Origin of the sequence: Brevibacillus halotolerans, from assembly GCF_026891775.1 — a bacterium.
GTDB classification, from domain to species: Bacteria; Bacillota; Bacilli; order Brevibacillales; family Brevibacillaceae; genus Brevibacillus_B; species Brevibacillus_B halotolerans.
In genome coordinates, this window is sequence record NZ_JAPTNK010000003.1 from 402208 (window position 1) to 445240 (window position 43033).

The 43033-nt window shown below is 37.7% G+C and carries 40 protein-coding genes and 5 pseudogenes; 14 read left to right on the top strand and 31 right to left on the bottom strand.

Annotated features, from left to right (window positions below):
• Positions 1–197: 197 nt before the first annotated feature.
• On the bottom strand, positions 198–2660 hold the full coding sequence (locus O0550_RS06905) for a binary toxin-like calcium binding domain-containing protein (RefSeq protein ID WP_258425905.1): 2463 nt from the start codon (positions 2658–2660) through the stop codon (positions 198–200).
• 229 nt (positions 2661–2889) lie between these two features.
• Between O0550_RS06905 and O0550_RS06910 the strand changes: the two genes are divergently transcribed.
• Together O0550_RS06910 and O0550_RS06915 are read left to right on the top strand one after the other, a co-directional pair.
• Positions 2890–3138: a hypothetical protein gene (locus O0550_RS06910; RefSeq protein ID WP_258425906.1), complete on the top strand. Its 249-nt coding sequence runs from the start codon at positions 2890–2892 to the stop codon at positions 3136–3138.
• Between the two features lie 233 nt (positions 3139–3371).
• Positions 3372–3935 (top strand): annotated as a pseudogene (locus O0550_RS06915) (response regulator); the annotation flags it as partial.
• Between the two features lie 161 nt (positions 3936–4096).
• Here the strand turns inward: O0550_RS06915 and O0550_RS06920 are convergent.
• From O0550_RS06920 to O0550_RS06935, 4 genes are all read right to left on the bottom strand, one after another.
• A complete protein-coding gene (locus O0550_RS06920) occupies positions 4097–4429 on the bottom strand; it encodes a hypothetical protein (protein ID WP_003344372.1) in 333 nt (110 codons plus the stop codon).
• A 312-nt stretch (positions 4430–4741) separates the two neighbouring features.
• Positions 4742–5569 (bottom strand): ABC transporter ATP-binding protein, encoded by an 828-nt coding sequence (locus O0550_RS06925; RefSeq protein ID WP_258425907.1) that lies wholly within the window; start codon positions 5567–5569, stop codon positions 4742–4744.
• Positions 5566–6570, bottom strand: coding sequence for a FecCD family ABC transporter permease (locus tag O0550_RS06930; protein ID WP_022586706.1), 1005 nt, complete (start codon positions 6568–6570; stop codon positions 5566–5568). The genes O0550_RS06925 and O0550_RS06930 overlap by 4 nt, the downstream gene beginning before the upstream one ends.
• 18 nt (positions 6571–6588) lie before the next feature.
• Positions 6589–7701, bottom strand: coding sequence for an ABC transporter substrate-binding protein (locus tag O0550_RS06935; RefSeq protein ID WP_258425908.1), 1113 nt, complete (start codon positions 7699–7701; stop codon positions 6589–6591).
• Between the two features lie 209 nt (positions 7702–7910).
• Between O0550_RS06935 and O0550_RS06940 the strand changes: the two genes are divergently transcribed.
• From O0550_RS06940 to O0550_RS06975, 7 genes are all read left to right on the top strand, one after another.
• Entirely contained in the window at positions 7911–8549 is a 639-nt protein-coding gene (locus O0550_RS06940) for a hypothetical protein (RefSeq protein WP_003344364.1), read from the top strand.
• Positions 8549–9154, top strand: coding sequence for a hypothetical protein (locus O0550_RS06945; protein WP_035318947.1), 606 nt, complete (start codon positions 8549–8551; stop codon positions 9152–9154). The genes O0550_RS06940 and O0550_RS06945 overlap by 1 nt, the downstream gene beginning before the upstream one ends.
• A gap of 619 nt (positions 9155–9773) precedes the next feature.
• Positions 9774–11138, top strand: coding sequence for an erythromycin esterase family protein (locus O0550_RS06950; RefSeq protein ID WP_258425909.1), 1365 nt, complete (start codon positions 9774–9776; stop codon positions 11136–11138).
• A 1794-nt stretch (positions 11139–12932) separates the two neighbouring features.
• Entirely contained in the window at positions 12933–13814 is an 882-nt protein-coding gene (locus O0550_RS24500; RefSeq protein ID WP_428994073.1) for a CgeB family protein, read from the top strand.
• Between the two features lie 390 nt (positions 13815–14204).
• Positions 14205–15296, top strand: coding sequence for a COG1470 family protein (locus tag O0550_RS06960; RefSeq protein WP_258425911.1), 1092 nt, complete (start codon positions 14205–14207; stop codon positions 15294–15296).
• A 685-nt stretch (positions 15297–15981) separates the two neighbouring features.
• Positions 15982–16608, top strand: a complete 627-nt coding sequence (locus O0550_RS06970) for a PepSY domain-containing protein (RefSeq protein ID WP_258425912.1) — start codon at positions 15982–15984, stop codon at positions 16606–16608.
• Positions 16609–17125: 517 nt separating this feature from the next.
• Positions 17126–17410, top strand: a complete 285-nt coding sequence (locus O0550_RS06975; RefSeq protein ID WP_003335801.1) for a hypothetical protein — start codon at positions 17126–17128, stop codon at positions 17408–17410.
• Positions 17411–17623: 213 nt separating this feature from the next.
• Here the strand turns inward: O0550_RS06975 and O0550_RS06980 are convergent, their stop codons facing one another.
• The 5 genes from O0550_RS06980 to O0550_RS07000 form a co-directional block, all read right to left on the bottom strand.
• Positions 17624–18832 (bottom strand): MFS transporter, encoded by a 1209-nt coding sequence (locus O0550_RS06980; protein WP_258425913.1) that lies wholly within the window; start codon positions 18830–18832, stop codon positions 17624–17626.
• A 241-nt stretch (positions 18833–19073) separates the two neighbouring features.
• A complete protein-coding gene (locus tag O0550_RS06985) occupies positions 19074–19268 on the bottom strand; it encodes a hypothetical protein (protein ID WP_258425938.1) in 195 nt (64 codons plus the stop codon).
• Positions 19269–19403: 135 nt separating this feature from the next.
• Entirely contained in the window at positions 19404–20021 is a 618-nt protein-coding gene (locus tag O0550_RS06990) for a sugar O-acetyltransferase (protein ID WP_003335797.1), read from the bottom strand.
• Between the two features lie 337 nt (positions 20022–20358).
• The gene (locus tag O0550_RS06995; protein ID WP_174250663.1) at positions 20359–20508 is read right to left on the bottom strand and encodes a hypothetical protein; all 150 of its coding nucleotides are present in this window, start codon (positions 20506–20508) and stop codon (positions 20359–20361) included.
• A 1-nt stretch (position 20509) separates the two neighbouring features.
• Positions 20510–21499, bottom strand: coding sequence for an ROK family protein (locus O0550_RS07000; RefSeq protein ID WP_258425914.1), 990 nt, complete (start codon positions 21497–21499; stop codon positions 20510–20512).
• Between the two features lie 459 nt (positions 21500–21958).
• On the opposite strand from O0550_RS07000, the gene O0550_RS07005 reads away from it, so the two are divergent.
• On the top strand, positions 21959–22405 hold the full coding sequence (locus O0550_RS07005) for a GNAT family N-acetyltransferase (protein WP_258425915.1): 447 nt from the start codon (positions 21959–21961) through the stop codon (positions 22403–22405).
• Positions 22406–22613: 208 nt separating this feature from the next.
• On the opposite strand, the gene O0550_RS07010 is transcribed toward O0550_RS07005, so the two are convergent.
• From O0550_RS07010 to O0550_RS07095, 18 genes and pseudogenes are all read right to left on the bottom strand, one after another.
• On the bottom strand, positions 22614–23270 hold the full coding sequence (locus O0550_RS07010) for an ABC transporter ATP-binding protein (protein ID WP_258425916.1): 657 nt from the start codon (positions 23268–23270) through the stop codon (positions 22614–22616).
• Positions 23254–23970, bottom strand: a complete 717-nt coding sequence (locus O0550_RS07015; RefSeq protein ID WP_003344337.1) for an ATP-binding cassette domain-containing protein — start codon at positions 23968–23970, stop codon at positions 23254–23256. The genes O0550_RS07010 and O0550_RS07015 overlap by 17 nt, the downstream gene beginning before the upstream one ends.
• 7 nt (positions 23971–23977) lie before the next feature.
• Positions 23978–24748, bottom strand: coding sequence for an ABC transporter permease (locus O0550_RS07020; protein WP_258425917.1), 771 nt, complete (start codon positions 24746–24748; stop codon positions 23978–23980).
• Positions 24748–25683, bottom strand: a complete 936-nt coding sequence (locus tag O0550_RS07025) for an ABC transporter permease (RefSeq protein ID WP_022586687.1) — start codon at positions 25681–25683, stop codon at positions 24748–24750. The genes O0550_RS07020 and O0550_RS07025 overlap by 1 nt, the downstream gene beginning before the upstream one ends.
• Before the next feature lies 1 nt (position 25684).
• Positions 25685–27250 (bottom strand): ABC transporter substrate-binding protein, encoded by a 1566-nt coding sequence (locus O0550_RS07030; RefSeq protein WP_258425918.1) that lies wholly within the window; start codon positions 27248–27250, stop codon positions 25685–25687.
• Between the two features lie 283 nt (positions 27251–27533).
• The gene (locus tag O0550_RS07035; protein ID WP_022586685.1) at positions 27534–28220 is read right to left on the bottom strand and encodes a class I SAM-dependent methyltransferase; all 687 of its coding nucleotides are present in this window, start codon (positions 28218–28220) and stop codon (positions 27534–27536) included.
• Between the two features lie 438 nt (positions 28221–28658).
• A pseudogene (locus tag O0550_RS07040) lies at positions 28659–28853 on the bottom strand (IS3-like element ISBce13 family transposase); the annotation flags it as partial.
• Between the two features lie 237 nt (positions 28854–29090).
• The gene (locus tag O0550_RS07045) at positions 29091–30569 is read right to left on the bottom strand and encodes an Lsa family ABC-F type ribosomal protection protein (protein WP_258425919.1); all 1479 of its coding nucleotides are present in this window, start codon (positions 30567–30569) and stop codon (positions 29091–29093) included.
• A 491-nt stretch (positions 30570–31060) separates the two neighbouring features.
• A complete protein-coding gene (locus O0550_RS07050; RefSeq protein ID WP_258425920.1) occupies positions 31061–32116 on the bottom strand; it encodes a Cfr family 23S rRNA (adenine(2503)-C(8))-methyltransferase in 1056 nt (351 codons plus the stop codon).
• Between the two features lie 155 nt (positions 32117–32271).
• Entirely contained in the window at positions 32272–32433 is a 162-nt protein-coding gene (locus O0550_RS07055; protein ID WP_258425921.1) for a hypothetical protein, read from the bottom strand.
• A gap of 226 nt (positions 32434–32659) precedes the next feature.
• Positions 32660–32875, bottom strand: coding sequence for a hypothetical protein (locus O0550_RS07060; RefSeq protein WP_258425922.1), 216 nt, complete (start codon positions 32873–32875; stop codon positions 32660–32662).
• Between the two features lie 650 nt (positions 32876–33525).
• The gene (locus tag O0550_RS07065) at positions 33526–33717 is read right to left on the bottom strand and encodes a DNA methyltransferase (protein WP_346659908.1); all 192 of its coding nucleotides are present in this window, start codon (positions 33715–33717) and stop codon (positions 33526–33528) included.
• A 295-nt stretch (positions 33718–34012) separates the two neighbouring features.
• On the bottom strand, positions 34013–34675 hold the full coding sequence (locus O0550_RS07070; RefSeq protein ID WP_003344322.1) for a hypothetical protein: 663 nt from the start codon (positions 34673–34675) through the stop codon (positions 34013–34015).
• 27 nt (positions 34676–34702) lie between these two features.
• Positions 34703–34870, bottom strand: a complete 168-nt coding sequence (locus tag O0550_RS07075) for a site-specific DNA-methyltransferase (protein WP_258425923.1) — start codon at positions 34868–34870, stop codon at positions 34703–34705.
• A 1016-nt stretch (positions 34871–35886) separates the two neighbouring features.
• A complete protein-coding gene (locus O0550_RS07080; protein WP_258425924.1) occupies positions 35887–36276 on the bottom strand; it encodes a hypothetical protein in 390 nt (129 codons plus the stop codon).
• Between the two features lie 642 nt (positions 36277–36918).
• Positions 36919–37275: a hypothetical protein gene (locus tag O0550_RS07085; protein ID WP_258425925.1), complete on the bottom strand. Its 357-nt coding sequence runs from the start codon at positions 37273–37275 to the stop codon at positions 36919–36921.
• 219 nt (positions 37276–37494) lie between these two features.
• Positions 37495–37860 carry a hypothetical protein gene (locus O0550_RS07090; RefSeq protein ID WP_258425926.1) on the bottom strand — a complete coding sequence of 122 codons (366 nt, stop codon included), beginning with the start codon at positions 37858–37860 and terminating at the stop codon, positions 37495–37497.
• 268 nt (positions 37861–38128) lie between these two features.
• Positions 38129–38263: a hypothetical protein gene (locus tag O0550_RS07095; protein ID WP_258425927.1), complete on the bottom strand. Its 135-nt coding sequence runs from the start codon at positions 38261–38263 to the stop codon at positions 38129–38131.
• A 252-nt stretch (positions 38264–38515) separates the two neighbouring features.
• On the opposite strand from O0550_RS07095, the gene O0550_RS07100 reads away from it, so the two are divergent.
• From O0550_RS07100 to O0550_RS07110, 3 genes and pseudogenes are all read left to right on the top strand, one after another.
• The gene (locus O0550_RS07100; protein ID WP_258425928.1) at positions 38516–39019 is read left to right on the top strand and encodes a DinB family protein; all 504 of its coding nucleotides are present in this window, start codon (positions 38516–38518) and stop codon (positions 39017–39019) included.
• A gap of 627 nt (positions 39020–39646) precedes the next feature.
• Positions 39647–39835, top strand: a pseudogene (locus tag O0550_RS07105) (zinc ribbon domain-containing protein); the annotation flags it as partial.
• Between the two features lie 121 nt (positions 39836–39956).
• Positions 39957–40586 (top strand): DUF3885 domain-containing protein, encoded by a 630-nt coding sequence (locus tag O0550_RS07110; protein WP_003344302.1) that lies wholly within the window; start codon positions 39957–39959, stop codon positions 40584–40586.
• 264 nt (positions 40587–40850) lie between these two features.
• On the opposite strand, the pseudogene O0550_RS24640 reads toward O0550_RS07110, so the two are convergent.
• Positions 40851–41041 (bottom strand): annotated as a pseudogene (locus tag O0550_RS24640) (hypothetical protein).
• A 174-nt stretch (positions 41042–41215) separates the two neighbouring features.
• Complete coding sequence (locus O0550_RS07115) at positions 41216–42004, bottom strand: PhzF family phenazine biosynthesis protein (protein ID WP_258425929.1); 789 nt, start codon at positions 42002–42004, stop codon at positions 41216–41218.
• A 109-nt stretch (positions 42005–42113) separates the two neighbouring features.
• Here O0550_RS07115 and O0550_RS07120 point away from each other — a divergent pair.
• Positions 42114–42314: pseudogene (locus O0550_RS07120) on the top strand (GntR family transcriptional regulator); the annotation flags it as partial.
• A 150-nt stretch (positions 42315–42464) separates the two neighbouring features.
• Here the strand turns inward: O0550_RS07120 and O0550_RS07125 are convergent.
• Positions 42465–42527, bottom strand: coding sequence for a hypothetical protein (locus O0550_RS07125; protein WP_396125743.1), 63 nt, complete (start codon positions 42525–42527; stop codon positions 42465–42467).
• Between the last annotated feature and the right edge of the window lie 506 nt (positions 42528–43033).

Sequence of the window (43033 nt, forward strand, 5' to 3'; positions counted from 1 at the left end):
TAGAGTCTTTTGTAAATCCATCGAAGAATAGAACGCTCGTTTCTCAGATTCATCGACAAAGAAAGAAAACAGACCTCTTTTTTAGTTAATCTAATATGTGATTACTATGTAAAAGAGGGCTATTTTTGACATCTATGGGATAGCGGGAGATTCAGACACTACCTTCATGTTTATTTTATTGTACGTAGATTGACAACCTAATTTGCTTCCAATTGTTCTAATTTCCACTTTTGATTATCAGTACCTTTATAATCACTTACCTGAATGTTGGACCCGTTCGAAGTGCCTGAACCATCTACATCCAACACTTTTGTCGGATCTTTCTTGTTTTTTAAGATATAGAAATCATTACCTAGCAATTCAGGAATCCAAAAATGTTCGGGTTTACCTTCAAACGCTGTAGCAAATACATTAGTAGAATCCTGATAAGCATTCCAAGCCATAATTTTATCGTTATTTTCTACGCTTCGAATCACATAAGCTTGTTGAGAGTCATCATACTTCAATTTCCATTTTTGATTACTTCCATCGTTCGTTTCCCACACTGTGATATTATTATCGCTTCTATTCCAATCAACTAGACTTGTATTTTTTAATGCTGTATTGATTTGATAGGTTCCATCCTCAATTACTTTGTTGGGTACTAAAGTGCCATTTTCATTAAAATAATACTTTTTCCCATTTATCGTTTGCCAGCCAGTTTGCAGCACATCATATTTATAGTAATTGTCTTCCCCATCTATTTCCCAGCTAGATAACCCTTCATGAACACCAGGTTCATCCTTCTTCGGTGAAATTAATATATTCATTCGAGCATGTAGTTGGACGTTATAGATATTTTTTGTTTCCATATCTTCTAATTGTTTTTCTATATTTTCAGCAGTTTCTTCATCAAACACCAATCTAAAATCATCTATACTCGTATTGTTGTAAGATAATTTTCCTTGCTTGTCCTCAAAACCAAAAGCCAATTGGAGCGCTTCTCCTAATGTAACATCTGGCTTCGTTTGTTCAGTGTAGTCATCGGGATCAACAGCAGCTACTCGTCTTTCCAACTCTGAATTGTCTGGTGTTTTTAAGATTAGTCGAGCAGTAGTTTCCTCAATTTGAGGGATAATATGACTCCACTGTTTATCTTTATCTACCACAATTAATTTTGTTTTAGGATCAATTACTCCTACATAACCGGAAACCTGATCTGTTTCCAAACGCATTTGCTGTGTCTGCTCCAGAATAGTAAGCTGATCCTTATTGATTGTGATCGGGCTAGAACCGAAATCGTCTTTGGTTTGTAGAGAAATAGCTGCTTGATCTTTATCTGGATAAAAACGGTCTGGTAACACTACGTTTGCTAGGTGATTCTCTTTTGCTTTTATCGTTGCAATGGTATCGTTTTTCCCTAGTACTAGTGAAGTAGTAGGTGCTGCTTCATAAATAGGTGCCGTACCATTATTCACATAGCGAATGTTTGCATTAAAATAGGCAGCCTCTCCTGCATTTAAACCTAAGGATTTGGACCAGTTTCTTCCCAAACTCTCAGAGCTTGAACGATCAATGGTTACGGTCTGTGAATTACTATCGCTAAAATTAGTGGATACACTTCCGCCAAAGTTAAATAAGGAAGCATGAACTTCCGCCCCAACAGAAGCTTCTGTTGAATGAGTATTGCTTGTGGAAGTACTTCCACTGATCGAACTACTTGTATTCCCGCCATTTTCTAGCGTTTCATTTCTATTTTTTGAAATAATAAATTTGTCCATATGAACCTGTAAATTAGGATACGCCGCGATCAACGGATGTTTCACTTTTACCTTTTTATCAATCATTCCTGATACTTTGGCGAAATCGCTATATGGATCAGATGCGGTGCTCCATTTCATAGGTGAAGATGTATATTTTGTTAACGGTGCTCCAGATTTCGTGCGTTTTTTTCCATGAACTTTTTCAATCCAAGGCATCAGGATAAGTTTTTTATTCTTGACATCCAAGGTGTATCCTTCGATTTCGAGGGAATCAGGGATGCCGTCACCATCACTATCTTCAACTCCGTCGTCAGAAGTTGAAATACTTCTTTTTTTTCTGCTAGATTCATTCTCTGGTTGATTTTTTATGTCAGGAAGCAGTAGATTTCCTTCTGGAATGATTTCTTCCGTTCCTTGTGGAGTAATCCAGTTAAGCTGTAAGCCAAATTCGTTAGCAGAGGAGGATTCTGGCTGATAAGTGATTTTTATTTTATAAAGCTTCCCTTTTTTTAATTCAATTTTTTGCGTAGCTGAGGAGTGATCGATAACTTGGTGATCATCTATCCATAGCATGGTGTGGTCATTATCAGACGTGGAGAACGTATATTCACCTGATTTTTCTACCTTAATAAATCCTCTCCACATGGCAGATTGAAATTGTTTTAATTCATCAGGTAACATATCATCGATTTGATCGTTATCAACGAATAGATCTCCAGACTCAGAATTAGAAATCAGTGCGGTTTCTTTTAACTCTTTATCATTGAAGTAGTAGCCCAATAGGCCTTTAAAATTCGCTTCTTGGTCGTTTATTATTTCTTTCTCGCTTGAAGCCGCATGTGATAGCTCTGGATAGGAGGTGAATGAACCGAGGAGTGCAGTAGCTAATAAACACTTATACATTTTAGGTAATTTCATCGTATCAACTCTTTTCTAGGTGTAATGTGTAGAAGTAATGAAATCTTACCAATTTTATACTTGGAATAAATTCCATTATTTTTTACAACATTACTTTATCATTCGTTTTTTTGTTCATTAAATAGCAGAAAGTTCCTTAATCAAAGCAACTTTCTGCTATTTACAAACCATTTATCATTGTGATTGTGACACAAATATTGGTATTTTATGCTATAAGTAGCTTTTTTTCGTGTCTGCGCTGCGTTTTTTCAGCGGTTGCATCATCGGAACTGGATTCGGAGCTTCACCCGCGTTGCTTGAGATGATTCCTCTTCCAGTCTTTTTATCTTTTTCGAAAGTGACGGTTGTTTTTGTTACCGTTACGTCTTTGATCGGTGTTCATTCGATCGTGCCTGTCACCATTCTTCCAACCAGCGCAGAACCAGCGGCGGTTCACATACGTTCGATTTCTTTCGCTGTTCTGTTGCTTGGAAGCTAGGGGTTGTCTAACCCTATTTCACCGGTTGCCGCGATAAACAATCTGTTAGTGGGAATGGTAAAGAAGTCGGTGGTAGAGTTCGCCCGTCCGGGTTAAAAATACGCTGTCGTTATGGCGCTCGTGCTTCTTATCTATTTAGATGTCGTTTTATTCTGAATGCAGGAGCACGTGTGCGCCTCTTACATGAAGAGACGACAATCGCAGCAAGAAGACCGACATCCATCCTCGAATAAAAGGCGGATGTCGGCCGCGAAGCCTTAGATCATTGTGAGCGATCCCAATCAGATATCGTGCTAATGGATATTCGTATGCAGGGAATGGGCAAGCTTGAAGCTTTACTTCAGATGAAACAACGATGGCCTGATATGAAGGTTGTGCTCATGACAACGTTTGAGGATTCATTTTAAGTAGCAACTGCATTGGAGTGCGGGGCGGAAGGCTACATGCTGAAGTCAATTCATCCGAGGGAGATGAAGGAAGCCTTGAAACTTATTTATAATGGAGGAATCTGGATCGATCAATCGGTCACTACGCGAGTTTTCGAAGAGATGAAGCGTCAACGTGAACAGTTGAAGAAGGATCGGCTCAAATCAGAAAAACGATCCGTACGGGCTTACGAAACGAGAGATGGAGATTCTGGAGCATCTGTCAAGCGGACTGCGCTACAAATCGATCGCCGCCAAGCTACTTTTATCGGAGGGAACGATCCGCAATTACTGCTCGATTCTCTACTCGAAGCTTGGCGTCAAAAATCGTGAGAAAGCAATAAAAATGGCGGAACGGAGAATATCGTGTAGGCGCAGGAGCCAACCAGTTGTGAACTCTTCCTGCACAGCCTGATCTAAACGGTGCCGACGAAGAGAACGGCTTGTTGGCCTCTCTTACGTGGCACTCGCTGAGCGATAGTGTTTTTTGGCTATTTTTTGGGGTCACCCGTCGAATTTTCGATCACCTGAAATCACTGAATAACGAGAGTATTGCCTAATCTTGTGAACTGTTTACCAATAAGAGAAGCAAATTGGGATGAAGCAGAGCTAACACTTCCAATTTGCCTGCCAGAGCTGAAGTCATGACTTCCTTGGAGAGTGATATTCTCGAGACCATTAAAGAAAAGAGTCAATGTCAGCATTGCCGTATTCTGCGCTGTAGTTCCCTGATTTACGGTACGCTTCGTACTCGCGTAATTGGCTATATAGTTATTTCCCTCAAACACTCTACCGCCTTCATATTGCCACACACCAGCAGGGTCATCGACATTTGTCAGACTGTGTCGATCTAATGTCAGGTTCATGTTTGTTACCTCCCGTATTAGTCTTGTGTCTTGTGTCTCGTTTCTACTGGTCATCGTATGCCCCGGCCGCCCCAAGTTGTCGGCATAACACGCCTATTTACACGTGTTTCCTAGAGCAGAGCAATTTCCACACGTTCACGCGGTCTGGGTATTATACGGATCCGTATAATACCCCTTTCAAGTCTCAGCATCGGGCTCCGTACCTTTTCCGAAATGTCGGTGGTACCCTATTGTAAAGGAACTTTTCATTCTTACTAATAAAAATGCAGATGTACTGAATTAATTCTCAGAACATCTGCTTTACCACTATCATCAATTATTATCGTAATCTACACCGAAATATTTTGGTATTATGGTTTCGTATACATGTCCATCAACCTTATGAAGTAACTTAGTTACTTCGATTTGGAAGTAATGTAATAGGTTTTCTTCTGTCATCAATTCAGATACTGGACCTGTAATAATGGGTTGGTCTTTAGCAACCATGAGCACCTTATCTCCAAAATAAAAGGCATGATTTGCGTAATGTGTATTGATAACACATGCTAGCCCACGTTCTTTCACAAGCTTTTTAATCGTTTGTAATATAATTTTCTGCTTATGAATATCGAGATGCGATTCTGGCTCATCCAATACTAAAATGTTGGGTTCTGATACCAATGTACGAGCAATCAATGCAAGTTGTAGTTCCCCACCACTTACAGCTGTGCATGGCTGTTCTGCTAGGTGTTGAATACCTACCATATCGAGTGCATCTAGTGCAGCTTTTCTATCGACTTCAGATGGTTGGGCGTAAGTATGCAGTAACAATGCACGCCCCATGATTACTAAATCTAAAATAGAATAGCCAAATGTCATTTTAGATGCTTGCGGTACATAACCAATCGTTTTCCATACTTCCTTTTGACTATAGCTAGAAAGAGGTTTCCCACCTAATAAAGTTTCTCCCTTTTTCCATCTCAACAACCCCATAATACACTTGAGCATTGTCGTTTTTCCCGCACCGTTTGGGCCGAGAATGGACATAATTTCCCCAGGCTGTAGTTCAAAGTTGATATCGTTATGGTATAAATATTTTTGTTCATTGCCATGATTTGATTTTTTATAAAAATAGTTGCCATCTTTTATTTGTAAAATCAACTCCAGCCACCTCCTGTTTTTCGTAATAAATACGCAAAAAAAGGTGCCCCGACAATTGCTGTTAAGATCGATAATGGTATTTCTGCTGCGGTTAAACTTCTCGCTAAATTATCAATCATTAACAAATACATCGCACCAATTGAGATGGATGCAGGCAATACATACTGATTATTACTACCAACAAGCATTCGGGCAATATGTGGGATAATTAAACCAACCCAGCCTATGATTCCTGCTATTGCAACTGCAGAAGATGTAATTAACGTTGCCCCTAAAATTACGAGCCATTTCATCTTCGCTACCGATATCCCAAGCGATTTTGCTTCATCTTCAGAAAGCGATAAAATATTTAAACGCCAACGCAAGATATATAAAATGATGATTCCTATTAATATAAGTGGACCACCAATAAATAAATCTGAATAGCTTGCTGTTCCGAGGCTGCCCATCAGCCAATAAGTAATGGAGGGCAGCTTTTCTTCTGGATCAGCTAGAAACTTCACTAGTGAAATAAGAGCTTGAAATAAGGCGCTTGTTACAACCCCTGCTAACACTAGCATAAAAATAGGCATATCTCGTTTGGAACCACCGATAAGAAATGCAAATCCAATGGCTAACATTCCCATCAGTAGTGAGAAAATTTGCATTGTAAAACCATTACCAAAGAGTAATATGCCAATAGACGCACCGAATCCAGCACCGGCAGAAACACCTAAAATGTCAGGACTGACTAAAGGATTCGCAAACATTCCTTGAAATGCAGCACCGGCGATGGATAGACCGCCACCGATGAGCATTGCAAGTAAAATACGGGGAAGACGGATATTCATTACAACCGTTTCATCCATATTTGTCCACGTCTTTTCTATAGGAACGATTTGTGAAAGCAATATTTTAGTTTGTACAATAAAATCTACGTGATAACGTCCAATTCCAATTGATATAAGTCCAAATATCAGCGGTAGCGTCCAAAGTAATGATTTTATGAATCTAGATTTCATTTGAAAGCCACCTTTACATTAATATTTTGCTGCCTCAGATGGGGGATTTAAGATTTCTTGTACTTGCTTATCTGTTAATTCATAATCATAGAAACGCTTATAGTAATCCTTAATTTCTTTATTCATGTCGTATGTGAAACGTTCTGGATAGTTTTTCTGTGCCATCCATTTCAGCATGAGAGGAGCATCTCCACTTGGTGGATACCAACGATATATTCCAAGAGGCATTTTATAAACTTTCTTATTTTTCACTGCCTTTACTTGGCTCCAGTCTTGTCCATCAAATACGTTATTATATAAGTCTTCTGGTTGTGTTTCCGTGAAATTTGTAATGTAAATAATGTCCGGATTCCATTCATAAACTTGCTCCATATTAATTGCTTTAATACCTTTTATTTTTTCAGCAGCAACATCAATACCTCCCGTTGCGTTTAACCAACGATTTCCATGCATACCAACACCGGCTGTCGAAATTTCCCCATTACTGTGATATTGAAGGATCATTACACGAGGTTTATCTTCTTTCACTCCTGAAAGTACTTCACTAATCATTTTCTGATTTGCTTCGCCCTCTTTAATAATTTCTTTTTGTCGATTTATCGTACCTGTAATTTCCCCTGTTAAAGACAACCAACGATTTAATGTATCAAGTGGGTTTAAAGAAGTTGTTTTTGTATCTAAAGCAACTGTTGTAATACCTGCTTCTTCAAGCTTTTTTACAGTCTTTTGTTGGTTAGCAATTTCAAAATACACTTGAGGATTTAACGCTAATAATTCTTCGATGTTTACTTCACCATTTTTAATAAAATTTGTTTTCGTTTTTAGAATAGATGGAGAAATATCTTTTAAAATCGAATGCGCTGCTGCATTATATGAATTCGGATGAATCCCTACAATTTCATCCGTTGAATTGGTTGCAATATACCATGTCGAGAAGTATGGAAGAATACTTCCCATTACTACACGATCAATTTTTGTTGGAATTTCCACCTTTCGATTTAATTCGTCAACAATTAGTTTTGTTTCTTGAGTTGGCATAAGTTCTTTACTTGTAGAAATCTCTTCTGTGTTACCACATCCAGCAAGAAACAATAGTAGAGTAGTAGCCGATAAAACAAATTTACACTTCATTCTTTTACCTCATTCTGATATTATTTTTATTGATAACGATTTTCATTATCAATTTACAGCAATACTATTCTTTGGTCAATCATAATATCAAAATTTTAATATTAAGATAATAATATATTTTAATTTTTGAATATGGCGACGGTGTTCACCGTTACATTGATATATGTTAACAAGACCTATTTAAATCCAATTCGAATGGAGGATTTTTTTTGGCTCAGTTTAAAGAATTTTTATGGTTAGATCCAGGTCATGCATTTGGTCTAGAGAATCGTACAAGTCCATTTATCGTAGAAAATTTTACACAAATTGATCAGTATGACTTTGCTGAGATAAATGTAAGACCATTCAAATGTATTGTCATCCATGATTTTATTGATCAGGAATATATGTTTAAACATAAGGAGAAAATTTCTTCATTTTTAGAAGAAGGTAAAATTGTTATTTTTTCTGGGCACTTATGTAAAGAATGGTTACCTGGTTGTCCAATATTTACGCCTAAAAAGATAAATACTTACAAAGATTATGAGATTTCTATCGCAACATCAAATCCAATCTTTGAGGGTGTTACACCAAACGATATGACTTATAACAAAGGAGTGGCTGGTTTTTTCGCTCGGGGCTCACATTCACCTGTTCCAGCCAAAGCTGAAGTATTGCTTACACTTTCTGGTGATTTGCCGGTAACATATATTGATCGGCATACAACAAAAGGGACAATTTTAGCCCACGCGGGACGAGACATTTTTGCTCATCGGATGCAAAATAAATCAACAGATCGTATTAGTGCGCAGTTACTTCAATGGATTCACGATGAATACGAAACAATACAAAATTCAGGAGGGAAATAATGAGAAAAATCGCAGTAATTTATAGTGGAAACGCTCCGCATCATCGCACATTTAATGAACCTAAATACCGACAATATATCAAAGAACTCATATACTTTCCCGAATTTTTAGATACCCCTCTAGAAAGTTTTGATGTATTAATCGTTCCGTCTCAATTGAACCAAAAATTACTTCTAGAATCTAAAGAGAAAATTCACGCTTTTGCACAACGAGGAGGAATTGTGGTTTCATTTGGCCCACAACCATGGGAGTGGCTACCAAACCAAAAATGGGAGGACCGAGAAACGAATTTTTGGTGGTGGATAGAAAAAGGAGCCCAAAGTGGTCTAGTATTGTCTGCACCTGAATACGACCTTTTTAATTACATTACTTTAGATGATGCAACTTGGCATCAGCATGGCGTGTTTTGGCCCATAGAAGGTACGAAAAAACTAATCACAACAGAAGATGGAGGTGCAGTAATGTATGTAGATAAGATAAGCACTAATGGAACTTGGATTATTACAACACTTGATCCTGACTATCACTTTGGCTCATATTTTATGCCAGCCACTGAACGTTTCTTCGATGGCTTTTTTCCTTGGTTAGCAGATGGGGAAATATAGCATTCTCTAAGATAAATTTATTTCTTCTAAGGTAATACATTTGTATGGGTAAGCGACTTATAGATTTTTTCGGAACAAAATTAACCCTATAACAACTACTATCATGCTTCTACTTTGCACCCTCCAAAAGAGGAAGGAGATAATCTCCCAGTTTCTAAAATAAATTTTTATTGAAAGGCTTATTTGTGATATCTAGCAAATAAGTCTTTCTCCTGTTGTAGGGAACGCTTCAAGGACAAGGTTCTTAAACAGTCCATTCACTCCTTTCAATCCGTGCTCCTACATAAAAGGAGCGATACTTTCATCAATTGCTTTCTTGAATTTCAGTAGGACGTTTCCATCCAATCTCCTATGTAAAGAGCGATGACTCGATTTAGGAAAAATCACCACCCCACCAACCATGTTTCTATCCGTACTCTGGATGTAAAGGCCCGAACTGAGTATCAAGCAATTTCATGTAGTTAACAATATCAGAAAGGATTATAATAGTGTAAATAGTAAGAAAAACCACAACATAATTTTGTACATTTTTAACAATTCCAGTGGGAAGATGACATAGGCGATTGTCATCTTGCATCTAATTGAAAACGAATGCTCAACTCAAGAAAGAGAGAACGCTATGAAAAAAAATCTCCTGATTGTAATAAGCTTGTTCATCATGATGTGTGTTTTCACGGGTTTCTATTCTAAATCAGCCAACACGTTGCAACAGTCATTGAAATCTACCCTTGTTCCTGTTTCAGAAATAGAGCTTCCTTCGAAAAACACTATCTCTGAATCACCCAATACGCTAGAACAGTCATTGAAATCTACTCTTGTTCCTGTTTCGCAAATGGAACTTCCTTCGAAAACCATCGTCGGGTTTGGAGAAGCTACGCATGGTAACAAGCAATTTACTACGCTAAAATCAGATATTTTTAAGCATCTGGTGGAAAAACAAGGATATCGCGTATTTGCCATAGAAGGCGATTTCGGCGGAGGACAAAAAGTCAATGAATACATTTTAGGAGGCAACGGAACTGCGCAAGATGCTGCAAAGGCAATCGGATTTACGATTTACAATACACAAGAAATGGCAGCCCTTCTATCCTGGATGCGCTCCTATAATGAGCATCGGGAGGCAAAAGATAAGATTCATTTTTATGGTTTTGATATGCAGCGCTATGACCATAACAAAAACGGGCTATTCTCCTATTTAAAAAAAGTTGATCCGACACTTGCCTCCAAGTATGAGCTTGCACTTACGAATCTAAATGATAAAACGGTGTATGATCAAAAGCAGGACAATGTTAAAGAGGGGCTTGCCCATAGTAAAGGCTTGATGGAGCGGATGAAAGAAAACAAATCCGTTTATATCGCAAAAAGCTCTGAGAAAGAATATGAGTTGGCTCTGGCCTTTGCCGAGGCTATCAAGCAAAACGCTACACTGCACGGAACAAATGTGAACTATAACAATACCCGTGATCAATATATGGCGGAAAAAGTGATGTGGATTTTATCATTTGAAAAGAAATATTACGGTCGTGAAAACATATTCATAACAGGACATAATGGACACATCGAAAAAACCTCCACATCCTTGGGAATGACAACCTGCATGGGAGAGTATCTCGCAAAAACCTTAGGTGATCAATATTACGCAATAGGAAGTGAAATCTACGAAAGCTCCTTCATTGCTACTGACGCTTCTACCAATGAACGAAAAGAGTTTTATGTCAAAAATAATGGGAACGATCGGCTAGCTGTTCTGTTTGCACATACAAACATGAAGGATGGATTCCTTGACTTTGCAAGGGTAAGACATGATAAAAATTTCATTGAATATCTGAATAAAGCTCAGTCCATCAGTGCAATAGGTGCAGTCTTTAGTGGATTGTATGGAAAAATTGAAAAGATGTATACTTTAAAGATGATTCCAGCGAAAGCTTTTGATGCTATTATTTTCGTGCGCACAGCTACTCCTTCGGTCATGATAACAGATTAACGAACTTAGTCTAGAACAATATGTTCACAGTCTAACACTTTATTTCGAGTCTAAAAGATTCTTTTCAATGAACCATATTACCTTCAAACCATTAATGGCTTCGACCCTTGTAAGAAAGAGCGAAGCCATTAATGTTAAACAACTCCGGCATGGAAGTATCCCTTTCCAATTACTTCATTTCATAGGTTTACTCAAGCATTCAATACACCACGAGCCAAACAAATAAGCCTTCCTTGTAGCAAGCTAACTGATTGCTTGGTTTAACCATCCCCTCCCCCCTCTCCTTTCTGAAAATCCATGTAAGGAATCTTTTGCTGAAGACTTCCACATGTTCTAGCGTTGACACTGTGCAAATTTTTGATATCCCCTAATCTTCATTACTTTTAAAAACTGATCTTACCCACTATCTGTGGTTCTGCCAATATCTGTTCTTTGCTCTCGCTATGTATGGTAGGTACTCACCCAATTCTGCATGGATAATCACCCACAAGGTATACAGTTAAATATAATATCTAAAACATGAGTTTACCATTAAGGAGTGATTGTATTGGTTTGTTATAATGTTCCTTATACCTATGGGCAATGTATGCAGGAGTGCACATCTGGAGATAATCCAGGTTTTAATTATGAATGCGAGCCTATATGCAGACAGTATAAAACAAGACCTTGGTATACAAGATGTACAGAATCTATGCCATCTATGCCTTCAACACCTTACGGCATGAGTCAACCAGCACCTTACAGTCCACAACCATATCCCTATGCTCTTAACCCTCAACCTCTTCCACCGCTCTCTTATCACGATTATTCTTTTCTTCCTGACGATGAATGTGTTAGGGAATGCAGAAGACTCGGAATACCTTCTGTAAACTGCTGCTATAGATGCGGATATTGCTAACAGACATGCTTAGCATTAACGTGATGGCTACGGATTCCGCCTCAAAAGTTGCAAAAATAATGAGTTATCCCGTAAATCTTGTACAAATACTGTTCTAATAACGGAAATCTATCGTGTAAGAAAAAGTGGTAGTCCGGGACATATTTCTTTCTGACTACTACTTTTTCTTTACTAGAAACCTTCTGCCACATGTATCATGCCTCAGATAAATAGATTATGTCCAAACGCCGCTACCCTCTTTAGTAGTCTTCTTGGTTATGACACGTCTCACATAATGGTCGCCAGTTGTTCCGAGCCTAAAATAACGTCTTATCTCCCTTGTGTAAAACGTTTGGTCTACTACTGTATCCCTCGTTAGAAATTCTTTAGCATAACAATGTTTGCAGCATTGATGCTTTCTTTCAAATCGACAAAGTTATGGCAACATGATGTAACCAATCTGTACATAAGAAAAAGCACCACATTGGGTACGCCATGTAATGCTTTCTCTTAGAATTATAATCACTGGTATTTTTGATACTAAACAGTATTTTTACCACGTTAGATTGCTAAAATGGATCTTTTACGTAACCATCATAAAATCATTCTTTTCAAAAAGGCCTAACTATTATCAAGGGTTAAAACTCCCCTTTATTTTTAATCCGTTCTCAACTTTGTTAAAAAAACATACCCTGTATTAATGGGCTCTTATGAAAATTGGCTTTATCCTCTATATCTATGGACTTTCATACGAAAGATTTCTCGACACCCTTGGCTTTTTTATTTTATGAGAGGAAATTTAATAAATGAAAATTTTAGCCTTACTTTCTTGTGAAATTTTTCGTTTTTCCATTGGAAAATCTCTTGAGAAGCTAGGTCATGAAGTCATTTATTGAGATAACTTCGATGAACATCTTTTGGAACTAACAATCAATACATATAAACCAGAGATCGCATTTAGTATGGGGTGGGAAGTGTGGCATGTATCTTTCTTTAAAACAGGAAAATTCCCGTTAATTAAGGAGCTTCTAAAAAAATACAATATCTTTCATATATATTTTGCTGAAGAAGATTGGCTACATCATGACAGATGGTCCAAGTCATATGTTGAAGCAATTCAACCTAATTATGTATTAACAAGAAGTACAATCTGTGTAGAAAAATATCAAAATCTGGGGATACCTTCTATGTTCTTTGATGTAGGTTGCAATCCCGATATTCACAGACCCGTACCAATTGATCCAAAATATCAATGTGATGTTGGTGTAGTTGCTAATGGGCACTTTGGTTTTGGGGAAATCCGTCACAAAAGTATTTGCGACCTTGTCTTTTCTCTAGTTAATCAACCATTCAAAACTAAAATTTTCGGGAAAGGCTGGGAAAATGTACAACATCACTTTAGTGATATAAATCTCCCATCTGAAATGCTGCATGGATCTATCGCTTATACCGAAACACCAAAAATATATAATTCAGCAAAAATATCCATTAGTTTACAAACCTGTAACGATCAATTAAGCAATCGCACTTTTGATATCATGTCTTCAGGGGGATTCTTACTTACTTCTGATACACCAGCAGTCCGTATTAAGCTTATTCCTGGCGTTAATTGTGTAATCTCTAATTCCGCTAAAGAAACAGTTGAAAAAATTACGTACTATTTAATCCATGAAGAGCAACGGATTCAAATAGCAAAAGCTGGACGAGATTACGCTATTAGACACTTCGACTATAAAAACACCTTACATGACGTTTGGCCAAACATTTTAGCCGAATATATGAACACTTTATTTCTCTAGAGAAGTTTTCAGCACACGCTGATCATTTTTAATATGGTGATGAATCATTCGAACCTATGCTACAAAGATATCCCTATAAAAAGTACCGCCTCTACAGAAAGGCGGTTTTACTATGTTTAAGTTCGTTTTTACCTTTTTCCCAACCTCATTAAATTGAATATCTCCTCTGGTAATTTTTTATTCATCTTTTTGTGTGAAGGTTGAGTACCTCTAACCCTGAAAACAGCATCCACTTCTTCTACAGATATCCACTAAAAAAACGAAATCGAAATCACAGGTCTAAAGAACGTTTAACGAAACTCCGATATTAGGTAATAAGTAACAGACGACATACGACGTTGGTAAACAGAGCAGTGATCAATGGACCGTAACGATGTAGGAGGACTCATCTTGGCAAAAAATAATGAAACAAAAAGCGAGCTTGGTAAAATCATCGTAGTGTTCGGAACTGTTCTAGGAATAGGTGTAGGCTCTATCTATTGTTTGTATCATTTTGTATTTGACTCCAAAAATGCTACCGCTGTAATAACAACGGCTCATCCAGAAACAGCGAAGAATGCGGGTTCAGAAGGAGTATCTACGCTTAATGAAGCTGAAAGTAGTGAATCTCAAACCTCACTTCCTGTTGATAAGGTAAACACTCCTTCTGAAGCAGGCTTTGAGCCCTTCTATACTTCTCTTCAGATGGATGAATATGTAGCTGTTTACAATCAGAATGGTACGGAAAAGGTACTTTCTTTGGATTTAACAAAAGAAGAAGTGAAAACATTGCTGGGGAACCCTAAGTCTGAGTCCTACATGGATAATGGGACTAGAAGCTTATGTTACAGATATGGTTCTTTATCAATTTTCTTCGATGATGAGGACCAATCCATTAGTTACATGACATACGAGGGAACGAAGGAACTATTGAATAAACAATGGTTGTCTAGTCTTACGAAAACATTAGATTCAGGCGACGTGAATTTCTATGAGTCTCCTACCCGTAATACAATGGTAAAAGTGGACCATTATCCTGAAACCGATAAGGTTGTAGTTTACTTGTCAAAACAATACCCACAGGATCAGAGTCTTACTGCACCATCGACCGAACAATCTCACGTTGTCCAAACACCAGCACCAACGCCACAAAATGCCAACACTTCTACGGAAGAACAGATGAACACCAATGATGGATACTTGTTGTCCCCGGGTGAGGAAATTGTAATTGAAAATATTCAGGTGACCAATGACAGCAGAGTCCATACCGCTAAATACAATATTTATGTCAACTATCACTTTGCCTTCAACAGTCCCAATATGGTAAAGGTTATTACCGACCCTGAAAAAAACTTGGAACTCATGCCCGGAGAAACGGCCACAGTCCAAATCAAAGTCAAAGCCAGCAAAAGTGCTCCCAAAGCAAGATACAGATTTATCGTTTCATTGACACAAGGTTGGTCAATGCAGCCGCTGAAGGATTTTACTGTAGAAGTGAAATAGAGGGTTATCTGGTTCTATAACGAAATAAGTTCAAATGATAAAGCGGCTACAAATTCGTTTTATGGTACGCCATTAATGGGCTTTTTAAAGGACAACGCGATCGAACATCTTGTTATCATGGGATGTATCAGCTTACTCACTTATTTAATGGCTCGATCAATCCAAAACGGGCTAGAATTAAAATTAAATAAACTGCTCCCTTCAACCCTTTTCTGTATGATAGGATTAAAAAAGGCACCTTAGTGGGTGCTTTTCCTTGTGGCACTTTTAATTTGTTTCTTTACTATCCTTATATGTAAAATTGAGACTTGATCTGCTTAAACGTATGCTTATAACAAGCCGTATAACAGAACTACATTTAATGTAAATAAGTTGATTAAAAAGTTGTTTACATAAAGTTAACCCTCTAGGGCTTTCTAGAGGGTTTTATGCTTATTAATAATTAAATGCCCCGTCTCATCGAAAAAGTAACCTAGCTTGCAACCATAACTGAACGATTTCTGCCGAAAGTAGTTCATTACGAACAATATTTAAAGTAAGATTACCAGCGGGCAATGGTGCTGAACTGAATTTAATAAAAATTTTAAATTTACCCTACTTTTTATTTAAATAGTCTTCACTATCCTATACCTAAGAAAGGGGGAACTGGAAATCCCAAATTACATGAACGAAAAGGAGAATTAGTATGAAAAACAACCTTAAAAAATCGTCTGTTCGTTTGGCATCTTTAGGATTGGTCACTGCAATCGCGCTATCTGGTGGTTTACAAGTACGTGCAAATGAAAATCCAGCTCAAAATACTGTAGCTCAAGACCAAGATTCTGCGGGTTTGTATGCAGGAGGGTACAAAAAAATCACAGCTTCCGAGGCTCTTGCGGACAAGGATGTGAAGACAGCAATCGATCGAGTCTATGCTCAGTTTCCAGAAACAAAATCCTATGAGATTAATGCCTATGAAGATGTGGTATCAAAAGGCGAGTATGATAAGTATGTTATTAGACTGGAAAAAGATTCAGAGAACTTTTTTCACTTTGCTGTAGATGCGAAAACGGGGAAAGTCAGCTATACCATACAATCATTGACGGCTGCTGAAGTGCTTTCATACGCCAAGTCCGGGATAGATAAAATCTACACCTTGTATCCAGAAACAAAGTCCTATGAGATTACAAGTGCGAATGTTATCGACAACTATGTAAGCAATTTTAGCAGATATAACATTACGTTTAGTGAAAAAGATTCCAAACGCTCGATCACTTTTGGAATAAATGCGAAAACAGGAGAGATTATTACTCCCAAGAAAAAAGAAGTATAACCTGTAAAAAACTCTCCACTTAAAAGAAGTGCACCCCTTATAGTAGATAGGAACAACTCCTTGAAAATCAGATTCAAGGGGTGCATTTGTATTTAACAGCAACAAGCGCTCAGATCAGGAAACCGGACGTTTGTCTACATAGTGCTTATTATCGGAACCCAATTCTAACGTAATTAGTTCATGGACTTAAAACACTAAACTATACAGTTTTTTAAGGAATGTTGCTCAACTAAACGTCTCATTTTCTCTATGCATTTCCACTCATCTACTACATCTATATTCATTTTAAGCTCAGACCGTTTGAACTGTTCGCTTGCTCCGCTGTCAGTTGACATCCCCATTTAATATGTAACGAATTTCCTCCAATATTCGGTTCTGAAGTCCGTCACGCTGCAGTAGTTTCACCTAAGCAAAAGCACATGAGTGATCTTTTTTATTAAACGAATGGACAATCAGCCGTTACCAAATACTCTTTCAACAATATTATAGAATATTACGAAAAGGGAGGTGATGAAACATGTCATGTTCATCTAGAATTAAAGCCTCTCGATATTGTCCGCGACGCCGAATAAATGTAGATATTGTCACATTGATATTCAACAATATAGATGGAGACATTATCGACTTCAAAATCGAAGGAAGTGCCGATCCGTGCGTAGCATTAATTGCTGTAGGACTAAGGGTTAGTAACGCCAGACATTGTCTGCTGTCAAATCGTTTTAAGATAACGAAGAGAACGCCGAACCTATTGGTGTTTGAACGTATCAATTTAAAAAAGCGTAAGAAGAAAACTAAAAAATAACCCGATCACTCTCTTTAGCCTTTCTGTCTGTAACGGCAGAAGCTTTTTTTATATTTGCCAATTCATAAATTAAGTTATCTATACGAAATACTACTTTTATCTGTTATATAGTACGACATTATAAAACTCTTGTATACCTGGCTTGCCAGTTCTAATTATAATAACAGTCCTGGAATATCGATGAATTTGAAGCTATTACGGTGTTCTGTTTCTTTAACTCTTTGTAATATTTTGATTTTGCAGCGGTCTGGCAGCTTTCGAAAGTGAACCCGCAATGATAATACCAATAAATACGGCAATCAGTGCACGCAATAACCCAAAATGCTCTCCTAGGAAGCCCAGAGCAGGCGGACCTACCAAAAATGCGATATATCCTGTAGTGGCTACGGCTCCGACTCTTGCAGCAGCACCTTGAGGTTCATCTCCTGCCGCCGACAGGCCCACTGGAAAACCAAGTGAAGCTCCCAGCCCCCATAAGACGACGCCTACCGAAGCGACTAGATAATGCTGTCCCCAGATCACAAGCAGTAATCCTATAGTGGCTACAATGGAACAGCCCAATAAGACCCGCTCTCGTCCAAAACGATCCAGAAATTTTCCTCCAGTTAAACGTCCCATGGTCATCGCGGCTACGAACAAGCCATAGACAAATGAACCTGTTAGCGCGTTAACCCCATAACCGTCCACCATAACCAGCGGCAGCCAATCATTAGCTGAACCCTCGGCAAATGCCATACCCAAAACAATAATCCCAATTAGCAACGTCCGCTTCTCGTTCCATACCTTTAACTGCTGTTTAACAGCCGAATGCTTTGGAGTTCCTACCTTCACTTGTTCCTTTCCCGTATTTTCCGGCAGGTAACGATAGCAGTAATATACTGCTGCAGCCATTAATAGAGCGAGGATCAAGAAATGAACCAAGATCGGGAGGTGAATGGCCAAAGCCCCGGCACTGATAGCCGCTCCCACGAGTGTTCCAACACTAAAAAAGCCATGAAAGGCAGGTAAAAGCGTTCGATTAAGTACCTTCTCTACAGCCGATCCTTCGACATTCAGTGCCACTTCCGCCGAGCCGTAACCGCAGCCAAAAATGAGCAATCCTCCCATTACGACGGGCACCGATGTCAGGGCCGTACCGACCCCAATAGCCGCAAATCCAATCACAATCAGCATAGAACTGACCATAATGACAAGACGGGCACCCTTTCGTGCGATAACCGAACCGGTCGTGAGCAGGCCCAACAAAGATCCAGCAGCAAGCGCGAATATAATGATTCCCATCTCGGCGGTCGAGAGCTGAAGTAAGTCTCGAACAGCAGGTGTGCGGGAAACCCATGAAGCAAAGGAAATTCCGGGCAAAGCAAACAGTAAAAACAAGATATTTCGTACAATTCTAGGATTTTGGTTGTAAGTTGATGTCATATGCTTCGATTCATCTCCGTTTCTCCACTAGCTGCAACGAATAGACAAGGCTCCCCACTGTCACTGTCATTGTAATTAATCCGTACAAATAGTCTCATCTGGGTACTCCAACAACCATGAACGGCTTATGAACCCCGGAATATACTTCAGACACTCCTAACGAATTACCAGTGTGGGTATTTCCATTCTCACGGTGGCTTCTGAATAAGAATCAGCGAGCCAGTAAAGACCTTAAGTTAATTCACTCTTGTCCATTTTTAGAATCATTCCATAATTCGTTCCAGCTATCTAGCTCAGCAATCTCACGGATCATTCTTGAGGGCACTCCGGCAGCAAGGCCCCTCGGCGGGAGATCTTTAGTGACGACATTCCCGGCCCCAATTACTGAATCATGATGCATTTCTGGCGAATATCCCGCTGCCTGATCAATTCTCATCCGATATTTTTAGAGCTTCCCGGACAACACTTTCCCCTTTTCAGCCAACATATCCACATTCTCCATATATAGTGACCTCCAACCGGGAGTACCGGTTGAAAGTAAAATTGCCTCCGCATATCTTCCGTCCATGCATCAATTTGGCAAATAGTCCTCCACATCAAACTCCCTGTCTTTGAAATAATATTTCCGGTCATCTTCCGTAATTTCGCGGATCACCCTGCAAGGATTTCCTACAGCAATCACATTATCTGGAATATCTTTAGTCACCACACTGCCCGCTCCGATCACAACATTGTTTCCAATCGTAACACCGGGGTTGATAACGACATTGCCACCGATCCATACATTGTCCCCGATGGTGATGGGAATCCCATATTCATAACCTGAATTTCTAGAATCTGGATGAACCGGATGACCAGCCGTATAAATGGATACATTGGGAGCAAACATAACGTTCTCGCCGATGACGACCTTGCCCACATCCAGAATGGTACAGTTGAAATTAGCATAAAAATTGTTGCCTACCTCAATATTTTTCCCATAGTCACAATGGAAAGGCGGTTCAATATATACAATTGGACCTGTTTTTCCTAAAATACGCCGGATCAAATCATTCCGTTTGGCTTCTTCGTTCGGGTTTGACAAATTGTACTCTTGAATTTTCAGCCTGTTCTCTGTTCTTTCTTCACTTAATCCGTCTAACCAGGCTTTGTAAGGCAGACCAGCAAGCATTCTTTCCTTTTGATTCATTATCTACTTCATCCCTTCACGCTGTTCTATGTTAAATAGTATCTATTTTACAGATTCTTTATAGTGAATCATCTGGATTTCACAACAAGAGAACACCATAAATAAAATTAGTCGCCTTTGAAAAAAGGTCATGCCTTTTCCGATGGCAAGAGAAAATACGACGCTCCAATATCGACGCAATCACTTGTGCAAAACCGGCAAAAGCGATCCTTTAGCAGTCAAACGCTCTCCCATGTGGGGCTTGGACAGAGAGTACTGAAAAAATACATAAACAGACACCGATAATAGCTTTAGAGAAATCCCAGAAATAAACAGGGCAACACTCTTCGTGAGGGGTTCAATCACAAACATGAGGCTCAAACAAGTCAATTCTTCCATCCTCACGAAAAGCCTTCGCCGCGTACAGCATGAGTCCAAAGAACATAAATCCGTCAGAGCTTTCATATTTTTGTTTTTGATTATCCACTAGCTCTTCTTTTTGCCGCATCTTATTTGGTATCAATCATGCTTAATGCGCTCTGTTTGATTCCGGCTTCAAAATCGGTATTTAAATCCGCTGACGTAATAATTTCGGGAAGCATCATCTTCTCTAACGGCAACAGACATCTTTCATGAATGATCTCAGTGATACGGTGCCTGATGTTTGCCCCATAAAGAACTATCCGATCCGGGTTGTACATACAAAGAAATGCCTGAATGGTTTTGAACATCACATCTTCCATTTCTTCAGAGTTGTAATTAAATGATTCCCAATGAACACCGAAAGGAAAATATTTGATCTCTCCGGCCAAACCATTTCGTCCTTTATAAACTTTCCCATTCAAGTAAATTCCAGCTCCCGGGGGGTATTTATCGGGAAAGTAGAGTCCGATCACACACTCATCGCTACGAATTTGATTCAGATGACAATAACCCATGACTGCCGCATTGATATCATTTTCGATAAGAACAGGCAAATGGAATTTTGCGCTAACATGACCAGAAAGGGATTGTTCCCTCATTTCTTCGTAATCGCTTATGACGATCTTTTGATTCACTTCTGCCCCCGGAATCCCAAAACAGATAGCTTTGATTGCCGGAAATTGAGTAAGCAAATTTTCAATATGGTTATCAAAGCTGTCCACATTAACGTTGGAAATAGCATGCTGGGTCCTTTGAATGACCTCTCCCCTCAGATTGACAACGCCATAAAATACGGTGTCCTGTCCGTAGTATTCGTGCATATAGATCATCAAAGCCAGGCGGAATGTACTGTTATAGCGAAATGATGCCGCAGGACGTCCGCTAGCAGAATGCAATACCAAATCCGGAAGAACCTCTCCGGTATCCATAAGTGTATTGATCAAGGAATTGACGGTAACCACACTAAGACCTGTGAATTCGGCCAACTGAGATTTCGTTGCCGTTTCAACATCTAATAGGGCAGAACGGACTTTATTTAAATTAATCTCTTTTATAAGATTAACTTTTTTGCTCATCTGTTAGCTTGCCTCCTAAAAATAAAGGGTATTTATAAATATAGTTTATAAATACCCTTTATAAATATTCTTTACTTTAATCCTTATCAGAAATGTTGTCAATAAAAAGTTACCGTTGTTTTTAAGACAATCCTGTCTATAACCGTTGTTGGAACGTCTTAGGAAATGCCAGCATTATCGGGGATTATTTCCAAGCGGCGGGGATATGACGTTAGGGGCTGTAAGTGCCCCCCGCTTGGTAAATTAAAATATCAATAAACAAGGAGATTTATAATAAAAATTGGGGGATATATTTATAATCTGCCCATCCATACGCGATCGGAATAATAACCAACTACCACAGCAAGGCTGCATTTGCTCGTTGTAACCTACTCTCCCTTCACACTGTGTTAAATATCCAATTCTAGTAGTTAATTGTGTGGTATAATTTCCCTAAATAAAATGAAAGGAGATATCATTGTGGAACTTATTCTAAAGGAAGTAACTTCTGAAAACTGGGAAGAATGTATTGAGTTACAGCCCCATGAAGATCAAAAACACTTTATCGCCTCAAATCTATATTCCTTAGCACAGTCAAAATTTTTACCGAATTTTGAAACCCTTGCCGTGTACAAAGATCAAATAATGGTTGGATTTGTGATGTTTGGGATAGATCCAGACGATTCGCAATACTGGATTTATAGACTTATGATCGCTTCTGGTCATCAAGGAAAAGGGTACGGAATTGAAACCATGAAACAGGTTATTGACAAAATAAAAGCAAAACCAGATACAACAGATATTATGGTAGCCTATCACCCTGACAACCAAGCCGCTGCCTCGCTCTATGAAAAACTAGGCTTTCAAGTTCTTGGTAAAGCTCCATGGGGTGAAATTATGGCACGTCTTTCTCGAAAGCTAACTTAACAAAATGAGTATTGTGTACCCTCCAGCTAAACCGTCAGCGCTATCTGGGGTAAATTTTTGAGCGTGGCTTAGAGTTTAAGAAGTTCTTCTATTTACATTCGCTATTGCTGTATTTTAGTGAAAGTGCAAATCATTGAAATAAGTTATCTTAGTTACTCACTATGAGAAGCGGTTTGAAAAACACAGGATTAGTTAATTTCTCCCTAATTTATTTATAGTCTTCTAGCTGAATAGAACGATCACAAACTTCTTTTAAAAGCTTCTTATTATGTGATATAAAGAGAACTGCCATATTTTCCTGTTCTTTTAATAATTTAATGATCCACAATTCATTGATCTTGTCTAAACTAGACGTTGCTTCATCACAAATCAAGAGCTTAGGCTGTACGAGCAAAGCTAAAGCGATACAGATTCTTTGGTATTGGCCTCCGCTTATTTCCAACGATCTCTTAGCAAGTATATCAACGGACAAGTTGCAACGAGAAAGCACCGATTCGACTTTTGGCAGATATTCCTCTTTGCGGGCAAGCTGGAACTGCTTTAACGGTTCAAATAATAGTTGTTTTATTGTTTTTGTCGGATCCAAAGCTCTCCGTGTATATTGGGTCACTAACTGAATCTGCTGGACCCACTCCTTCTTAGAAAAAGTTGCCATAGTGCGTCCGTCTAAATAAATTTGTCCATGGGAATATTTCTCGAATCCCGTTATAATCCTAACGAAAGTAGATTTCCCAGCACCATTTTCACCCACTATTCCTACCCACTCGCCAGTGTCAACGAGAAGATCCAAATTTTTGAAAATCAATTGGTTTCCATATGTTTTGGTCAGTTGAGAGATTTTTAATAAACTAGTATTTTCCTTCAAAGATCTCGATTAACTCCTTTGTATACTTTTCTTTCGGCTTACTGAGGACTTGATTTGTTGGTCCAGCTTCGATCAATCGTCCATCTTTAATGATACCCACGTGCGTACTATATTTCTTCACGATCGTTAAGTCGTGGGTAATAAAAAAGATGGTCATTTGCTTTTTCTCGTAAATTCTCCGCAGAAGATTTAGAATCGTTTCCTGACTTTGTTCATCCAAAGCACTGGTGGCTTCATCAGCAATGATGATCTCCGGATCAGAAACGAGAGCCATTGCCAGTGCCACTTTCTGGCACATTCCTCCGCTCAACTGAAAAGGACGTTTGGCAAGCAAACTAGAACGATCGGAAAAACCTACCCAGCTTAGAACTTGAAGCATTTCCTTTTCACGCTCTTCTCTATTTTTCATACCTCTGGATTTTAAGAGATGATGAAATTGAGTTTCCACGGGAACATTGCTTTGCATGCTCCCAATTGGATTCTGTAGGATTATCTCCATCTTTTCCCGATCACTTTGAATGGAGCCGCTGACACGAAATTCTTTCGGCAAAAAGCCCAATATCATTTTGCCCAGTAAAGTTTTCCCACCCCCGCTTTCACCGATCAGGCAAAAGAAATCGCCTTTAGAAACCGACAGTGAGATCGATTTTAGCAGTGCTTGTCCTTTGAAATAGACAGAACAATTGGACAGATCAATCATAGGCTATTCACCACCGTTTCCTGATTTTGCTGCTGATGAATTGAGTTATGAGCACGATCGCACTCAAAATGATTCCCGGAAAAATAAATATCCATGGCGCTACGAAGAAGTAGGCTTTTCCATCAAAAAGGATCGTTCCTAGTTCTGGTGTTGGCGGTTGTACACCTATACCTAAGAAAGATAGTCCGGAGATACTCAAAATGATTTTGCCGATGTCGGTTAGAAATAAGGAAAGTAATTCTGCAAAAATATTAGGAATGATATGGTAAAACAATGTATGCTTTCCATACGATCCCCTCAAAGGAGCCAAAATGATGAATTCTTCTTTGCGGATATTCAGAACTAAGTTTCGGATATAGCGGATGTACTTGCCTGACCAACTTATGATTAGCGCAGCCATTACAGTAAAAATCGAATTTGAAAAGAATCCTGTAAAAACAAGCGTCAAAATCAATGATGGGATACTGATCATAATATCCGCAATGCTCGTTATACTGGAATCAACCAGCCCGCCAACAAGACCTGATATCCCACCTAGTATCAAGCTGACCAAAACGACTCCGAACAAAGAACAAATGGCCAGCAGCAAAGAATAGAAGCTACCATAAAAAGTCCGACTAAATAAATCTCTTCCCAAATAATCTGTCCCAAACCAATGGCTCCAGCTCATCCCTTGCAAACTATTGCTCTTCTCGATAGCATAAGGGTCTTTTAATTGAATGAAGATAAGGGCAAGAACAACGCAACAAGCGAAAAAAACAACGATATGCTTCTTCATCATTCTCCCCCTTGATCGAGTTGTATTCTCATATCAATTTTTTGGATCAATAAATCGACGAAATAATTCAATAAAAAGATAACGCAAGCAATAATCAAGGTGATCCCTTGAATAACTGGATAATCTCTCGTGGAGATGGCATCCATCAACAGCTTTCCTAAGCCAGAAATACTGAATATGATCTCGACGATAACCGTCCCTCCGATAAGATTTATTAGGCTATTTCCGTAAAGAGAAATCAGTGGTACGAACAATTCCTTCAATTGATAATAAAACCGATAATACCACTTGATCCCCCTAAACTTGGCAATAATCTGCTGCTCGCTGGTTGCTGAAGATACAATTAGATCACTTACCATTTTGGATAGATAACATCCCTCAGAAAAGCAGATAACGAATATCGGTAAGATGAGATGCCTGCCAGAACTACTGCCTACAAAAGGGAACCATTTTAGCTGGACTCCAAAAATAAAGATAGCCAATATAGCGATCCAATAAATAGGAAACGACAACATTACAGAAAGAAGCTGTCTCAGCCATTTCAAAGCAGGAAAATTCCCGATCATGCCTCCCAAACTTAGAGAAAAAACAATACAAATAACAAGGGAGATTCCGATCAATTTCAAAGTGACCGCAGCTTTTTCTGCAATGATCTGCAAAACCGGTGTATTTGTCATAAAGGAATCTCCAAAATCCCCCTTTAAACTATTAAGCAGCCAGCGAAAGTACTGATCCAAAAAGTTCCCGTCGATCCCTAGCCTTGTTCTCATTTCTTCAATTGCTTCTTGGGATACGTGTTGGACCCCCAGCTTTCGGAGAACACCTAATGCTGGATCGCCTGTCGAAAAGGAGAGAAGCTCGTACAGCAAAAAGGAAAAAAGCAGCAGACTCACGACTAAACGTAGAGTTTTCCAGAAAAAAAACCCTTTATTCATCTTATTTCACCACAAGTTTTTTAAAATCGATTGGTGCATCTGATACACCAGAATAATGGAATTCTGAAATTTTGCTTGAAGTAACAAATTTTTCATCTTTGTAATCGATTGGAATAGCAAGTGTTTCTTCAGAAATACGTTTAAAAATATTGTCGAATATCTGTTGCTGTTTTTTTTCTTGGATTGTAACTGCAAAATCATCTAGTAGATTCGTTAATTTGGCGTCATTTGCAAGAACTCCATGTCCCTCAGCAGTATTATGATAAAGTGAGTTCAAGAAATTATAAGGCAGCAGTGCATCAGTATAGGTACGATAAAAAATCATGTCATACTTTTTCGTGTTCCATAAAACATCATAGTAGCTTTCACTATCAAAGATATTGATATTTACTTTTACCCCAGCTTTTTTCAAGTCGCTTTCAATAATTTCCGCCTGTTCTTTCCATTCGGGAAATTCTGTTGTTTGGATAACTAGATTAAAGGCAAGCACATTATTTGCTTTTTCATAATAACCCTCTGCATTTTCTACGTAGCCCTCTGATTCAAACATACTTCTTGCTTTGTTAAGATCATACGGGAAGTTCTCTTGATTATCCGTAGAAACATATTTAACATTCTCCTGGAATATGCCAACCAGCTTTTTATCCGTTAATGTAGACTTGTTGACGGCCAATTCGATCCCTTTACGGATAGTGGAAGTCAATACTTGATTATCAGGATTGAAGGCTAGAAAATGCGACCTCGTTCCTTCAAATTTATGTACATTATAAGATTTATCCTTTTTCAATGAATTGATGTCACTATCCGTGATACTGCCTAATGTTCCTCCGACAACGTCGACCTCGCCGCTTTTAAGCGCTAAAGTACGTGAACTTCCATCTTCAATCGTCTTGAAATTCACCTGATAATTCACTGGATTTCCATGATTATAGTATGGATTTGGCTCCATCAGCACTTGCTCGGCAGAAATTTCCTTCACAGTAAAGGCCCCAGTACCAATTGCCTCTTTGAATGCTCCATCAACTTTTTCACCCTCAACAGAATGCGGACTCATGATTCTTAATGGACGAGCCTGACACAATTCAGCTAATACTTGATTGGAGATTTTTGTAAAATGCATCGCAACTGTCGTACCATCGATCACTTCGACTTTTTTCAAATTTGTCAGAGTCTGCAAATCACTTGTCTCATTCTTTGCTTTTGCTCGATCAATTGTAAATTTCACAGCCTCCGCATTTACATCGCTGCCGTCAGAAAATTTGACATCCTTTTTTAGATGAAATACATATTTTTTCCCGTCCTCTGATATTTCCCAAGACTCAGCTAGACCAGGCTTGAAGGCTCCTTTTTCGCCATATTCGACTAAAGGCTCATAAACTGCTCCATATAGAGCCAAATATGCATCATAAGAAGTGGCATCTAGTTTCTGAGCATTTGACTCGTTTGAAATAGCGATATTTACTGTCGCCTTCTCATCTTTTTTTGATGCATCCTGATTATCAGAAGAGCAGCCAACAAGAGAAATGGCAGCCAGCATAGAAATTACAATCCCGAACTTTTTTTTCATTGTTATCATTATTCCTTTCACATTTCCTACTCAAAGGACAACATCGTCTGAGAACAAACGTACCACTTTGTGTGTTTTTTACAGTAAAAACCAAACTTGGACAGGGAAAAGTCGTTGTCCGCAGCAAAACTCGAGGGGATGAGCAAGCACATGGTTCCACTTCATACCCTCGCACTGTCAAGATGTACAGCTTTGCTTTGCAAGGCGGACGGACATTTCCCATGCCGCTTTTCTACAAGGATGAAATCCGTTGATTCATTTCTGGCAATGTGTCGTAATCATTTTAAGCGTTGCTTCCTGTTTTCCTTGCTTTGATTAGATAAGAATTTTCGCAAGATAAAATATAATCATCAACTGATAGATAAAATTCTTTATAATCGGTCACACTATATACCGGTTCAGTGTATTCTTTAAGCAGCTCGACTGAAAATCCATTTTGGATCAGACTATCTACTACCTCAGTAAGCGTCTTGTTCTGCATTTTTGTTGCTCCAAATTGATCTATCTGTTCTTTCATATAATCGAAGCTAGGATTTTTCGATTGATCCGCAAAAGAAGCATAATAGACTCCGCCATCATTTAATACACTCGAAATCATGCGGAAATGTTCATCTATATTTTCAATCAGATATAGTACTGAGGTGCTGATCACCGTATGAAACTTTCTTTCTAATGAAGCAGCATCTCCCGTTTGAAAATATTCGATCGGATACCCATCGACACGTTCTTTTGCAACCCCAATCGCTTTTTTAGCTAAATCAATCCCGCAAGCGCTATAAAAGGGCGTGGTATCATACAATGTCCTTAAAAATCCACCCTGATTGCAACCGAAATCCAAAACATCTCGGTTTTTCACATCATCGATATCAATAAGCTCAATTACTTTTTTCCATCCTTCTTGGTGACTGTCTTCCATCTCCTGATCGCCAGTATTCCCTTTTTGCCACCAATTATCGTATCCTTGTACCAATTTTAAACCCTCCTATTTACATCTCAAATTAAACTAACTTCTTTGGCTGATATGTATATTTTGTATGTTAGTGTTCTTTCTAAAAATCGCAAAAAATATAGGATTTTCAAAAAATCCCCACATACAATTTTATTCATCAGTAAAATATAAATGGAATTCCTATTCTTTAGCAGAATGAATAGATAAAATAAAAATTCAATTATAGTGATGAAGCCATTTCTATTAGTTTTTTATTCCTAAATGATAATAGTAATCATTACGTTTTGATGGTTGCTATGTTATCAAAGGAGGAATCCACTTGTCAATCATTATTTTCAGATATACTGTTGAATTACGTTTATTAGTTCCTGTCTAGATTAGAGTAAATATCTTGGATACATTTTAGCAGAGACATTAGGTAATTTTGCTACGTATCTTTTCTTCAAGCTCCTGAGGAGTTTAGTAATCAATGGAGCTATGAATTCTATTCCGATTGTAAAAACCTTCCATGTAAGAAAATAAAGCTCGTTTTGCCTCTTCAAAGTTTTCATAGCTCGTTCGATAAATTTCTTCTTTCTGGAGAGATTCAATTCCTACATGATTGTGCGGCGTTCCTTTTGGGGGTGGGTTGCAAAAACTTGCGAATATATCGTAGAGGGTATCGTGTATGCCATAATTTAATGAACAGAAAGGAGATAAAATGAAATTACAAAGGGTATGAATATAGCTGATAATTGGTTTAGCTGAATAATCATTTATGAAGAAACGTCCGAATCTCCCTCGTATTCGGACGTTTGCTCGTTCCCTATGTTGCTTTAAAATAAAGTTAAAGCAACATATAGTTTCATAACCTGATTTTTACTGATTATATCTTTAATTCTTCATATTCAACTACATAGATATAGTTTTTGTTGCAACTGTTTGTTGAAATGCCTGATCATGCTCAACAATAACCATTGTAGGATTAAATCTTTGAATAAGCTCTTCAATCTGCATACGTGAATAAATATCAATAAAATTTAACGGTTCATCCCAAATATATAAATGAGCTTTTTCACATAAACTTTTGGCTATAAGCAGCTTTTTCTTTTGTCCACCAGAATAATGAGATATATCTTTCTCAAATTGAATTCGGTCAAAATCCATCTTACGCAGGATGGATTTAAATAACGGTTCATCAATCTCATGCTCCTCAATAAAGTCCGATAACAGTCCCTTCAAATGAGAAGTACCTTGTTGGACATAGGAAATAACGAGGCCTGAACCTACATTTATTGAGCCTGTATGCTGTATCGGATTTCCTAGAATTAGTTTGAGGATACTACTTTTTCCGCTTCCATTCTTTCCATCAAGTACAATTCGGTCGCCTTGTTCAACTTTAAAGCTAATTGGCTTATTCACTATTTGGTCATCGTACTTAACAGACACATCAGCCAAAACAATCAATTCGTTTGACTGAAATTCCAATGGTTCTAATTTTAATGACTCAGTTTTTTCCACATTTTTTAGCAGTTTTGACTTTTCCTCAATAGCTTTTTGTTGCCTTGATTCAAGGTTCTTTGCTCTCTTCATCATCTTTGCTGCTTTATGTCCTACAAAACCCTTGTCCAACTTGGAACCCGAATTCGTTGTCCCATTTTTGGAAGCTTCCACTTGATTAGACCAGCCTGCTGTACGCTTTGAAGACTGTTTTAATCTCCCTATGTCTTTTTGTAGACGCTGATTTGTTGCCTCTTCGTGTTCCTGCTGTCTATCAAAATTTAACTTCCAAGAAGAATAGTTACCACTTTGAACTTCAATATTTGCCCTATTTATAGATAAGATATGGTCAACGCATCCATCTAAAAAGTTTCTGTCATGTGAAATTAAAATAAACCCTTTTTTCTTCCTTAGATAATCAGAGACGATCTTTCGCGCATCAGTGTCTAGATGATTGGTTGGCTCATCTATTAATAGAAATTGACCCTCAGTCAAAAAAAGTGCAGCAAGCAACACCTTTGTTTGTTCTCCATTTGATAATGTTTTAAATGGTCGGTACATGACCTCAGCATCAACATTTAGATAGGATATTTCACGAAGAAATTCCCAATCTTCTGCTTGGGGGCAAATTTCTTCAAAGATTTCATGAGTATACTTGTTTTTATCCGAAACTGGATAAGGGAAATAATTAAATTCAACCGAAGAAATGATTTTCCCACTATACTCATAATTCCCTAATAATAAATTAAAGAATGTTGTTTTACCTCGTCCATTTCTACCGATAAATCCAAGTTTCCAATCCGTATCTATTTGAAAGTTTACACCTTCAAAAATATTGTCAAAGCTACCTGGATAAGAAAAAGTTAAGTCTTGAACTTGTATCATTGACATGATAATTCCTCCTTTGTATATCAACCCTTTTTACTTTTTATACAAAGTCGGCACATCCATCTATTCTAAATTTCTCCGTATAAGTTTGATGGATATTAACGACTTATACGGAGTATTACATGCGTAACAATAGTGTCTGAATTGCTCATTTCTCTCTCTCTCCTTTATTTATTAGATTAAAGTTACAGATTAAAAAATATCAATCTTGACTATGAGAGAATAAAAAATCCTCCCAATTTGTAATTGGAAGGATTAGTCTTTCACTTATAGTAAATAAGCTCTTTTTTGCCATTGGAATCATGACAAATAAAGTGTAAACTGATTTATAAAAATGGATAGACTAACCCTATATTTTGTAGTTTGAAGTTATTCATTTCAAATAAAAATATAGATTAGTTAATCATTGTCCATCCATCAGTCCTCTCATAATTGTATTTATATAGTAACAAATTTTTTTATGAAATACAATTCAGCATCATCTTCACCTCAAATTACTGCTTGTTGCTCTTTTGATAATTTCCATACAATTGACCACAAGCAGCATCTATATCAATTCCAAATTGACTTCTAATGGTCACATTAATACCTGATGATTTTAATTTTTTGTAAAAATGAACAACATGACCTTCATCAACTTCACCGAACCTTAAAGGAGAACTGACGGTTGGGTTATATCTGATTAAATTTACATGATATAAACGTCCTTCTTTATATCGACCTTTTAATAGACTTACTACTTCTTTAGCATGGTCAATAGAATCATTCACACCAGGTAACATAATATAAGCAATATATACTTTTCTTGATGTTATTCGTATATGCTCATCTAATGTGTCCATTACATCTAATAATGGATACCTATCATTAATCGGCATCAACTTACTTCGTTGTTCATTAAAAGGAGAATGTAACGAAAACGTCAAATTGACTTGCGGATAATTCAGAGTCATTTTTTTTATACTCGGTATAATACCAATAGTTGAAATAGATATCCTACGAGGGCTTAAAGCAAACATCGTAGGATCAATGAGTACATCTAAGGCATCAAAAACTTGTACATTGGCTAACGCTTCTCCCATTCCCATAAAAGAAATACTATCAATTGAGTGACCTTGTAAGTAAAAATGGAGGATTTGGTCAGTTATTTCATCTGAGGTCAAATTTCTTTTTAATCCAATGTCACCTGTTGCACAAAATTTACACCCAAAATTACATCCGCACTGAGAAGATATACAAAATGATTCCCACCCTGCTTTATATTTCATATTTACCGTTTCTATTTTTTCATTTCCTGGAATTTCAAATAAGACTTTAGTGACTTGCTCAGAATGTTGTTCCTTTAAAGGAACAACATCTAAAATAGACTCTCCAAATTCCTTACCTAAAATTTCTCTTAACGATTTTGGAAGTACATGAATTTCGTTGAATTTAATTATTCTTTCTTTAAAAATGGCATTCAATATTTGTTTCATTCTAAAACTAGGGTAATTATGTTCCCTTAAGAATTCTTTTATTCTACTATACTTATTGTTTAGTTTTAATTGCATCTTCCTCTTCCTTCCATAAGACTCTCTAGTTTTATAGGAGTAAATAGAAAGGAGTTGTCTATCCCTTACGTTAAAAGTAAACGCCAAAAAAGCACCGATAGAGTTATCGGTGCTGAACTTTAATTAAAATATGCACAAATAAATAAACAAGGACTCTAAGTCATTGCTTTGTAATTTATTTGCCATAGAGGTAAAGCTCCGATAACTGTTTTTGTATGGTTGTATAGCATAAAAAAGGACAGACTACTCCCTTTGTCTACTAAATCATTACCAATTTTTACATTTTTACCAAACAGAATTCTAAAAACAGTTAACATTGCTTGCACCTCCCTTTGTCAAATTTATTATAGAGTAACCTAACATAAAAGTGAGTGTATGTAAAGTGTAATTTGAGAATTATTGTAAAACTAACCTGCCTATTAGTTAAAGGAAAAAAATTCTGCAAAAATAAGTTTTTAATCAAATTTTATTGCAAATTATCATCTTTATTTTGAATAATCGAACTTTGTTTTAACTGATCAATCTTTTTTATAAAACTACACCCTAATCACTTTTTCTTACACTAGTTACATCCACAACAGCATCCACCAGAAATCCCTCACTCCAATCCAGACATTGCCTAGCAAAATGGCGTCGCCCTTTTTGTACGTTATCTCCATTGATACCGAAGTGCTTAAAGTGGTCATAACCGTGTTTGCTAACGACAAAATCTCGACCGGATCGTTCAATCATTCCCAACTCAAGCAGCCGATCAGTCAATCCAACACCCACCTCTCCCTCTATGTGGTCATAGCAAGTCCGGGCATACCTCAACACTTTTGACTGGTCATATTCCTTTAGAGACCGAATCGGCTCATCAAAAGCTATGTTTTTACAGGGATTATCAGGTTTTAACACATGTTTGTAAGTGAAACTTGGGGAGGTACTACTTTTTAGAACTCCTGAAAACCCTTGTGGCTCTGAGGCTACGAGTTATGAAATGATTCATATAATAAAGGTTCTAATGGTCTCGATTTTCTTTCCCAATGTTTTTTTCGTCAAAATATATGTTACGATTAAATCGTTCAATAATCCAACGCAGTCACTAGTTACTTTATATGAAACATGGGCAAATGGTCTTTCCGTGTTCCAAAGAAGAAGGGGTTAATATTCTTTTATCTAAAAATAAAATTAGTGTTCAGGCATTGTTTAACCGCAATTGTATTAGATACTTGACTCCAATATCATATGAGGGATATGGTAAACCAAACATAACAATTTGCATAACATAATAGCATTTGACATAAATATCTCAAAATAAATCTTCTATATTTATTAGTATCTTGTGCTTCGTCTCAAAAGATAAAAAATGATCCATTTATATCAAAATAGCCCTCTGACGGAAATTAGACCGTTGGAAGGCTTTCGCATTATCTTTGTTTCGCTAATTTAAAATACACTTCATCTATTTCAATTCCTGTTATTTTACGGCCAAGCTTGTTCGCCGCTTCTACTGTTGGGCCAGATCCTAAAAAGAAATCCGCTAACGTTTCGCCTTCCTGACTACTGTTCAGAATAATGCTCTCTATAAGTTTAACTGGCTTTTCGATGGGATGAATCATTTTTTGTCCTTCTACCGGGCATGTGGAGTGCTGTTCACTGTTAGTACGGAAAAATTAAAGAAAGATGCTTCGGTGTCAAAACCCTTCCAACATGACGGGAGTTTTTTTGTTTAGACGGTTCGACAGCTTATGTGGTAACTATTTTCCAAAAATAAAAAAATGATATTTCTCCACAACTAATTCTGATGGTAAAAGAAAATGGATGGTGTAAGGGGTTTTGTTTAAGAAAAAACTAAATGGGACGATTGAAAGGCAATGTAACTGCCAATCTATGATCCCCTGTAATGCTTAAGGTTTAGTCATTGCAAGTATATTTAAATTCAGGGCATGTTTGAATAAAGTAACCGCTTCTCACTTGCCCTGCCCAATTATGCAATGCTTCCTTCCACTGGACACTCTCAAAAAAATCATTCACGGTTACACCAGTAGAAGAGTGCCAGATCAGTGGCGTGAAGGGAAAGAGCGGCCCCGCATCACCCCAAATCCCTCCTGCTGAAACCGTATCTTGTTTAACGAGGAGCAAAGGGAGTCCATATTGGAATGCCATGGAAGGTTCAATCTGTAAGAAGGGAGAATAGGGTTCACCTTGATTTGTTGGCTTTGTTGGCTTCAATAGGGCCGCTATAGTACCGTAACTTGAGTTGATCATGGTGCGGATATTTTCTAAGGTAGTATTAGGGTACTGGTCAGTATTAGGTAACGTTCTAGGAAAAAGAAGCACCTTCTTGATTTCCTTAAACATCCGAATGATGAATTGTTGCTCCTGTGATAATGGGGGTTGCGCTGGTCCGAGAGTAAACAGGTTTTGGTGGCTGAAAAAAACAGGGATTCGAAAAAACGCGCTTGCTGCTTCATTTAAATCATTCAGATCAGCGTAAGCCTGTTTATGCTCTTCCTTAGAGATAGTTTCCTTTGAATTATCATTCTTATATTTATCTTTCGATTTGTCTCTACTCATTTACATCACCTCCATGGGATAACATATTCAGAAATAAAGATGGGGGTGATAGCGATATTGCCAGCCCATGCCCATGTGTACTTTGTTCCAGACCAGACAATTCTTTATCGTAAATCCGACGCGCTGCATCCACAAATAAAGGAGCAAATACATGCTCCAATCAATAAATACATAAATATGTCTATCTGGCTTCAAAACTCTGTACGCTTCTCGGAGCCATTTAGTAAAACTTTCCTACCTTCCCTAGCGAGGTGCTAATGATCGTTAGAGACCCATGTTTTACCCTTGTAAGAACAGGGAACGCTAACGTGTATACGGTGACGGTGCTGTCCTAACTACCAAAGAAAGCAAATTCATCCAGAATGATATCAAGAACATTATTAGATCTCTTACCCCGAATGAGCCCTTTTCCTTGTGCAATGATACGTATACCTGTTGACTGCCTACTAGACTTACAAACTCTAGCGAAGTAGTATTGTCAACCATTTTACGCTACTTGTAGTTGTCTGGTTGTGAGTCATATATTTTTTTGGCATACCTGATCTTTTCCTTGGAGTCGTCTTGTTTATATGACGCCACTATGATGCAAGTATACACGTCAAGGTTTTGTGATTTTGCCAGAGCACGAGCTGCTGATACAAATGAAAACCCTAACTGTCTACCCTTTAAGTAGATTTGGATACGATCAGTTTACTCTAGGAAGTCACGCTGGTAATCATCAAACTCGATGGCCGGATCGCTTAACAGTTCCAGATACCCGCTTTCGGTGGCCAGCACAGATTGTAAAGCCTCTGTATCAACCTTTTAGAGGTGATAATAGTAGGCCCGTTATTCTTCTTACTCACGAACTGTCGTCCTTTTCAGCAAAACGTAAGCAAAGAGAGCGTTGACAGCTTCAGCCGAAATACCTATATTCACCTGAACCTGTGTCCCGTTATCCTTAGGGGCTTTTGGTGTCATGAGATATTGGCCGAGATCCTTGGTCATTTTTGTTGCCATAGCTAAAGCTGGATGGGCTGTCTTCTCGATGTATGGAATCCCACTGTTTTGTGTTTTTTATCTTTTAATTTCTCAATTTTTAGTTCGGTACGTAACAGGGAGCTACGCCCCTTTTCACTCAAAAACCTAATCAAAAAGCCACTCATTGCTTGATCATGTACACATGATACATCACTTTGAGTGGATCGAATCGTTTACCTTTTTATCTCACACTATCGAATCTTTGTTGCTCTCCATGTATATTGTTTTTCTCCTTGTGGATGACGAAACAATCTTACCTCAACCTTAACCTTTTTCTCATGCTCATCAAAATAAAAATCTGCTTCAGCGCCTGGATTAACATGACTACCTCTAAAGTACCAAATGCCGCGCCGTAAATATGCTAATAATGGTCCGGCTTGTAACCACTCTCCGGTAATGTAAATTATCGGTTCTTCTTTGTTAGGATCTTGATGCCTGAACCACACTGAACCATTAACTCTATACTGATGCGGTAGTACATTTGTGTATATATAAGTGTTAAATTTTAGAGTGGTTCCCCCATTTGTTTTGTAGATTCCATCAATGTTCAATTGATTTGGATTGGATGCAAATTGATACATATCTACTCTCCTTCATCACAGGCATGAAGAAATTTATCCATTCCAACATATGCGAAATAAAAAGAGTAGGAGTTTGTCTAATTGGTAAAGATGTCGCCTATTTACTTCTAAAACAAAAAGCCCTAGCATGAGCCAGAGCTTCGTTAGCTACCGTTAACCGATTATTACTTGTACAGTGGACGCACAATGGATTCTGTGCTAGAAATAACTCCCTTGCCTTTCTCCACTTGTCATCATAGCCCCGACTTTTGGAAGAACCACGCTCTTGATCGTATTGTTTCTTGAGGGAGCTTGTCCAGAACTGGTAAGGCTTTTTTTATGCCGTAAATCTTTCTACCAACCTCGGTTATATATGAGGAACAAATTGGTTTCTCTTTTTCTCATTTCAAACTATGGAAACATTCCGCCGATCTATGAATGTGTTGAGTTCCTATGTTAAGTCTTTTGTTTTACATGTAATTACAAATCCTAATCCACCCCAGGTATTTCTTACTTCTGGAATGCCTCCAGCTTCTTTACAATCCTGTGATTGCACTTCTGCAAATCTGTAGTTTCTATCATGAAGAAGGCTTAAGAAAACAAAGCAACCAATTACTAAGATTATAATCAACAGGGGGTAGAACATTTTTTTCCTCTTACTAATTATTGTGGAATTTTGCATTTGACATCATATCCAATACCAGGAAAAGTATTTTTTACGTCTGCAACTCCCCCTGCATCTTTACAATCTTGAGCGCGTCGTTCAGCCATATCATAATTTCTTTCGTGGACTGTGTAGATCGTAAAAGTAGTGGCTCCTGCTGTTAAAAGCCCAGCAATTATCCAGATTGCAGGAAGAACACCTTTTTGCTCCTTATTAATATTGATTGGGATACCTCCATGATCTGCTGCCGAAATTGATGCTGGACCTAATACTAGAGAAGAAGATAAAATCGATAGCGACAAGATGACTGAAAGGAAAATAGAATTACCTTTAAAAATTTCAAATCCTCCTAACACTATTAAAATATTTTACATAAGGGACTTATTCTAGAGTTATACGGTATTTCCTTCCAATTATTACAAACATTTATTTTGTTGCGTTTTTATTGGTCTAATGACGTGTTTTTGCTCTCTGGTGTTAGTATTAAGAATTAAGAATATTGACACCCCAAAAACAAGGTTGGCGCATAGAGCCACATGGGCTAGAGTTATTTCTGAATTTTTTTAAAAAGCTATTTATTCCTGTCTATAGGAAAGAGAAAACAGCCTTCCGCCATACTCCCCCATAGGATTTAGGAATTTTTGATCTATCGGGGGAATATCCGTTTTTTTGTTATCTCCATTTTCAAAATACCGGTGAATCTCAGGCAACACCTCTCTGCCGTTTGTGTAGTAGTCAGGGTTGACCACATACACTTTTTCCTCGCCGGACAACGCTAAAAAGCCTAATGCTCTCTTGTCTAAGAGCGATTGGATTAGACAGTATCCTTGTAATTTTGAATAGCCACCTATTTTGCAAAGATCAGTAGCATTAAGTGGATCGCCCCGTTTCCCACGTTCACCATCTCCAATCAGAACATTGTTCATTTCATTTTGCCCCACTCCTTCTTCCCAATCACAGGACCATCTAATAAAGCTAAAAAATACTACCTGTCCTGATTAATCAAAATATGTGCTGGCCCAGTACCTCTATAGTCTCTGCTTGCCCTATCCCATAATGATCAACGATTAGCTTGCAGTAGCCTGTGGCGAACGAATATAAATGGGTTCCTTGCCTACAGGACGCCTTGCTACTTCATCCCGCAATTCCTTAGTTAAAGACAAGCTCAAATCTGATTCGACTAATCCCGTTACTCGCTTGTAAGTTCGTTCAAACGGTATACAACAATATAGTAGTTGCTTCCGCTAAACGTCTTATCTCCTCTACGCTTTTCAATCCTTCTACCACATCTAGATTCACTTTGAAACTCAAACCATTTGAACTATTCACTTGCTCCTCACCCATATCACAGCACCCCTTTAACATATAGTTGGTTTTGCCCACCTTTCGGCTTCCGAAGTCCGTCGCGCTGTGGTAGTTTCCTACCGAACTTCAGAAGCCTGACGATGGGGTAATACGCTGACGGGCAGGAGAGATTAGCGTAAGAAGGATTTAGTGTAGATATTATAGAATATTTCAATTAATCTGTTAAAAATTCAAATCTATCTTGTAACGTTATTAAAAAAAATTAAACAGACATTTTTAGGGGGATTTTTTATGTTCCATACCTTAGACCATTTTTTAAAATCTTGGGAGTTCGAAGCTTCTGCTACACAGAAACTACTGCGTAATCTAACTGATGAATCACTTAAACAGGAAATAACTTCACAAAGTTGGACTTTAGGACGTATTGCCTGGCATACCGTTGCTGCCATTCGCATTATTACTTCAAATACAAACTTAACGTTTGATGCCCCAGCCGAAGATTATCCCGTTCCTACTACGGCTCAGTTTATAGCAGACAGTTATCATCAAGCTAGTAATGCTTTTGTACAGGCATTAAAAAAAGAATGGACTGACCATACACTACAAGAACGCATCGAATTTATAGGTCAACAGATGCCAAATGGTTCACTATTAATGTTTTTGATTCAACATCAAAGCCACCATCGAGGACAAATGACGGTTCTTATGCGACAGGCAGGATTAACTGTTCCAGGAATTTATGGTCCTTCAAAAGAGGAATGGGCAAAATTTGGTATGGAAGCACCACAATTGTAGTTCAACAAAACCCATCTAATGATCAAACTTCTTATATTACATTTCCATCCGATATTGTAGAATCAATTTTGTTCAATCTTTTTTCAAAATTGATTCTTTTTGTTTGCTGACTTTTATTAAACTAACGGTAAACGTCAGCTTAATAAAACAGTTGCAGTCTAGGACTTTATTTTTATGGTCCATGGCTTGTCGCTATGTTTGTTTTTGAGGTCAGTCCAATACTTTATTATCAGCGAACAAAACAAGCTTAAAACTACTTTGAATACATTTAAACAATGTGAGCCATTGATTAAACAGTGATTGTCACATAAAAGTTAAGATAACGGCAATTTCCTGATGCTACCCCTATATGATAATGAATTTAATGAACCGAAGTCTTTGCTTTACCGAACGATAAATGTTTTGAAAAAGAATTTGATGTTGTTACATATGCATCTGAAATCTCATCAAAGAATAACTCAGATTGTAAGATCACACGGATTTTTTCTTGACAGAATTTGGAGAAACCGATAAGTTAGAATTGATTTTTAAAGGAAGAGTCTTGTTAGTAAGAAAGGATTTTGGAGAGAAAGCATTACATACAATACGTGCTCTGTCGGGTTGACTCAATTGAAAAAAGAATTAGTAAAAACTTTTGCAAGTTCTCAATTATGCTCCTGCTATGGCTACCAAAACAAAGACGTTAAGAATCTCAACCTTCGTGATTGGAATTGCCCATCTTGTGGTACACATCACGCCAGAGAGCTTTATGCAGGTTTAAACCTAAGAAATAAAGCGATACGACTTCTAACCGTAGGGACTACGGGGATAGCCTAATCAATTAGAAATCAATAGGTTTCCGTACTTAGGAATCTCCCACTTCCACGAAGTAAGTGGGAGTAGTTCAAGTAACGGATCTTTAAGAAAAGGGAAGCAATCAATAAGTAAGGTGGTATATATGGAATTAAAAAAATTTATGGAAGAGCATTATCATAATTTAAAGTTAATGCCTGATTTTTATCATCTTTGGGGACTAGGAATCCATGTTGAATTAGGCGATCATATATATCAATTAGATCGCAATGGTCAACTTAATATGGATATGTTTTATAGGGTGTATGAGCAAGTTTCTGAAATTACTTCCTTGCTATTTCAACAAAAGGATGATGTCATTGTTGTTGTGAACTCATATCCGAATGAAACAAAAAAAACAGCATATCCAAACTTTTTTAAACGTTATGTAAAAAATCAAAAGCTAAAATATTCATTACGTCTTCATGAATATTATTGGCAGGATGATGAAGATAATGAGTTTGTGCAGCAGATGGAATTGTTTTGTAAAGTATCTGACTTAAAATTAGAGTGGTTATTAAAAACATTGATACATAAAGATTTTTATGAATTACAGCCTCGTTTAAGAAAAAAAGGTAGTTTTTATGAGCCTGATGTATTCTTAGTAAACATCAATACAAATTGTATTTTCCATCTTTATGACGATAGAGGTTGCGAAATCATGAATACAAATAGAGCATATCATCAAGAACTAATGAATTACTTCAAAGAATGGGAAACTCAATCGAAGTCTTAATTTTTCAATTTAACGGGCGCTTTTTATGAAGGTACGAAAATCGAAATGAAGGGCACAGGGTGGAGATTTTTTCGCGAGTTTTTTGGACTAATTCCTTTGCCCGTTTTGAAATTAAATCCAAAGCAGAAGGTTGCGAAAACAAACGCCAAGCGCTAGGCTATTGATGCCAAATGTAACAATCAATGGTGGGGTGTTTGCTGTATCCCTGCCCCACAGGAGCACTGCTTACGCTTCTATATTTACCACATTCTCAACAGGTATCCATCAAAAATCCTCATCATTCTTTCACTTGAATCTGTTTAAACGTTGAATCAAATTTATCTATCCATCCCTAAGCTGATTTTATAAACCTCTGCCCTCTTTCGTTTCTTTCCACCAGCTAATTGTTAATATGTAGTCATACTGACGTGAAGTAAGATATCCTGTAAACAAAACTCGGCTAGCTCTGGAAAGATGAATTTCGTTACAAGTCAATTTCGACTGTAATATCCATCGAAATCTGATTGACACCAACAGCTGTACGAGCATGCTGACCTAAGATACCAAACACGTAATACAACAACTAAGAGGCAAGTGTAATACCTAATTATTTAATTTTTCGTTCTATTTCCACAATACTTTCTCAATCCTTAACAATTTATCTGAAGGTCAGCGATAGAATATAAAACAGCAGAACCACTAATTTTTACTCTTTCCCCGATAAATTTACAGTATAGTGTTCCACCACGTTTAGAAAGCTGTCTAGCAATCATTTCGTTTTTTCCTAGTCGTTTTGCCCAAAAAGGAGTTAAACTACAATGCGCTGAGCCACAAACTGGATCTTCGTTTACCTGTAACTTTGGCCAAAAAGCTCTGGATACAAAATCAACCGCTTTTCCTTTTGCAGTCACAAAAACTGCAAGTCCTTCTGGAAATTGTGCTAATTTGGCAAAATCAGGGGATAAATTAAGCAGTGCTTCTTCATTTTCGAGTACAAACACCAAATCTCTCCCTATATATGTTTCAATAGGCTTTACACCAAGTGCTTCCACCATCTGTTCTGTCAGCATATATTCCTCAACTTCAATACTCGGAAAATCCAATTCATAAATATTGCAATTTTTCAAAACAACCAATTCTCCGCTCATTGTTTGAAATCTGATTTTTTCTAGTTCTTTTTCATAATAGTTAGTGATTACATATGCAGTTGCCAGAGTAGCATTTCCACAAAGATCAATTTCCCCTCCTGGTGTAAACCATCTTAAACGATAATTGTCTATATCTCCCTCTTTGACAGCAAATGCTGTTTCAGAAAGGTTGTTTTCAGTAGCGATCTTCTGCATAGTGTTATCTGGCAGCCATTCCTCCATAATACAGACACCCGCAGGATTTCCTTCAAACAATTTTTCAGCAAACGCGTTTACCACGTAATATTTCATTACTAATAACCTCCTTGTTTTTATCTAAAACTTACAAATTACTTTATCATCGCAATTGTATGCTTCCAATGATAGAATTGTATGCAAGACAATTATCAGGAGGTTTAATATGCCTGTAAATTCATTTGAAAATTACCCAATGACATGGAAACCAGATAAGAAGCAGCTTGTTTCTCCCATATATCGATCCATTGCAAGTTTATTAGAATATGATATTCTCAATGGCTATCTCTCACCTAATACCAAACTTCCGCCTCAAAGAGAACTAGCAGATTATCTTGATATTAATCTTAGTACGGTAACCAGAGCTATTTACAACCACTAGTAACAATTATGTAATAAGACCTTTTCAAGTCGAAAAATGATACTGCACTGATACTGATCGATTGTTAAATATAACAGAATATTCCATTGTCAAGTGGACAGGAAACCTCTCTTATCTGAGAAAAACGTTTTACATTCATGCTTGTTCAGCTAGAAACTCTGCTACGGGAACCCTATAAACTTTTGGTAAAAATTCAATCTCTCTCCGCCGACTTTATACACAGGAATCATATACAACCATTTCTACTTCTCTCCCATCTTCAAAGTCCCAATCCATTCAACATTATTGTTATATGAAAAATAAACACCATAAAGAGTACTATATTCCCCATCAGTCGTTCCATGAATCCTCTTATAAAAAAACTGCCTATCAGTAAGATAAGGACTTTCTTTTACTTCCTAGTACTCGAAATTTTATAATCATTATGTCACCTCAGAGATAAATGATAGACTTCTCTTTTAAAAAGACCTTTAATACTATTTCCAAGTAACTTTTTCATCAAAAAGATTGTACAATATTTTCAATTCATTTTAAGTAGAATCGAAAACATTAGTTTTAAACATAAACATGATAATACTGGAGTTAGTATAGTTTCATGGACACCTCTTAGTTAAGTCCTTACAATGAAAACAAGAGGAGATGAGTCCGGATGGAACACAAAAAAACGAACAAGAGATACAATGAAGATTTTAAAAGAACAGTGG

What these genes read in the sequence shown, in the direction of transcription:
- O0550_RS06905 (WP_258425905.1), bottom strand. Translation starts at nt 2,660, where the DNA reads ATGAAATTACCTAAAATGTATAAGTGTTTATTAGCTACTGCACTCCTC.
- O0550_RS06920 (WP_003344372.1), bottom strand. Translation starts at nt 4,429, where the DNA reads ATGAACCTGACATTAGATCGACACAGTCTGACAAATGTCGATGACCCT.
- O0550_RS06930 (WP_022586706.1), bottom strand. Translation starts at nt 6,570, where the DNA reads ATGAAATCTAGATTCATAAAATCATTACTTTGGACGCTACCGCTGATA.
- O0550_RS06935 (WP_258425908.1), bottom strand. Translation starts at nt 7,701, where the DNA reads ATGAAGTGTAAATTTGTTTTATCGGCTACTACTCTACTATTGTTTCTT.
- O0550_RS06945 (WP_035318947.1), top strand. Translation starts at nt 8,549, where the DNA reads ATGAGAAAAATCGCAGTAATTTATAGTGGAAACGCTCCGCATCATCGC.
- O0550_RS06950 (WP_258425909.1), top strand. Translation starts at nt 9,774, where the DNA reads ATGAAAAAAAATCTCCTGATTGTAATAAGCTTGTTCATCATGATGTGT.
- O0550_RS06970 (WP_258425912.1), top strand. Translation starts at nt 15,982, where the DNA reads ATGAAAAACAACCTTAAAAAATCGTCTGTTCGTTTGGCATCTTTAGGA.
- O0550_RS06975 (WP_003335801.1), top strand. Translation starts at nt 17,126, where the DNA reads ATGTCATGTTCATCTAGAATTAAAGCCTCTCGATATTGTCCGCGACGC.
- O0550_RS06980 (WP_258425913.1), bottom strand. Translation starts at nt 18,832, where the DNA reads ATGACATCAACTTACAACCAAAATCCTAGAATTGTACGAAATATCTTG.
- O0550_RS06985 (WP_258425938.1), bottom strand. Translation starts at nt 19,268, where the DNA reads ATGAGAATTGATCAGGCAGCGGGATATTCGCCAGAAATGCATCATGAT.
- O0550_RS06990 (WP_003335797.1), bottom strand. Translation starts at nt 20,021, where the DNA reads ATGAATCAAAAGGAAAGAATGCTTGCTGGTCTGCCTTACAAAGCCTGG.
- O0550_RS06995 (WP_174250663.1), bottom strand. Translation starts at nt 20,508, where the DNA reads ATGCGGCAAAAAGAAGAGCTAGTGGATAATCAAAAACAAAAATATGAA.
- O0550_RS07000 (WP_258425914.1), bottom strand. Translation starts at nt 21,499, where the DNA reads ATGAGCAAAAAAGTTAATCTTATAAAAGAGATTAATTTAAATAAAGTC.
- O0550_RS07015 (WP_003344337.1), bottom strand. Translation starts at nt 23,970, where the DNA reads ATGATTGATCTGTCCAATTGTTCTGTCTATTTCAAAGGACAAGCACTG.
- O0550_RS07020 (WP_258425917.1), bottom strand. Translation starts at nt 24,748, where the DNA reads ATGAAGAAGCATATCGTTGTTTTTTTCGCTTGTTGCGTTGTTCTTGCC.
- O0550_RS07025 (WP_022586687.1), bottom strand. Translation starts at nt 25,683, where the DNA reads ATGAATAAAGGGTTTTTTTTCTGGAAAACTCTACGTTTAGTCGTGAGT.
- O0550_RS07030 (WP_258425918.1), bottom strand. Translation starts at nt 27,250, where the DNA reads ATGAAAAAAAAGTTCGGGATTGTAATTTCTATGCTGGCTGCCATTTCT.
- O0550_RS07045 (WP_258425919.1), bottom strand. Translation starts at nt 30,569, where the DNA reads ATGTCAATGATACAAGTTCAAGACTTAACTTTTTCTTATCCAGGTAGC.
- O0550_RS07050 (WP_258425920.1), bottom strand. Translation starts at nt 32,116, where the DNA reads ATGCAATTAAAACTAAACAATAAGTATAGTAGAATAAAAGAATTCTTA.
- O0550_RS07055 (WP_258425921.1), bottom strand. Translation starts at nt 32,433, where the DNA reads ATGTTAACTGTTTTTAGAATTCTGTTTGGTAAAAATGTAAAAATTGGT.
- O0550_RS07065 (WP_346659908.1), bottom strand. Translation starts at nt 33,717, where the DNA reads ATGATTCATCCCATCGAAAAGCCAGTTAAACTTATAGAGAGCATTATT.
- O0550_RS07070 (WP_003344322.1), bottom strand. Translation starts at nt 34,675, where the DNA reads ATGAGTAGAGACAAATCGAAAGATAAATATAAGAATGATAATTCAAAG.
- O0550_RS07080 (WP_258425924.1), bottom strand. Translation starts at nt 36,276, where the DNA reads ATGTATCAATTTGCATCCAATCCAAATCAATTGAACATTGATGGAATC.
- O0550_RS07095 (WP_258425927.1), bottom strand. Translation starts at nt 38,263, where the DNA reads ATGGGTGAGGAGCAAGTGAATAGTTCAAATGGTTTGAGTTTCAAAGTG.
- O0550_RS07100 (WP_258425928.1), top strand. Translation starts at nt 38,516, where the DNA reads ATGTTCCATACCTTAGACCATTTTTTAAAATCTTGGGAGTTCGAAGCT.
- O0550_RS07110 (WP_003344302.1), top strand. Translation starts at nt 39,957, where the DNA reads ATGGAATTAAAAAAATTTATGGAAGAGCATTATCATAATTTAAAGTTA.
- O0550_RS07115 (WP_258425929.1), bottom strand. Translation starts at nt 42,004, where the DNA reads ATGAAATATTACGTGGTAAACGCGTTTGCTGAAAAATTGTTTGAAGGA.